The organism is Mammaliicoccus sciuri (genome assembly GCF_002901825.1).
GTDB lineage: Bacteria > Bacillota > Bacilli > Staphylococcales > Staphylococcaceae > Mammaliicoccus > Mammaliicoccus sciuri.
Genome location: NZ_PPQD01000034.1, coordinates 383,426 through 441,096, shown reverse-complemented (window position 1 = coordinate 441,096; position 57,671 = coordinate 383,426). Strand labels below are relative to the sequence as shown.

The following is a 57,671-nucleotide window of genomic DNA, read 5'->3' as shown; positions in this document are numbered from 1 at the left end:
TATGTTTCATGTCCTTTTTCTTGAGCGCGTTTACTAATTGTTCCTATAACATCATCCGCTTCATAATTTGTTATACCTAAATTCAGCATACCTAATTTTTCAGCAATTTCTTTCGCACGGTCAAATTGTGGAATCATTTCTTCAGGTGGTGCGACTCTATTTGATTTATATGCTTCAAACATATCATTTCTGAAAGTCTTAGATCCCATATCCCAACAAACAGCAACATGTGTCGGTTTAATGTCATTGATTACTGTATATGAATGTCTAATAAATCCTTGTACAGCATTTGTAGGAATACCTTTAGAATCTCTCATAAATTGTTTATGGATGCTTGTTGCATAAAAATGTCTAAATAATAAAGCCATACCATCTATTAATAATATTTTGTTACTCATATTGTGCTCCTTTATATCTCTTTCAAGACGTTTTCGATTTGTTCTATTACATCGTTATCAATATTCACAGATAAGTAATCTTCAATGAGATGAATCGTCTCTTGATTATACTGTTCGATGTACGACTCACCTATTGTATCATAATGTTCCAAATTCTTAGTTAACGCTTCATTAAATGTCACGATTGGATGGTCGATAAGCTTCATTGTATCATTTAAAATCTCATTTTGTGTTTCTTTTACTTTAGATGTCTTAATTAAATCTTTCTTGCTCACCGAACTGATCGTTTGTTTCGCAATATCTTGAACTTGAATGCTAATCGGTTCCGGATTGATTTCATTTTCAAAGTCATGCTTAAACTTAGAGATTAAAATAGAAGCATCATTTAATTCAACAATTGTTGGTGTTAATAAATCATCAAATGTTCTCGCATAAAAATTCTTTAATCTTTCTACGATAAGCGAGCTTTCTAAACTTAATTTCTGATTTAAATCATCTACATAATATTTCGTACTCATTTGCAGCGATTGTTTAAATTGATCCGTTACAGTTGATGTATTGAAATGTTTTTTGACAATATCATTTAATTGTATATTCAATCTGTCTTTCAAGTAATACAGTTGATCATGAATTTCTTTTTCCAGTTGATGATGTGATTTAATCACAATTTGATTTGTGAAGTTCTGTTTATCTTTATAACTGAGTAAAGTTGATTTTCTCTTTTCAAGCTGTGCTTTATCTTGTCTATACGTATGCACCATTTGTTCTAATTCATTTGTCAGTTGTTTAATTCTAGACTCTACTTGTGACTTGAGCACTTGCTTACTTTCAACTTTAACAAAGTGATCTAACGCTTCCATAAGTCGTTTAAACTGATCATTATGTGATTTCAATGCTTGTTTACTTGAAACTGGATAACACTCAGGTTTAATGTTCAATGCATCTAATGATGATTCTACATAAGATATAACAGCTTGTTTATCTTCTTCAGATTCTGCTAAATCAATGGCGTTAATGACAAATTTCAAACCTTGTGATTGTTGTAAATTATTCATATCACGCATGTAAGTTAAGAACTCACCGTCTTTATCAGTAAAGGCATGATTATAATAACTCACATAAATAATTAAGTCACTTGATGCAATAATTTGTTCAGTCTCTCTCGTATGTCTTTGGTTATTAGAATTCAGTCCCGGTGAATCGATAATAATCTTGTCTTTTAACCATGCTTCTTCAAGTCTTAAATTAATTTTGTGTACAAAGGCAGCATGCGTATCATCAGCTGTTAACTTCTCTAGTTCTTCTATATCGAATGTGACAGATTTGCCTTCTTTTAAGATATCTTTGTAATGGTTAAAGTTTGTCTCGATTGCTTCAAAGAATGCTAGATGATTACTCGATAATGAAGGATGTTGTTTAATCTCTTTATCTTCTATAAACGATTCAATTGTAGAGTACTGTTTATTGGCGAACTCTGTTATATGGTTAATCTCTTCTAATAATTGCTCATAAGTCTTAAATGTCACTTCTTGTTCAGTACCGTAACTAATTTCAGTAATACTTGCTGTCGTTGGATTTGGTGAACTTAGCAGCACGGGCTTTTGTAAGATGGCATTAATTAAACTACTCTTACCCGCACTAAATGTTCCGAATACAGCAATCTTTGTCAAATTGTGTTCTATTCTTTCGACTTGGCTTTCGATATTATGAACTTCACCTTCAAATAACGGCAGTTTCTTTAAATGATTGATTTGATCTTTAAGTTGTTGCAGATTATTTTCTTGATGTTCCGTTTGAACTTCTTTGAATTGTTGTTTCGTTTCTTTCTTATCTTCTAGGTCAAGGTCATTTATATGAATAAAATGTCTATCAATTAACTTATCAATAGATTCATCAAGGTGAATATAATAATGTTGATAATTATTCGTAATGAGTGATGTTTTTAAATTCTTAAATTCAACATATGTTTCATATTCATTTAATTGATTCGTTTCTTCATTCGATTCGTTATGCACTTCACTCACATTAACGATTTCTTCGATTAATTGATTTGTTTCATTGCGTATTTTTCGATTAATCATTTCTGTAATGCCTTTAGAATAAATTAACACGTAATCATTTGTAATGGACGTTTGTTCTTGTACATGACCGCTTAATTCTTCTTTACTAATCGTATATTGTTGGTTGATGATTTTCTCGAATAAGTCCGCATCTTGAATGTATTTGTTTAAGTTCTCTAATGATTTAATCCATACTTTCGTAATTTCATCGTGAATTTTGATGTCTAAAGCTTCTTTCACTTGTTCAAGCGTTTCATCTTGAATCATCGCTTTCTTCTTATCTTTATTAAATAATCCTTTAACTTTATAGTCTTTAGCAGTTGTTTCTAAATAATGACGAATTGTTTCTCGCATTTCGTATGGCATCAAATAAGCGTTATCTAAAATTTCTTTGCGCTTTTCTTTTAAATTTGAAGTGAACTGATCTTTATCTTGAATTAATGATTGTTCACTTTGGACGTTGAATTTCTCTTTGTATGCTTGATAATCGTCATCGAACGTTTCTTCAGTAGAATCAATATCAGAAAGAATCGTTTCCATATGTTGATTAATATATTTCAGCTGTTCTTGTTTAATGTAATTCGTCACACGGTCTATAAATACTTGGTGTTCCGTACGTTGTTGATCAAGCTGATGGATATACTTATTAAATAACTGCTTCTCATTATTCGGTGTATCATATTTAGAAACATAAAATATCTTTTCTAAATTCAGTTTCCAATCTGTAACGGCTTTGTTGACACGATTTTTATAAGTATCAAACGAGATTTCATCTTCATCATGTTTATCGACTTGGTTCACAACTAATATTACCGGAATATCCAATTTATTTAATGATTTAATAAAATTAAAATTCATATCCGACTGCACATGGTTATAGTCGACTGTATAAAATACATAATTAGATGTCAGCAAATATTGAAAAGCACTTTCTCTATGGTTATCACTCATAGAATCGACACCAGGTGTATCTTGGAAAGTAAATCCTTTATTAAATTTATCTGATGTAAATTCAATTTCAATAGATTCCACTTCTCTATCTTCTGTATTAAGCCTTTTAACATCTTCTTGATTATCTACGACTGTATATTGATTGTTGTTTAAATTAACGGAAATGCTGTTTTTGTCTGAAGAAATCAGTTGAGCTGTGTTACTAGTTGTCGGAACAGGAGAACTTGGTAATATATTTTGTCCGATAACATTGTTAATTAATGTAGATTTCCCTGCTGAAAAATGTCCGACAAAACTCACTGTATATTGTTCGTTATATATTTTTTTAATCATTTCATTGATTTGTTTAATTAATTGTTGGTTAGATGACTTTTCAATTTCTTTTTTTAATTTGTAAAGTAAATCTAATGATGCTTGATTACGATCCATTTTAATTCCCCTTTATTTTTACACAAATAATTTAAATAGTGTGATTTACATCACATTAATTTTTTAATCTCTATTCTATTATAAATAATGAAGAGAATATAAGAAAGGATGAATAAAATGACAGTGCAAAATAATGACCTAAACAAGAAGACTGATGACCACTCTCATGATGATCTGGATTTAAGAGGCACACTGTATTCAGTTTTCACATTAGGAGGCATCTTTGCAGTATTATGGGTAATTTGTTTTATTTTATTTTTAGTAAGAATTTAAGGGGTGAAATCTGTGCATAAATACGAAAAGTTATGGCTAAAAGTCGGCATAAGCTCATTAGTCATTTTCTTAACAATTTTGATGATTACAGGTTTGCATAATGGACACACGCCAGCCGCTTCTGGTAGAGACTATGTCAATCCTGATAAAGTCGATCAAATCGAACCTTTCAATAAACCAGGTTTACACAAAGTTAGCGGCAAAGATTACGACTATGAATTAGTTATTCTTGCTTCAGCTTTCAATTATCAGCCAGGTAAAGTCGAAATTCCTAAAGGTTCGAAAGTAAAAATCATTGCGACAAGTAAAGATACTTTGCATGGATTTAGTTTACCAGGAACGAACGTCAACATGATGTTAGAACCTGGACATATTAGTGAATATTACAAGACATTCAATGAGAAACGCGAATATTTAGTCATCTGTAATGAATATTGTGGTATCGGACATGCAGATATGAAGTCGATGATAAAGGTTGTGGATAAAAAATGATAACGCGATTAAATAAGAATGATAGCAGACTTGTGATGGTGCATATGTATGTAGCCATTGGTTGTTTAATCCTTGGTGGACTAGCAGGATTATTACAAACATTTGTAAGATCAGGTTTATTACAATTACCTAAACAAATTTCTTATTATCAAATCTTAACGGTGCACGGTATCGTATTAGCATTGGTACTGACAACTTTCTTTATCTTAGGATTTCAATTTTCTGCAGTAGCTAAGACATCTGGACATTTAACGTCTGTTCAAAGAAAGTTCGGTTGGGTTGGATTTTGGGTAATGATTCTTGGTACGCTCATGGCAGCAACAATGGTTCTATTAAACAAAGCCACTGTTTTATATACTTTTTATGCACCATTAAAAGCACATGCTATTTTCTATATTGGTATGGCGCTTGTTGTTGTAGGTAGCTGGATTTCTACAGTTGGACAAATTTTGAAATATGTAGAGTTTAAGAAGAAAAATCCAGGTAAGAAATCTCCCCTACTGAGCTACATGGTAGCAATCAACGGGGTAATGTGGATTGTATGTTCATTAGGTGTTGCTGCGACAGTACTCCTTCAATTAATTCCTTGGTCATTAGGTTTAGTTGAAAGAGTAGACGTAACATTAAGTAGAACATTGTTTTGGTATTTTGGTCATGCACTTGTTTATTTTTGGTTGTTACCAGCTTACATGTGTTGGTATGCAATTGTGCCAAAGATTATCGGTGCAAAAGCATTCTCAGACAATTTAGCAAGAATGTCATTTATGCTATTCTTATTCTTCAGTATTCCAGTTGGGATACACCACCAATTAGTTGAACCAGGTATTGATGATACATGGAAATACTTACAAGTTGTATTAACATTTATGGTTGTTATTCCATCAATGATGACAGCATTTAGTTTGTTTGCAACATTTGAAAATTACGGCCGTTCTAATGGATATAAAGGATTGTTTACATGGTTTAAATCTTTACCATGGAATGACGCAAGATTCGTATTACCATTCTTAGGTATGTTAGCCTTTATTCCAGGTGGCGCAGGTGGATTAGTTAACGCATCTGCACAAATGAATGGATTAATTCACAATACAATTTGGGTAACTGGACACTTCCATTTAACAATCGCTTCCGCGGTCATCATGACATTCTTCGGAATCATGTACTGGTTAATACCTCATTGTACAGGTAGAAAACTAACTAAATTCACGAATAAATTAGCGCTTATGCAAGGTTATACTTGGGCAATCGGTATGACAATTATGAGTGGTGCTATGCACTATGTTGGATTAGTAAAAGGCGCACCAAGAAGATCAACATATTCAGAATATGGCGGTGCTAAACAAGCTGCTGAATGGATACCATATCAAGTATTACAAGCAGTCGGGGGAACAATTTTATTTATATCTATAATATTAGTTGTAATGGTGTTTATACATTTAGCCTTCTTATCTCCTAAAGGCGAAGAAGAATATCCAGTATCAGAAGCATTAGATGAACAACAACCAGTCATTAGATTTGTTGAGAACTGGAGATTCTTAATCATCGTGACAGTATTGCTTATCTTAATTGCTTATACTGTCCCTATCGGACAGATGTTCACAGATCCAGCACCAGGAGCCAAAGGATTAGGAGAAGGAAAACTTTGGTAATTCTAAATTAATACATTTACCTTAGAACCTTCATACAATGATGAATAATAGGAAGACTGGCAACACATCTTTAGGAGATGCGATGCCAGTCTTTTTTGTTGTGTGGGGTTTGGGGGTGGTGGTTGTAATGAATATCTCTTGTCTAAATCTATTGGAGAAGCATGGTAATGAGTCGAGTCTTGTCTTAACGTCCAACTTAAGCCAAGAGATAGCTCAAGTTGTGGCTTAATGTCCTACTTAAGCCAAGAGATAGCTCAAGTTGGGCTTAATGTCCTACTTAAGCCAAGAGATTATCTAAGTCTTGTCTTAACGTCCAAATTAAGCCAAGAGATTACCTAAGTCGTAGCTTAACGACCTAATTAAGCCAAGAAATCGTCCAAGTCATGGCTTAAAGCCTAACTTAAGCCAAGAGATCAGCCTAAGTCATGGCTTAACGCCCAACTTAAGCTAAGAGATTAGCCAAGTCATAGCTTAAAGTCCTAATTAAGCCAAGAGATTACCTAAGTTGTAGCTTAACGACCTAATTAAGCCAAGAGATTACCTAAGTCGTAGCTTAACGACCTAATTAAGCCAAGAGATTACCTAAGTCATGGCTTAACGCCCAACTTAAGCTAAGAGATTAGCCAAGTCATAGCTTAAAGTCCTAATTAAGCCAAGAGATACTTGATATACCTCAAACCATACATCCCTACTATCCCCCAAACCAAAAAACCACCTGCTCTGCAGGTGGTTTCCGCTTTTCTACTTACTTCCTACTATCTATTTATTTCGTTTGCCCCAATATTGATAGTACGTACATTCGATATAGCCGTTAAATAGTTTTCTTCTTTTTGTGGCTTTCTTACCTACTAATGGTTCAAATTCTTTATAGCTTGTAAGCATATATAATGATGCTTGTTCGTTTTGTTTCATGATTTCGCCTAAGTGTTTGTACATTGCTTCTACTTCACTTCGTTCACCGATACGTTCGCCATATGGTGGGTTCCCGATTATTGAAACAGGTCCTTCTGGTACTTCTAGATTATGTACATCTTGGACTTTAAATTGAATGATGTCCCCTAACCCAACTTCTGTTGCATTATCTTTCGCGATTTCGACCATATTAGGATCGATATCACTTGCTATGATATTAATTTCTTTATCATATAATGCCACATCATCTGCTTCTTGTCTGAGTTGGTCATACAAGCCTTCTGGTATGATATCCCAATCTTCACTCGCAAACTCACGATTAAATCCTGGTGCAATATTTTGAGCAATGAGTGCTGCTTCTATTGCAAGTGTACCTGAACCACAGAATGGATCAATAAATGGTGTTTCACCGCTCCAGTTTGTTAATCTTACAAGCGCTGCAGCTAATGTTTCTTTCATAGGTGCGTCACCTTGTGCCAAACGGTAACCTCTTTTATGAAGTCCAGAACCTGAAGTGTCGATTGTTAATAAAGCTTCGTCTTTCAGTAATGATACTTCAACTTGGTATTTGCTACCTGTCTCATCGATCCAACCTTTAATTTGATACGCATGTTTCAATCTCTCAACTATCGCTTTTTTAACGATTGCTTGACAGTCGGATACGCTGAATAATTTAGATTTAACACTTTTACCTTGAACTGGGAACATACCTTGAGCGCCAATCACATTTTCCCATGGTAATGATTTAGTCTTTTCGAATAATTCGTCAAAAGTTGTTGCGTGGAAACGTCCTACTACGATTTTGACTCTGTCAGCAGTTCTTAACCATAAATTTGATTTAACGATTGCTGTTTCATCACCTTTGAAAAGTACGCGACCGTTTTCTACTTTTGTTTCATATCCTAATTCTTGAACTTCTCTAGCAACAATTGATTCTAATCCCATTGGACTAGTAGCGAGTAATTGATACATGCATATACTCCTTTATATTTAAATTATCATTATTTACAAATAAAAAGCTCTCCTACTTGGGAGAGCGACACTAGTAAGTGATAAATCTGTAAGCCATGTTTTGTCCTTTAGTACTGCTAACGTGTACTAGTTACACTCGTACGCCAGTGATAATCATCTGTCTGTATGATTACATACCTTCTTATTCCGTTCATTTCCGTCAAAGAAGTGCTCCTACCAATTTTGGATTGCTCACTCGAGGGGTTTACCGCGTTCCACCTTTTACATTTCTGTAAAAGCTACGTCACTGTGGCACTTTCAAACTACTTTAACCATATTATAAATAACTTAGGTTATTTCGTTGCCGTCAATTATTTGCCCTGGCTTATTGTTTCGCCAAGCACGAACACTACATTCATCTCAGAATGTGTGAGCATGGACTTTCCTCTACTTAACGTAGCGATTATCCGAAATACCACTCAACAAAGAATTATAGCATAAACGACGTTAAATAACTATCATTTATTCGCCGAATACTGCTTTTTCAAGATTAGAAATTCGTTTTAAGATATCTACATTATTGGAATTGTATTGTTGTGAACCTTGTGGTCTGCCTGACGCGACACGGATTCTTAACTGTTCGATTTCTTTTTTGAGTTTAGAATTTTCTTCTGTTAATTTGATGACTTCGTTATTTAACTCAGCCATTTTTTGATAGTCTGAAATAATGTCATCTAAAAAAGCATCTACTTCTTCAGTTTTGAAACCTCTTAAACCTCTTTCAAATTCCTTTTCATAAATATCTTTTGCAGATAGCTTTAATGTTACATCAGCCATTTTTACACCTCATTTAATATGATTCGTTGTCATTATTATAATTAAATTCCATAAAGTCTTGTAAATCCATGAATGTAATAACATTATAAGTATAGTTTGTCTTTTCAGCAAAATCAACTAACTTACTTTTGAAGTATTTAGGTGATGCTTCTTGTTCATCATCATAAAATAAAATTGTCTTATCAGTGTTATCGAGTATAAATTCATTAGCTTGTTGAAATTGGAACCCACCTTGATAGTCACTTTGATGAATCGCATTGACATAGTCTGCTTGTGTGACAATATTGTGATAAGCTTGTTGGTTTGTTTCATTCCATTTATTATAGTGATTTAAAAATGGCGTCAATATCGCAAGTTTCAATTGTGGGTATTTATTTTTCATTTCAATGGTCACTTCAGCTGCCCATAGTTCAAATCCTAATTGTCCTGAAATAATGACCCACTCCATACCTTCTTCTATTTCTTGCTCAATTATTTCTTTAAGATATGCTTTGATGACTTTAACTTCTGGCTGTTCATTTTTAAAAATATTCAATTCAAACGGTTTGTATCCCGTAAAATATACTGACGTCATGATAAATCACCTATATGTGTATAAATATAATTTAAATCATGTTGTACAGCTTTATGCTTTTCAAAGAAGAGTTTCTTACTTGTACGTTTATAATGGCATTCTACAGATAACTCTTTGTAGTTACTAATTAAGAGTTGAAATTTCTGTTCATTCATATATTGTAATTTCAATACTGTATCTTGATGAACAGCAAGTTTATCTAGCAAAACATCGACTTGTTCAACAAATGGTACGACATCTTTATAAAAGTTGTATTCGTAGTCATCCTTTGCATGTTGAAAAATATCTAGCATATCATTTAATTTATTTAAAAGATCTTGTATCATCGCTACACCTACTATTAATGAAGTTTGTATTTTAAATGTCCTCACGATAAAATGATAACATAACTAGAAAAGTTCTAGAATATTTATGTATCATTAAAAACTTTTGTAACTTATAATGAAATAAGGTATAATGTTTAGAGTTTTATGATATGAAGCTAGGTGATGAATTTGAATTATCCAAACGGAAAAAAAGTTACAAAAAATACTTCTAAAGTCTCAATTCAAAGCGACCCAAAATATAGTAGAATACAATATGGTAAACGGGGTATGAGATTAGAGGAGGAAATTGATAAATCCAATGAATACTTCAGATTAGAAAATATAGCCGTTATTCATAAGAAACCAACACCTATTCAAATCGTTGATGTTGACTACCCTAAAAGACAAAAAGCGGTCATTAAAGAAGCTTATTTTAGAAAGCCTTCAACAACAGATTATAATGGCGTTTATAATGGATACTATATTGACTTTGAAGCTAAGGAAACGAAAAATAAGACAAGTTTCCCTTTAAATAATATCCACGATCACCAAGTATCACATATGGAACAAGTACTAAACCAAAAAGGCATATGTTTTTTGTTGATAAAATTTAGCTATCATGATAGCGTATTTTTATTGCCTTTTAGGAAGTTTATGGTATATTGGGACAGATATAAATCTGGAGGGAAAAAGTCCATCACACTTAAAGAGATTGAAAATGATGGTTACTTAATACCAATCCAATTTAAACCAAGAATTAACTACATAACAATAGTTGATCAATTGATAAAAACAGAAAGTGAGGCGCTCAAATGAGTCAATCAAAAGCTTCTAATAGTAAAAATGGTAAAGAACAACCTAAAAAGAAAAGGAATATCAAACGGACGATTATTAAGGTGTTCGGTATTCTCGTGCTAGCATTCTTAGCAATGGTAATCGTAGGTGTTCTCGTATTTGCATATTATGCTTGGAAAGCTCCTGCTTTCAATGAAAGTGCGCTTAAAGACCAATTACCAACTAAAATTTATGACAAAAATAATAAACTTGTCACGACCCTTTATATGGGACAAAAGAGAGAACATGTTAAGTTTGATGAAGTACCAGACAAAATGAAAGATGCTGTATTAGCTACTGAGGATAATCGCTTCTATGATCATGGTGCATTAGATTATAAACGTTTATCTGGAGCAGTCATGAAGAACTTTACAGGTGGCTTTGGTTCACAAGGTGCATCTACATTAACACAACAAGTTGTAAAACGTTCATTCTTAACTGATAAGAAATCAATTGAAAGAAAAGCTCAAGAAGCTTACCTTTCATATAGATTAGAACAAGAATATTCTAAAGATGAAATCTTTGAAATGTACTTAAACAAAATCTATTACTCAGATGGTATTTACGGTTCTCAAACAGCAGCTAAATATTATTTCAATAAAAAATTGAAAGATTTAAACTTAGCTGAAACAGCTTACTTAGCAGGATTACCACAAGTACCAAATCAATATAATATTTATGATAATCCTGAAGCGGCTGAAAAACGTAAAGACACTGTTCTTTATTTAATGGAAAGACACGGTAGAATCACTAAGAAAGAAATGAAAGAAGCACAAGATACACCTATCGATAAGAACTTAGTGAAACGTACAGTCGAAGAAAGAAATGACGCGATGACAGATACGCCTGATAATGAGTACGCTTCTTACATTAACTATGTTAAACAAGAAATTACTCAAAACAAAGCGTTCAAAGGTCAATCATTAAATGATATTATGACAAGCGGTCTTAAAATCTACACAAACATGGATAAAGATGTTCAAAAAACATTACAAGAGTCAGTTGATAACGGTACATTCTACAAGAATAAAGACCAAATTACTGGTTCATCTATAGTAGATACGAAGACTGGTAAATTAGTCGGTATCAGTGGTGGTAAGAATTACAAAGACGTAGTGGATAGAAACCAAGCAACAGATGTCCATCCAACAGGTTCATCTCTAAAACCGATACTAGCTTATGGGCCAGCAATTGAGAATATGCAATATGCGACAAACCATAAGTTCCAAGATGAAAGCGAATATAATATCAACGGTAGTATATTCAAGAACTATGATGGTCAAGGTCACGGTTCAGTTACAATGGCAGATGCATTAGCAAGATCATACAACATCCCAGCATTGAAATCTTGGCAAGAAACAAACCAAAATGCTGGTGAAAAAGCAGTTAAAGACTTTGCTTCTAAAGTGAATTTAAATTATAAAGATGAAATTGGACCTTCAGAAGTACTTGGTGGTTCACAATCAGAATTCTCCCCTACTCAATTAGCATCAGCATTTGCATCAATGGGTAATGGTGGAACATACAATGAAGCAAAATCAATTAGAAAAGTTGTCACTCAAGATGATGAAACTATCAAATTCTCAAGCGAAAGCCATAAAGCTATGGAAGACTACACAGCATACATGTTAACTGAAATGCTAAAAGGAACATTCCAAGCATACGGTTCAGCTTATGGATATGGAATTAACGGCGTGAACGTAGCAGCTAAAACAGGTACTGGTACTTATGGTGATGAAGTATACAATGAATATCAATTACCTGAAAATGCAGCGAAAGACGTTTGGATTACAGGTTATTCGCCACAATACACAATGTCAGTATGGATGGGCTTCAATAAAGTTAAAGAATACGGTGAAAACTCATTCTTAGGACATGATGAACAAACGAAACCACAAATATTATTCAATGAAGTTATGTCAGAAATCTCTAATTATGACGGTGCAGACTTCGAAAAACCAGATTCAGTAACAGGAAGCGGTAAAAGCTTGAGCGTTGCAGGTAATGAAGACAATGATACAACATCAAGCTCAGCACCTAGCAATAGTAATGGTAATAGTAGCAGTCAGCAAAATAATTATAACTTCTCAAATAACAATAATAATGTAACAACAAACGAACCACAGACGAATTCAAATTCATCAACAACACAACAAAATAATACACAACAACAGTCATCTACTAATCAGAACGTAACAACTGAAGAGCAAACGACTGAAACACCAACATCGGAAGAATCAGATTCAGACTCGGAAGATAATAGTTCGGCCTCTGATGCAGCAAAACAAGCTGCCAAAGAAGAGAAAGATGACTAAGATATAGAAAAAGCATCACATCCTTTGCGGGATGTGATGCTTTTTTGATTTATATAATAGTGTGTTAAATTATAGTCGGGTATATCGCACGAAGACTCGAAGATATCGTGCGCAAGGGTATAAAAACAGGCCCTATCGCACGAAGACTTAAAGATATCGTGCGCGAAGCTATAAAAACAGGCCCTATCGCACGAAGACACAAAGATATCGTGCGATACGGCCTATAATTTTTATTCTCCGCTTTCACGTTGTGCGGCTCTTTTAAGTTGGATCTGATATCTCGCATTCATTCTGATTAATTCTTCTTTCAATGTTACCATTTGTCTATATCCCATAAAGTGATATATTCTATCGTTTATATAGTGGTATCGTTCTTCGAAATTCATTGGTATAACTGGATATTCTTCGATATGTGCGATATCAAATGTTTCTATTTGATTGATTTGTTCTATATAAGCGATGATCAAATGATAATATTGATCTAACAATTGATGTGCTTCACTTGTTTTAAGCTTTTTATTTTTAACAAGTGGCTCTATTTGTTGTTCAAGTACTGTGAAATCATTTTTTTGTATCATGCGCCCTCAACCTTTACTAACCCAGCTTTTAATCGTTTTTGCCCTTCTCTACAATCTGCAAATAATGGACATACTTCGCATTTCGGTTTACGTGCTACACAGTGATAGCGTCCAAAGAATATAAGCTGATGGTGACTTTTTGTCCATCTTTCTCTTGGAATAATGCTACATAAACGATCTTCAACTTGGCGCACATTGTCTTTAATTCTACATATTGCAAGGCGTTTAGATACGCGCTCAACGTGTGTGTCTACTGCTAATGATGGTTCTCCGAATGCTACACTCATCACAACATTCGCTGTTTTACGCCCTACACCAGCTAATGATTCTAATTCTTGATGTGTACTTGGTACGACACCATTAAAATTATCTAACAGCGATTGACAAAGTTTTTGTATATTTTTAGCTTTATTGCGGTATAAACCGATTGAACGAATGTCATTTTGTAGTTCTTCTAAACTTACATTTAAATAGTCTTCAGGTGTTTTATACTTTGCAAAAAGCGATTTCGTCACTTTGTTGACGAGTACGTCTGTACACTGTGCAGAAAGTAATACTGCGATTGTAAGTTCGAATGGATTGTCATGAACGAGTTCACATTCGGCATCTGGAAACATTTCATCAATAACATCCATCATTTCTAATGCTTTCTTTTTACTTATCATAAGGATTCTCCCCATTTACCCAATCAAAAGTCGGGATTAAATTAACATTTTGTTTTACTTTTTTAGTTTGATTAAACTTTTCACTTTCTTCTTTGGAAGATTCAACAGTAGTGATGTGCTTCTTCTTCCAGTTTAATAAAATGCGGTCGATATATTTGATGCTGAGTTTGTCTAAACTATGCGCTTCGTTAAGCGCGCTCATAATGAGTTCGTTTGAATGTTTATCAGTATCAATCCAGTGGTTTAATGTTTGAACTTCTAATGGTGTTAATGGTCGACCGAAAGTGGATTCGAATTCTTGGAATAATTTCTTGAATTGTAAGTTTTGATCTTCTACTGTACCTTGTTGCATCGCTTCGTTTTTGATTAATGCAAGTTGTTCATACAAAGGATCAAATGATATGAATTCATTATATTTATGTTGGTCATCTTTTTCAATTTTAATGTCTATAATTTTTAATTGAGAAAGTTGATTAATGATATGACTCACTTCTTGTATAGATAAAGTCGTGCCACGTTGAATATCTTCTAATGGAGGCTGTAAGTTTCGATCATTCTCTTGATCCAGCAATTTAATTAGGATAACGAATTGTTTTTCATTTAATCCCAAATTGGCATAATGATCAAACAAAGCTCTTTGTACAACGACTGGCTTTTCTTTTAACATAGCACTTGTATACATATTTTCACCTACTTCATTATAAAAATATAGAGTCTGGGATCACTATTCAGCTCCCAGACTCGCATATTATTATGGATATAATCGATTTAATAAACGTGGGAATGGTGCAGTTTCTCTAACGTGTTCTACGCCACTTAACCATGCTACTGTTCTTTCAAGTCCTAAGCCAAATCCACTATGTGGTACACTTCCGTATTTTCTTAAGTCAGTGTAGTAACTGTATGCTTCAGGATCTAAACCATGTTCATTAATTCTTTGATTAATTAAATCTAAATCACTAATTCTTTCAGAACCACCAATGATTTCTCCGTAACCTTCTGGTGCGATTAAATCTGCGCATAATACAGTGTCTGGATTTTCAGGGTTTGGTTCCATATAGAATGGTTTAATTTTTGTTGGATAATTAATGATAAATACTGGTTTATCATAATGGTTTGCAATTGCTGTTTCATGAGGAGAACCGAAATCGTCGCCCCACTCAATATCATCGAATCCTTCTTGATGTAAGAATGTAATGGCATCATCGTAAGTGATTCTTGGGAATGGTGTTGAAACTTGTTCTAACTTAGAAGTATCTCTTTCAAGAAGTTCTAATTCTAATTTACAATTTGCCAACACAGCTTTAACGATGTGGTGTACGTAATTTTCTTGAACTTCTAAGCTTTGGTCATGTTTCATAAATGCCATTTCGCCTTCGATCATCCAGAATTCAATTAAATGTCTTCTTGTTTTTGATTTTTCAGCTCTGAAAGTCGGACCGAAACTAAATACTCTATTATGCGCCATAGCTGCAGCTTCTAAGTATAATTGACCACTTTGAGATAAGAATGCATCTTCATCGAAATATTTCGTATGGAACAATTCACTAGTACCTTCAGGTGCACTACCTGTTAAAATTGGTGGATCAATTTTAGTGAATCCACTTTCGTTAAAGAACTCATATGTCGCACGAATAATTTCGTTTCTAATTTTCATAACGGCATGTTGACGTTTAGAACGTAACCATAAATGTCTGTGATCCATTAAGAATTCTGTACCATGATTTTTTGGTGTGATTGGATAATCATATGATTCTGAAATGACTTCTACACCACTTACTTGCATTTCATAGCCAAATTTAGAACGGTCATCTTCTGTAATTGTACCCGTAACATAAACAGATGTTTCTTGTGTTAATGATTTAGCTAATTGGAAGATGTCTTCTGATACTTCAGCTTTCACAACAACCCCTTGCATAAATCCTGTTCCGTCTCTTAATTGTAAAAATGCTATTTTCCCACTTGATCGCTTGTTTGCAATCCAAGCACCGATTGTCACTTCTTGATTGACATAATCTTTAGCTTGTTTAATCGTAATATTCATTATTATTTCTCCTATTCAAATAAATTACCTATAGTTATTTTATCAAATTATGCATACAACTGCTATCTGTTTGGATATTTTCTTAGTTTATCTTGGAATTTATTTAAATCGCCTTCAATAACAGGTATTTCACCTAAAGCATTTATGAAATATTTACTGTAATTACTATCTAGTATTCTTCTATCGAAACAAATTAATAAACCTTGGTCATGCTTGTTTCGAATTAATCGACCAATGCCTTGTCTGAACTTAGTTACTGCGTCTGGTAAGACAAAGTCTTTAAAGGGATTGTCAAATTCATCTTTCATTAAATGGTATCGTGGATCATCTTGATGTATAAATGGTAATTTCGTCATCATGACACATTTAATACCTGAAGATTGGTAATCAAACCCTTCAAAAAATGATAAAGTGCCAAGTAAAATGGTTTTATCAAATTGGTTAAACTGTTGTACGAGTTTATACACGTGTGAATGTTGTTGCTGCATCAATACGACATAATCATCAAATATTTCAAGTTCTTCCATATATCGGTATGCTTGATACAACATAGAATAATTCGTAAACAGTACTAAACATTTTTGATTGGTTTCACTAACAAATGTAGATAAATAACTAATAATCGTTTCAATATAGTCATCTTGTTGATGATATTGATAAGTTGGCATATTTTGCGGTACAAAACATGTTGCTTGATTTTTTAAGTCATAAATATCATTTAAATAATACGTGTTAAATTGAATGTCTTCAGGAAACATGGATTTAAATGATGTAAATGAATGATTAACGGTTAATGTTCCTGAAATGAAAATATTGCTATTGAATTGTTCAATAAACACTTCATTCAATAAATCTTTTACTTCTGCTTTTTTAACAAAGAGTGAAAGTGTAGATTTCTGAGAAATTTTCTTAATGGATACGAATGGCACTTGACCAGACTTAATCATGTTATAAATTTTAGTATATTGATGATAGATATAAATTAACTCTTTCTTGAATGCTTTTACATGTGCATGTGAGTATGATTTAAATCTAGATAATATTTGGTTGATTGTACTAATTTGTCGTTTAAATATTTCAGATATATTCGCGACATCAATATCATAGAAGTAATGTATTTGTTTGTCATCTTCATGAGATTCTTGATGCTTATCTGAAATTTGAGCCATTAAATCATCAAATAGTTGTTCGTTTTGTTCATGCAGTAAATCAATATCACGCTTCAATTGATAAATATCAATTGGTTCAATTGGGTATTGCTCTATGACTCTTCTATTTTCTAATTTATCTAATCGTTTAAATAATTTTTCTTGCTCATTTTTACCTAATAAACCGAGATGATATTTAATATGTTGGTAACTTAAATCATCTGTCACTTGGTTAAGTGCGTAATCTTGAATGCGGTGTGCTTCATCAACAATAATATGTTTGAACAATTGATATACCGTATCTTCTGTACTATGCTGTAACAAGTGTGCATGATTCGTAATACCAATTTCTACATGTTGTGCACTTTCTTTAATAAATTGATAGTAATGTATATCATTCTTAAACGGTACATAAGTCGTGCGTTTTTGTTCAAAGAAGACTTTTTGACCGCCTTTAAGATGGAGCTCTTCAATGTCACCTGTTTCAGTTTCAAGAATCCATACAAGCAACTGCATTTTTAAAATTGTCGCTTCATAGTTGTCTGTATCATCTTGTAATATATTCAAGATTAAACCTAGCGAAATATAATGATCTTTACTTTTAATAATCATTGCTTTTAAGTCTAAATCTAATGCATTTAAGACTTTATTAAATTCTTGTTCTAAAAGTTGATTTTGAAGTAACTTCGTATGTGTTGAAACGAGAATGTGCTCACCTGTCTCTAAATAATACAATAATGCAGCGAGCACAAAGCTCATTGATTTCCCGCTTCCAAGTGGTGCTTCAATCAAAGCATTCTCATTATGCATTAAAGAATCAAACAATTGCTGAACGAGTTGATATTGTTCTTTACGATAATCGAAGTTAAATGTTTTAAGTATTCTATCATAAGCTTCATCAAGCGTAATGGATGTTCGATCGCTTGAATGACGTATAGGCATTTGCTTTAAATAATGGATGTTCTGGTACTTTTTAATATTGCGATTATGCGTTTCAGAACCTTGATGTGTTCTTACAAGTTCAAATAGAACGTCTTTTAAATCATGCTTTAACGATTTAGATAAATAATAAAGTTGTTTAATGGTATCAATCGGAAGACTATTTATTTTTTTTATGGCTTTAATTAACAATAGTGCAGTTGCTTTAGCATCCTCATAAGCACTATGCGCTTGGTTTAAATCAACTTGTAACGATTGACTTAATTCACTTAACTGATAACTTTCTTCGTTTGGAAATGCGATTTTAAACAATTCCATCGTATCAATAGTTAATTTAGGTTCAAATTGTATTTGATGCTTTTCGAAATGGGATTTGAGAAAGTTTAAATCAAATAGAACATTATGCGCGACAAATACACAATCTTTCAACAAGTTAAATAAAGATTGACTAATCTCTTCGAAGTATGGAGCTTCTTCTAAGTCTAATTCATTTATATTGGTTAAGGCTTGGATGAAAGATGGAATTTCCAAATCCGTTTTCACATATGAATGATATGTATCGATAATTTGGTTATTTTCTATAAATGTTATCCCAATTTGTATAATTTCATCATATTGAATTTGGTTTCCAGTTGTTTCTAAATCTACAACAGCGTATCTTTGCGCCATATTATCTCTCCTATATTTCGATATCTGCACTCATAAATTGGTGTAATTGACCATCATCAGATATCACGGTTAAGAACCCATTATCTTGTATATCAATTGCTCGACCAAATACTTGTTTTTTACCTTCTGTATAAGTTAATTTTTTGTCCCAAATCATACTTTTAGTTTTATATAACTCTTTGATTTCACTGAATGGTAATTCTAAAAATTGATTGTACCTCAGTTCAATGGCTTCAATTAATAATTTTAAAAATTGATAAGGTTCTATTGATTGTTCGTTTTCTATTTTTAAGCTTGTCGCACGCGATTGACCAGCATGATCGAAATCTTCTTGTGTTTGGTTTAAATTAATACCAATTCCACAAATAATCGCATTGACGCTATCCGTATCTGCAATCATTTCTGTTAAAAAGCCACAAACTTTTTTATCGCCTATATAAATATCATTTGGCCATTTAATTTTACTTTGAATGTCATAATGCTGTTCCATAACTTCTTGAATTGCAAGACTTATAAAGAGATTAAAAGTCGACATTCTTTGAATTGGTATATCTGGGCGTAATACAACTGACATCCAAAGCCCTTTACTTTTAAGAGATGACCATTCTCTTTGGAAACGCCCTCTTCCATTTGTTTGTTCATCACTCAAAACAATAAAGTCTTGATCAATCTCATTAACACGAGACTTGGCTAACAATTGTGTTGAATCCACTTGTGTTTGAACAATAGCGAGATTCAATATACTTTGATCTTGAAGTGTAATATTCACAATGTCTTCTTGCCAAGTTAAAGGGATTTCTGAGATTTTATACCCTTTATTAGAAATAGACTCAATTTCAAAGCCTTCTTTTCTCAATTGATCGATGACTTTTTTAACTGTTACACGTGAACAATTTAACGTTTCAGCTATATGTTGTCCTGACAAATATTCATTATTTTGATATAAATATTTAATAATTTCATGTTTATATTTTGACATTCTCTCGCACCCATTCTATTAAATCATTTTCTGTGTTATATACTTTATGGTTAATGACAGCTTGTTCAACTTTATTTAAAATATCTTTAATCCATGGTCCACCTTTTTTATTAAATGTAGCCATCAATATTTGACCGTTAATTTGTAATTCTGATTTATCATATATAGGTAGTTTATCATATATTTCATCAATTACACGGTCATTCATAATTGTAGGATGTATAGAGATATTCAGTTGTGCATTATGCTCGGAAATAAAGTGAATGATTTCTTTCATTTTATCGCGATGATACGTATATACGAGATGAATCATATCTTGCTTTGAAATGTTATTTTCAGAAAGTGATATCAATAATTGATGGTATGATGAGATATCGCGCTTTTCTTGATTACTGATTTTCAAACTGTTCAAGCTTGTTAAATCTAATTCGTATAAATAACATAATGCAGCAACCCATAAATTGAAATGGGCATGTTCTGGCATGAAGATATTAGTTTGGTTGATTTCTTTGAAAAAAGGTATACATTTAAATATTTCTAGTTCATGAGCGGTCTTTTTTGTATCATGAATATATTTACCTTGAATCATTTTTTTAAGTTCAACAACAATTCTTTCAATTGCGATGGCATTTAAAGAATGTGCTGTTTGATGCATGGCATCTTTAGTATCGTGATCAAGTGCAAAGCCAGTCTGTGCTTGGAATCTTACACCTCTCATAATACGTAATGCGTCTTCTTCCATTCGATCAATAGGTGTTCCGACTGCTTTTATGATTTTGGATTGTATATCGTTTAGCCCGTTGAAATAATCGTGAAGTTGATAAGACTTATCCATAGCGATAGCATTCATTGTGAAATCTCTTCTTGCTACGTCTTCATATAAATCCGTTACAAATTGAACAGATGCTGGCCGTCTATGATCAACATAATCCCCGTCTTTTCTAAATGTTGTGACTTCAAACTGTTGATTTTCACCCATTACAATCATCGTGCCGTGCTCTTTGCCTATTGGTAAAGTCTTATCAAATAATTGTTCAACTTCATCAGGTAAAGCACTCGTTGTGATATCAACGTCTGAAATTTCTTTCTCCATTAAATAGTCTCTTACAGAACCACCGACAAAATATGCTTGATGTCCATTACATTCAAGTGTTTCAATTATCCATTTCGCATCTTCAAATACTTGATATTCACGCATATTATTCTCCTAACATATCGTTGTAGCAAGCTTCGTATTGATCTGCAATCACTTTAGATGAGAATCTTTCACGAACATCTTGAATCATAGCACTTTGCATTTTGTGATAAAGTTCTGAATCTGTTAATAATTTAACCGCATATTCACTCGCTTTATCCGTATCACCGACGTCAACCGTATAACCTGTTTCACCGTTTTTAATGACTTCTTTAATACCACCTGCATTAGTACCAATCGGCACGACACCTGTAAGCATAGCTTCAAGCAATACAAGTCCAAAGCTTTCTTTTTCACTTAATAACAACGTTAAATCAGACATTTGATAGAAGATATTCACTTCATCTTGTTTACCTAAAAATAGAACTTGGTCTTCAATATTAAGTTGTTTAATTTGTTCTCTTGCCACTTGTAATTCAGGACCATCACCTATCAGTAATAATTTAGATTTAATTTGTTTGTTAACTTTGTAGAAAGTATCAACGACATCTGGTACGCGTTTAACTTTTCTAAAGTTTGATACAAATGTGATGACTTTTTCATCTTCTTCTATACCATAACGGCTTCTTAAATCTGTATTATAAATTTGTGGGAAACTTTCTTCCTGCACAAAATTGTATATTGTTTTGATTTCTTTATCAGGTTCTATAATGTCGTATGTTTCTTGTTTAAGACTATCACTGACACTTGTCACAACGTCACTCTTTTCAATACCGAATCGAATGGCACTTTGTAATGATGTATCATAACCTAATACTGTAATATCTGTTCCATGCAGAGTCGTCATGATTTTGACATCTTTTCCGGATATTTGGCGCGCTAAAATACCACAAATCGCATGCGGAACGGCATAGTGCATATGTAATATATCCAAGTCGTAATCGTTAATGACGTCTGCAATTTTTGCACTTAATGTAATATCATATGGTGGATATTGGAATACAGAATATTGATTTACGTCAACTTGATGAAATGTTACGTTTGGAACAGGCTCTCTCATTCTAAAAGGCATATTAGAAGTAATAAAGTGGATTTCATGACCTCTTTTTGCCATTTCCAAACCAAGCTCAGTTGCAACAATACCTGAGCCCCCCATTGATGGATAACAAGTTATACCGATTTTCATATTAATCCTCCATTATGACTTATTTACGTTCAAATCTATCTTTATCTCTTACATTGAATTTATTCATTGTATCTTGGAAACTTTTATTTAAATCTATATCTAAAGAATTTGCTAAACAAATTAAGACGAATAAATTATCACCTAATTCAGCTTCTATTGTATTGTCTTCTTCTGTTGGTTTCTTTTTCTTTTCACCATGACTATGATTAATTTCTCTAGCTAGTTCTCCAACTTCTTCTGTTAATCTTGCTAAATTTGCTAAAGGCGAAAAATAACCTGTTTTAAACTGAGAAATATATTGATCAACTTCATGTTGCATCTCTTTCATGTCCATAAAACTTCCTCCTCACCTATCTTTTATATCTCTATATAAAAGAACTCACATAATAAAATTATATATGATAATCATGCATAATGACAACGTAATAAGCTTATAAGTACAAACCTCATAAATATTTATAAAATAAAAAATACCAACAAAGTCTAAAGACTTTATTGGTATTAAAATGATTTCATTAATTGTTACGTGCCATCAGAATAAATCTTGCTAATTCAGCTACGGCTACAGCTGTTGCTGCAACGTATGTCATAGCAGCTGCAGATAATACTTTTTTAGCATGTCTATATTCTTGTTGGTTAACGATATTTAATTTTTCAATTTGTCGCATTGCCCGTTTACTTGCATCGAATTCAACTGGTAATGTGATGATCGAGAATAATACAGCGAATGACATAAATACAATACCAACCCATAATAATGTTGTACCGAATGTACTACTCATTGCTGTTAATACGATACCAGCTAAAATGATAATGTATGATAACGAACTTCCTAAATTAGCAAGCGGTAAAAGCGCTGATCTAAATTTAAGGAAACCATATCCTTGAGCATGTTGAATAGCATGTCCTACTTCATGTGCTGCAATTGCTGTCCCCGCAACACTTGGTTGTTGATAGTTTGCAGGTGATAATACGACACGTTTCTTAGTTGGATCAAAATGATCTGATAAGAATCCTTCACCTTGTAACACTTCTACATCATGAATTCCATTTGCAGCTAAAATTTCTTCTGCAACTTGTTTACCCGTCTTCCCACTTGTTGAACGTACTCTTGAGTATTTATTGTAAGTTGATTTTACTCTAAATTGGAAGTACATAGGGACAATCATAATGATAATAAAATATATGATATATGAAAACAAATAACTTCCTCCTTTTTATCCCTGTTATTTATTATATTACGGAGTGACGGCTCTTACGTCAAATATTTTGAACGTAATTTGATGTTTTTTTGGAAATATAGTAATAACAGAAAAGCAATAACGCTTAGCCAAAAAGCAAAGTATCCTATATGTGATTCATATTGGCTTAACATACTATAAACGGGATATTGATGATACACGTAATCAATAACATCATTGTGAAATACCCAAATCATTGTTACAACAATATGCCACTTTTTAATATTGAATAAAGGATAGAACATCAATGCTTGTATAGCCATGATACCGTGTGAAGTCATGAGCATAATGGCCATTGGAACAAGTTGATCGTAATGAATCATTACAAATATATTCATAATAACCGCCCATACACCATATTTAATTAATGTAATAAATGCTAAACATTCAAACAACCCTAAATGTTTATTGAAATAGATTGCAGCAATCGCAATCACTAAGAATAAAGTTGCTGTTGGACTATCGGGTATAAATGGCCAAAAGTACCATTTGCTATCAAGTAATTGACTGCCATACCATATGTATCCGTAAATGGTGCCGAGAAGATTTGCAATAAATAGCGTAATGAGAATAGATTTCTGGCCCATTACATATCTCCAAAATTCCATTTTATTACTCCTTTGAAAAGAGCCCAGGGCACGTCATATGCCCCAGGCTCAAATTTAATTATTTTTTCAATTCTTTACCGTTTGCATCTGTTTCATGTAAATTAGAAACGTATTTAGCAACTTTGTCAATTTCATCTTTAGAAAGGGTGTCTTTAAAGCTAGGCATTTTACCTGCACCATTTTCTACGAATCCTTTAACGCCATCTTTAGGTAATTTCGATTCAACTAGGTTTGGACCTTGTCCACCCGTTAACTCACCACCGTGACAACTTGTACAGTTTGACTTAATGATGTCAGTATAAACTGGGTCTGACTTGTCTAAGTTAGAGAAGACGATTTCACCTTGTTTAGCTTGTTGTTTCCAATCATGGTAATAACTTGATTCCCATGTTGTATAGAATAAGATTGCAATTGCGATTAACATAAATCCAGAAGCAAATGGTCTCTTTGTCCATTTACGTTCAGGGCCTCTATCTAACCAAGGTGCTAATAATAAAGCACCGAATGCGATACCTGGTAAGATAATTGCTCCGAATGTGTTATAAGGACCAGATGCGAATGAATATTTAAGTATTTGATATAAGAATAAGAAATACCAGTCTGGTAATGGTGTATAACCAGTATCAGATGGATCTGCCACACGTTCAAGTGGCGATGGATGAGCGACTGTTAAACATAAATAAGCGATTAAGAATACCGCACCAGTCATCCATTCTTTTAATAGAAAGTCAGGCCAGAAACTTTCTGTACGACCTGGAAATTCTGAATAATCTCGATTTAATTTCGGTTTGTCGTATGACTTTATTCTTGAATCACCAACAAACTTCATCCCTTTACCGCGATGCATGTCGCATGACCTCCTTTTTCATTTATTCACGTTAATTTTATAGTGGACCTGAAATACCTTGTTTTCTGATCATTATAAAGTGTGCTGCTAGTAACGCGAATAGTGCAGCTGGTAGGAAGAATACATGTATCGCAAAGAAACGAGTTAGAGTTTGTGCACCAACTATCTCTGCATCCCCTGCTAGTAATGTCTTAACCCACGGCCCAATGATAGGAACAGATTCTGCAATTTGTAAACCTACTTTTGTTGCGAATAGTGCTTTCATATCCCATGGTAATAAATAACCAGTAAAACTTAATCCAAGCATTACGAAGAATATTAATACACCGACAACCCAGTTTAATTCTCTAGGTTGTTTATAAGATCCTGTAAAGAATACACGAAGTGTATGTAAAAACATCATTACTACTACTAAACTTGCTCCCCAATGGTGCATACCACGTACGATAACACCAGCAGCTACATCGTGTTGTAGATAGTAAACTGATTTCCATGCATTAACGATATCTGGAACATAGTACATCGTTAAAAACATGCCTGATAAAACTTGTATAACTGTAATGAAAAACGTTAGACCACCAAAACAATAAACGAAAGCTGAAAAGTGATAAGCAGGGTTAACATGCTCTGGCACCTCATGATCAGCAATATCTCGCCAAATTGGTGTAATATCAAGTCTGTCATCGACCCAATCATAGATTTTATCTATCATTGTTAATCCCTCCTTATTTAGCTAATTCGTTCTCGTGCTTTTTACCGATTTGAATAATGCCACCTTTAACTTTTACTTCGTATTGATCAAGTGGTGCTAATGGCGGCGTACCTGGAATATTCTTACCGTTCTTTTCATAACGACCGTTATGACATGGACAATAGAATTGATTAGGATTTGATTTATCGCCATTCCACTGTACTGTACATCCTAAATGTTTACAGACTGGTGATAATGCTACGATTTCATTTCCGTCTTTGTATACCCAAGCAAATTCTGTAACTTCACTTGTGTACCAAGCATCTTCTTGCTCGAATTTAAAGTCCACTTTAATAGGCTCTTTACCAAGTTCTGACTCCTTTACGCCTGTAGCAATCAAATCGCCTTGTGCATCAGCTTTGAATACAGGATCAAGCGCAAATCTACCCATAGGTAAAATCATACCAGCAGCCATAAATGACCCAACACCCATCAATGAATAGTTTAAAAATTGGCGTCGTGTGACACGTTGGCTCATTTAGATTCCCCCCTCTATTAATCGTTCTTTTATAACTAGGACAACTTAATTTTAGCCTATTATTTCAAGACGGTCAACGCTTTGTCACAATTTAAATGTTTATTTATTAACCTTTTATCTAGGAATTTTCAAAAAAATGAAAAGGCTTTATTATGAAGGAGAAAATATAGCATAAAAACTGTGAAAATAACCCTGTTTTCCACATAGAAAGGACAAATGTGTTTTTGTAATAAAAAACCGTAACAAATCTTAACTCAATAAGATTTGTTACGGTTATTATGATGTGAAGTTATCTAGAAGTTGGTTATTATCGCACGAAGACTACGAGATATCGTGCAGCTACCTATTATTTATTCCAGGTTCTAATGATAAACTTCATAAATTGTTTAACTTCATCTTCAATGAGTGTGCGTTTCATATCATCGTCTAAGTCACCCATTGGAATCGTGTTTACTTTATACAATTCGTGATCGTCGTTCAGTTCTACTTGATCACTACTTAAAATAATTATATTGTTCAAGCCATAATCTTTTAAACTTTGAATAAAAGATACGACGTGATCGTACTGGTTACCACTTGTGAAAAATGTTGGTGTAAGTAGTAATCTACCTTTAAACTGTTTTTCTGCTAACATGCCAACAAGTTGAACTGTTTCATTTTGGTCGCATGATGTTAATAATTGATGATTCATATCAATATTTGATACAGGTATGATGGCTGTATCGATATATTCTAAGTTGTTTTTTAATTCTTTTAAGTCAACATGATTAAATAACATTATCGATGTTCCTCCAACTCATTAATGAATTGTAATATTTTAGACATTTCTATAAACATGTCTTGATCGTTATTATCTAAAGATTTATCTATTTCATTACTGATGAGTTTACGCCAATGTTCTAGTCCGTGTGTATTGTTATTATTTAAAGCACGAATATCTTTATCATCTCCATAATAATCAACAAGCATTTGTAACAACAACAACTTATTCAGTCGATCATCATTTCTGTTCAAATATAAAAGTACATTTAAATGCGTATTATCCAGTCTGATATCGTGGAAGATTTGACGACCATCTTCTATACAGAAACGATCTTTGCAATAAAGTAAAGGCAGTTGTTTAGATTGCTCGGTACTAATGGACAGTATGCGTTCATCTGAAAATTCATTGACGAATGAAATGTTAGATAAATATTTAGGGCTACTTTTTAATAAATTTAATATCCATACACTTTCAGCAATTTTAAAATCGTATTGATATAGAATATATTCAATAAATCGCTGTTTTTCATAATTTAACCATGTATGATTCATAATTAACCCTACTTATAATAATCTTTCGTATTCTTGGTCCCAATATGGATTTTCAGGATCAAGTTTGCGAACAGATTCTAATATATTTTTAGCGTTATCGACATGACCGATTTCAATTAAGTAATGGTAATAGTCGTTTAAGAAATCAATATTTTGTGTTAAATCTGGATATGCTAATTCGTAGAAGTGTTGAGCTTCTTTATCTCTTTCTTCTTCACCGAATGCATATGCAACATGCCAAGCTACTACAGGGTCTATATCTTCATGATCAACATACGTTAATAAATTAATAAGACCTGTTATATTATCTTTTTCTCGATAATAATCAGCAAGTATAATGGCAGCTTCAGTATAAGAAGGATCAACTGTTAATGCATCTTGTAACAGAATTGCACCATGCTCATCATTTGTTGTTAACATCAGTCTAGCAGTATCTGTCATAAGTTCTTTATAATATGCGTTTAAACGAAGCCCTTCTTTACCAATTTCTATTGCTTTTTCATAATCTTTTTCTGATTCATAAATTTGCAATAAGTAATGGTAAGCTTGCATAAAGTCTGGGTCTTTTTGTAATAACTTTTCAAGTTGCTTTATCGCTTCTCTTGTTAAGTCATTTTTTTGATAACTAATTGCTTGTTTGAAATAATCTTCAGCTGTCATATCCATTTCAGATACATTTTCATAATATTTGATTGCTTCTTCGTATGCACCACTTTGTAAACTTGCGTCTGCCATACGTGCATAAATCGAAATACCATTAATAATATCTTCACCAGTTTGTGTGATTGTTTCATAGTTAGAAATTGCTTTTAAATATTGACCATCATAATAGTACATTTCAGCTAAAGCGAATGTAATGACAATATCATCTGGTTCCATTTCTTTTGCTTCAATCAATTTCTCAATTCCTACTTCGAATAAGCCTTGTTGTTGGTATAAATCAGCCTCAAGCATTAACTTCTCTGTAGAATGTGGGCTGTTATACAATACTTCATGCGCTTTATCTAAGTCGTTTTGGTCAATTAGCCCTTCTATATAATAAACAAGCAATTCATTTTCATCTGGATAAAGTAAATAAAGTTCTTCGAATATTTTAACGCCTTGATCGACAATACCGTATTTGTATAATGTTTCGCCTAACATAAATAATGCGTCGTGATCGTCAGATTGTAGAACTCTGTTTACTTTCTCATCTAAATGTTCGATATTCTTCATGTGAATATCGTCAATTACTTTATATACATCTTCCATGTTAAAGGACTCCTTCTATTCATTTATTAGAGATTTAAGTTCTTTAAATGCATCTAATACTTCTTCTTTAGAAACGGATTCAATTGTAAATGAAGCTTCACCATTTTGTAAAACCATTTGAATCGTTTGTCCAATATTCTTTTTATCTTTTTTCATATATTCAAAAATTTGTTCAATATCAGCATGATTTAAGATGTTTAATGGGTAACCTAATTCTTTTAAATAATTAATGAACAGATGAACACTTGATGTGTTATCGTACATATTTCTATTTTTATTTATCACTTTCTGGAAAAGAATACCGATCATTACAGCTTCACCGTGAGCAATTTTTGTTAAGTATTCTAGACCGTGTCCAAAAGTGTGTCCTAAATTTAAATGTTTACGTACGCCACCTTCAAATTCATCTTCAATTACAATTTTTAATTTAGTTTCGATGCCCATTTTTAAATAATCTTCTATATTTTTCAATTGCGCTAATTCTTTTATAGAAGGATAAACATCCATTAAATGAAGTGTGTCAGCTTCACTATTTAAAATGGCATGTTTAAATATTTCACCATACCCACTACGTATTTCAATATGTGGCAATGTTTCTAGGAAATTTATATCATATATAACAGCACGTGGTCTATGAAATGCACCGATTAAATTTTTACCGACCGATGCATTAATGCCCACTTTTCCACCGATTGCTGAATCGTGTGCTAAAAGTGTTGTAGGAACTTGTATAAAATCAATGCCACGTAACAAAGTTGCAGCTAGAAAACCAACAAAGTCTCCGGTTGCACCACCACCGATAGCGATGAGTTGAGATTGTCTTGTGATATTCATTGATAATAGCTTTTCGCTTAGCGATTCAAAATATGACATTTGCTTACAAGCTTCACCACTCATAACTGTTAAAAATTTAATATCTTGGTCTTGAAGATGCGACTTAATATATTCTTTATGAAATCTATAAACATCTTGGTCAATTAATACAATATTTTGTTCATCTGCTTTAAGATATTGATTAAGTTCAGCTAGTGCGTTCTGCTTTAATATTATCGGATAGTTGTTGTTAGTATATGTTGTTTCAAAAATCATTTCATCACCTAGAAGTTTAAGTTCCAATTACGATGATTCTTGATAGCTTCTTGTAATTGGTCAATGTGATTAGATTGGTATTCTTCAGTTAAAGCTTTTGCAACTTCAAATGCGATAACATTTTCACAAACAACACTTGCAGCAGGAACAGCACAACTATCTGATCTTTCAATTGTCGCTTTAAAGCTATCTTTAGAATCAATATCTACAGAGTTTAATGGTTTATATAATGTTGGTATTGGCTTCATAACACCATTGATGACGATTGGCATTCCATTTGACATTCCGCCTTCAAGTCCACCTAAGTGATTAGATAAACGATGGTATCCAATTTCACTATCGTAAGCAATCTCGTCTTGTATTTCACTACCTGGTTTTTCAGCAGCTTTAAAGCCTTCACCGAAACTAACACCTTTAAATGCATTAATACTTACGACTGCTTGAGCTAAACGACCATCAAGTTTGCGGTCATAATGAACATAACTTCCAATTCCAGCAGGCATATTTTCAACGACTACTTCTACGATACCACCGATTGAATCACCGTCTTTTTTAGCTTCATCAATACGATTTCTCATTTTTTCAGCTACTTCATCATTAATACAACGTACGTCATTATGATCAATATTTTGTTTGACTTCTTCAAGTGTATATTCATAATCGTCTTTAACGCCACCAATTTCAATAACTCTTGAATAAATTTCAATGTCTAAAGCTTTTAATAAAATTTTAGAAACTGCACCGACAGCAACTCTTGCAGCTGTTTCACGAGCAGAAGAACGTTCAAGTACATTTCTTAAATCTCTATGATTATATTTCATACCACCAACTAAATCGGCATGGCCAGGTCTAGGTTTAGTGATAACTCTTTTCATATTTTCTAATTCTTCTTCAGTTAATGGGTCAGCGCCCATAATTTTTCTCCAATGTTTAAAATCATCATTCTTAACGATGAGTGTAATAGGGCTACCTAATGTATAACCATGTCTCACACCTGAAACGATTTCTACAGAATCTTTTTCAATTTGCATACGACGACCGCGTCCATATCCACCTTGACGTTTAAACATTTCTTCATTAATCTCGTTTACGTCAATTTTCAAGTTTGCTGGTACACCTTCTATAATGACAGTTAGTTGTGGTCCATGTGATTCACCAGATGTTAAGTAACGCATATTATCTCTCCCTACTGTTAATTAAATATAAAATTAATCATATCATATTTAGCGCGTTAAATTAACAAAAACAGACGAATAGTTTAATAAAGTTTTAGATTTTTTTGATTTTAAATAAGTATGAATTTTATGTTGTTTAGAGCATGTCGGTTATGGTGTAAAAATAAGGGTGCCGTTATAAGTATGTTGGTTGTGAGGTGGTAATACTGGATGCCGTTATTAGCAGATTTGGCAAGAAGTGCAAATAAGGAGACCAGTAATTACAATTCTCAGTAGTTTTGTAACTAAGGCTGTCCATAGTAACACTTCGGCCGAGTTTTGTAACTATGACGGTCCATAGTAACACTTCAGCTGAGTTTTGTAACTAAGGCTGTCCATAGTAACATTTCAGCCGAGTTTTGTAATTAAGGCGGTCCATAGTAACACTTCAGCCGAGTTTTGTAACTAAGGCTGTCCATAGTAACACTTCGGCCAATTTTTGTAACCAACAACCCCCGTTATGAACAAGTATAGCCAGAAGTACTCATAACGCACGCGAATTCCAATCACCGCCCCGAGAATACCCGTCAACAATCCGCGAACCCATGCGAATTTCAGCCAATACCCCACAATACGAACTTCCACATTTATAAAAAAAGTAGTTCAACAAATTCTCGTTGAACTACTTCTCTATTGTATTTATTTTTCGTAAACCCAATTTTCATTGTTTAATTTATAATCATTTAGTTCTGATTGATCAAACCAGAGACCAATTTCACGTTCTGCTGATTCGTTTGAATCTGATCCATGAATAATGTTTCTGCCTAAGTCGATACCATAATCCCCTCTTATTGTACCTGGCGCTGCTTTAGTAGGGTTTGTTTCACCAACAAGTGTTCTTGTTACTTCTACTACATTCTTACCTTCTACTACCATTGCAAATACTGGTCCTGATGTAATAAAGCTTACTAAATCATTGAAGAAAGGTTTCTCAACATGTTCAGCATAATGTTCTTTAGCTAATTCTTCATTAGCTTGGAATAATTTAGCTGCAACTAATTTCAAGCCTTTTCTTTCTAATCGTGAAACGACTTCACCGATTAAGTTTCTTTGTACTGCATCAGGTTTAATCATTAAAAAAGTTCTTTCCATTGCGTAATCCCTACCTTTGTTTTATGTAAATCCAAGATAAGTTTATCATTGACTACGCATACTTGCAAGCGCTTTCTAGTGGTTTCTATCTCTTATTTTCACAATTATTTCCAATAGCATTTTTTTCCCTGATTCATTATTTAATGTATCAATTAAATTTTCTGCTTTTTGTAAATAATGGTTACTCACTTCTTTAGATTTTTGTAATTCTGGTGACGCAATAATTTCTTGTACTAATCTGTCAAATACCTCTGAAGGACTATCAGGTTGTAGTTCATTAATGCTTGCTTTAAAATCTATTGAATTTTTCATTCTTAATAAGACTGGTAAAGTTAAATGTCCGTTTCTTAAATCAGATCCAACTGGTTTACCGAGTTTCTTTTCAGTACTCGTAAAATCTAGGATGTCATCTACTATTTGATAACTCATACCAATATAATATCCAATTTTAGTTAACTTGTTCACAGTTTCATCATCTGCACGTGCAGCGTACGCACCTAATTCTGTAGACAGTGAAATAAGCAGTGCGGTCTTACGTTTAATTCTGCGTAGATAATTTGTTATTGATTGATTGGAAACGAATTGATCTTCGAATTGAAATAGTTCTCCACGACATACTTCGATAATACCATTTGCTAGTTGTTCATGAAGCTTTGGATGTTCTATTTGACTAACTGCATTTAAAGATTGTGATAATAAATAATTACCTGTAATAACTGCAGTTTGCACATCCCACTTCTTTGCTATAGTTGGCTTACCTCTTCTTTTGTCACTTTTATCAATGACATCATCATGAACTAAACTGGCCATATGTATAAGCTCTAATGTAGTTGCTACAGTGATTACATCTCTTGAATAATGCTCACCAAATTGACTTGCAATTAAAGTGAATAATGGTCGTATACGTTTACCACCAGAAGTTAATAAATATTGGCAAGCTTCGTTTATAGTGTTTTGTTCACTATTTATATAACTATTCAATTGTTTTTCTATTTCTTTTACTTCTTTATTTATATGAATTTTAGTTTTGTCATACATGTAATCACCTTGTTATTTAGGTTTGTAAGCTAAATGCATTGCTGAAACGCCGCCAGTGAAGCTTTTTACTTTAATTCTTTCGTAACCAACATCAGCAAACATTTCTGCTAATTCTTTTTTGCCAGGAAAGTTTCCAGCAGATTCTTGTAACCAGTTGTATTCTTGTAAAGATTTAGCAAAAATCTTACCAAATAGTGGCATGATATTTTTGAAATAAAATCTATATAATTGTTTGAATACTGGCATTGTTGGTTGACTTGTTTCTAAACAAACAACCATACCACCTGGTTTAACGACTCTTTTAAGTTCACTTAAGACATGTTTATAATCGGGTACGTTTCGTAAGCCGAATCCGATCGTTACATAATCAAATTCATTATCTTCGAATGGTAAGTTCATAGCATCACCATGAATTAAATGAATATTTGCCATGTTGTCTGTTTTCTTCTTACCGACTTCTAGCATATTCTCACTAAAATCGATACCTACTACTTCACCATATGGTCCAACTGCGTGACTTAATTGAATAGTCCAATCTGCAGTTCCACAGCAAACATCTAAAGCTTTAGAACCTGGCTTAACATCCATTTGTTTCATTGTATATTTACGCCATCTTTTATGTTGCTCAAAGCTGATGATATTATTTAATGTATCATATTTACCTGATATATTTTGGAAAACTTCATGTACGTGTTCTGATTTCGATTTATTATCCACTAGTTATTCATTCCTTTAAGTTTAAAAATGTAGTTATTCATTAATAATAATATGCATAAATTTGATCTTTCAAAGTTTCTTTATCCATATTAATTTTGTAGTAATCAATCAATGTTGTAATAAAGATTGATTCTATTTCTTTTATAATAGCTGTATCTTGATTTATTTTATCATGAGCCAACGTTTGTTTTAATTCATTTTGTTTACTAATTGCTTGAGTCATAATATCTAAAAATACGAGGTCTTTATTTAATGTAGCACATTTATAAAAATATGCACTAACAAGATCACCTATTAAGATATCTTGATTAGAAACAGTTGGTTCGCCTATTCTATTTAAAAAGCGCATTGAGGCATCAATAGATAATGTAGCTAATTTAGCATTAGTATCGATGTTCATTTCATCTAATACGTCAGCTATGACTGGGTTAACTACAGGTACATTACTATTCTCTACACCTTTTAACAAATTAGAAATATCTTTTTTATAAATTTTTTCAATTTTATCCATCTTATCACCTCAACAATATCACCTATATATCTTAACACTAAGTTAAATGAATTGAAAATGCATATATTCATTTCATATAAAGAAATAAGACAAATAAAAAAAGCCCTTAAAAAGGGCTTTGATACAATCAATTATTTAACTGCATCTTTTAATGCTTTACCTGCTTTAAAAGCTGGAACTTTGCTTGCAGGGATATCAATTTCTTTACCAGTTTGTGGGTTACGTCCTTTACGAGCAGCTCTTTCGCGTACTTCAAAGTTACCGAAACCAATTAATTGTACTTTTTCACCGTCAGATAAAGATTTTTGAATTGATTCGAACACTGCATCTACAGCAAGACCAGCTTCTTTTTTAGTTAAATTAGCTTTTTCACTTACTGAGTTGATTAATTCTGTTTTGTTCATTTCAATTTCACCTCCCAAAAGGTTATCTAATGATATGTATAAATACCATTATGATAAGACTTTAACACAACAACCTGTGCCACTGCAACGATTTACAAGCTATAAATACATAATTTCTATATTTTTATTAATATTTTTTCACTTTTGATTTAAAAACAGGCTCATTTTTACTATTTATTGTAAATTCAGGCGAATAAGCCGGTAATATCGGTGAATCTTTGTATAATAAATATCGAATATCTTGACCTGGTTTAGGAAGTGATTTTTCTTTTTTAATTGCTTTTGCTAAATCTAATCTATAATCAATAACAAAATCATTTCCGCCGTTCATATATACTGGTAATCGTTCATTACTATATGGACTTGGAACAGTTGGCTGTTTTTTGAAACCATATTTTTTGTATTCAATTTCATATACATTAGGTGCAACTTTTTTACCTAATTGTAATGGTTTACCTGATGCATCTATTCGAATTCGAATATCTTTTAAGACTTCTGACGTTCTTAAATCGATTAAATGCACTTTAGGGTCTTTGTCGACATCCATGATTACATATTGATAAATACCGCCGTTCTCAAATGAATTACCTGGTAATTGAGATAAGAACTTTGGCTTTAATTTATTAAAGTCAACTGGGTGTTTTAAGTATAATGAATAACTATCATCTCTATCTTTAATAGGTAATAATCCACCACTCGCCTTTTTGTATTCATCTACCGCTGTTTGAACCATACTTAATTGGTCTTTCGCTGGCACTTGGTTTTCTGCTTTCTCTTTATTAGGAAAAGCACAAGCTGACAAAATTAAAGTACTTAATATTAATAAGATCGATATTTTTTTGTAATTATGCATGGCTGGATCCACCTAATACAACAATCATAAAGATACCAGCAATAATAAGAGAAATGACTGCTAAAAACATTGTTATACTACTGATGATTTTATTTTTTAATTTAAATCTTGATAAATATACGAGTATAATTGCCAAAATCATAAAACCAATAGAATAAAATGACACCCACATTAAATCCATTCTTGATATATCAAACATTTAAATACCCCTCTTGCTTAAATATTCTCTGACTTTTTGTCACGTTCCATAAGATCTTTGACACCTTCAGAAACTGGATAATCTTCGAATAACACTTTATATAACCCTGATGTTATTGGCATTTCAACATCATATTCTTTTGCTAAGTTGTATGCAGCTTCTGTTGTTCTTACTCCTTCGACGACCATATTCATTTCTTCTAATGCTTCGTCTAATGTAGCCCCTTTACCAAGCATATTTCCGCATTTCCAATTTCGTGAATGTACAGATGTACAAGTAACGATTAAGTCACCGATACCACCAAGACCTAAGAACGTCATAGGATCAGCGCCCATTTTAACACCTAATCGTGTTATTTCAGCTAAACCTCTCGTCATAAGTGCTGCTTTCGCATTGTCACCATATCCAATGCCATCAGTTATACCAGCAGCAAGTGCAATAATATTTTTTAACGCGCCTCCTATTTCAATACCGACAAGATCATTGTTCGTATATACACGGAAATAATCCGTCATAAATAAATCTTGAGCTAAGCGCGCAACTTCTTCGTTTTCAGATGATACTGAAACTGTTGTTGGATGTTTAATCGCAACTTCTTCTGCATGACTTGGTCCTGATAATACAGCGATACCGCCATTTATTTTGCTATCGATTGATTCATCAATCATTTCAGAAATACGTTTGAAAGTACCAGGTTCGATACCTTTAGATACATGGATGAATACTTTTTTGCCATAAGCGATTTCATTAATGTTTTCACTCACTTCACGAATGGCTTTTGTCGGAACAGCTATAATAAAGATAGATGCATGATGGACAGCATCTTTTAAATCAGTTGTTGCTTTAATATTTTCATTTAAAGTGATTTCTTTTAAATATTTTGTATTCTTATGTTCCTTGTTGATTTCGTTAATTGTCGTTTCAGTCTTACCCCACATTAATACATTATGTTGGTTGTCTGCTAATACATTTGCTAAAGCAGTACCCCAACTTCCTGTACCAAACACAGTTATATTTGTCATAGTTATCAATCCTTTGATATTAGTTTCTTTTTCTTGAGATTAAATGAACTGGTGTACCTTCATAACCGAACGCATCTCTTATACGATTTTCTAAGAAACGTTTGTAAGAGAAATGCATTAATTCAACATCATTAACAAATATTACAAATGTTGGCGGTTGAATCGCTACTTGTGTTGCATAGAAAATGTTTAACCTTCTACCATTATCAGTAGGCGTTGGATTCATCGCAACAGCATCTGTAATAACTTCATTAAGTGTAGAACTTTGTACACGTTTACGATGGTTTTCATCTGCCATCGTAATTAATGGGAATAATGTTTTTAAGCGTGATTTTTCTAAAGCTGATACGAAAGCAATTGGTGCATAATCTAAGAATTGGAAGTTATCTCTTACCTTTTCTTCAAACTTCTTCATTGTTTTAGAATCTTTTTCAACCGTATCCCACTTATTTACAACAATGACAATTGCTTTACCGGCTTCATGCGCATATCCAGCAACTTTTTTATCTTGTTCAATGATGCCTTCTTCAGCGTCGATAACAACAAGTACGACATTAGAACGTTCGATGGCTTTTAAAGCACGTAATACTGAATATTTTTCAGTACTTTCGTATACTTTACCTTTCTTTCTCATGCCTGCAGTATCAATTAATACATATTCTTGATCATCATAAGTATAAATTGTATCGATTGCATCTCTAGTTGTACCAGCAATTGGCGAAACAATGACACGTTCTTCTCCAAGAATAGCATTGATTAAACTAGATTTACCCACGTTTGGTCGACCGATTAGTGATAGTCTAATTGTCTCATCATCATAATCTGGTTCGTCATCTTCAGGGAAATGTTTAGCTGCTTCATCTAATAAGTCACCTAAACCTAGTCCGTGTGAACCTGAAATTGGGAATGGTTCACCAAATCCTAATGAATAAAAGTCATAAATTTCACTACGCATTTCTGGATTATCAATTTTATTGACTGCTAATACGACAGGTTTATTTGATTTGTATAATATTTTAGCGACCATTTCATCAGCTTGAGTTACGCCTTCACGGCCGTTAACCATAAAGATAATAACATCCGCTTCATCAATTGCTACTTCTGCTTGTGCTCTTATTTGTTGTTGGAAAGGTTCATCACCTAAATCTATTCCACCTGTATCTATTAAGTTGAAGTCATGTGTTAACCATTCTCCACTTGAATATATTCTATCTCGCGTTATACCTGGTGTATCTTCAACGATAGATACCCTCTCGCCTATAATTCTATTAAAAATTGTAGATTTCCCTACATTTGGTTTACCTACAATTGCTATAATGGGTTTCGTCATAAACCTACTTCCTCTCTTTCATAATCCTTTCTATTTTAACATATGATGACTGTTTAGCCTATCGAATTAAAAAACTAAAAAAGACTGAAACATTTCATTATGTTCCAGTCTCTTATATATACACATATTATAATTTAAAATCTTTTAATTTATCTCCGAAGACATCACCTAAAGTAGGATTGTCATCATCTGTATCTTGTTGGTTTAAATATGATTCATCAAAATCAGTTTCTTGTTCGATTGTATCTTTAATAGATAAAGAAATTCTTTCTTCATCTTTATCGACAGCTAGAATTTTCACTTGTACATCTTGTCCTTTTTCTAATACTTCGTCAGGATTACCGATGTGTTCGTGGCTGATTTGAGAAATATGAACTAAACCTTGTAAGCCAGGCGCAATTTCTACAAATGCTCCAAATTGAGCTAAACGCACGACTTTACCTGGTACGATATCACCAACAGTAAATTGTGAATCGATTTGTTCAAATGGGCTTGGTAACGTATCTTTAATAGATAAAGAAATTCTTTCTGCTTCTCTGTCAACAGCACGTACCTTAACTTTAACTGTATCGCCAACTTTTACGACTTCGTCAGGTGATTTAACATGATCGTGAGATAACTCAGATACATGTACAAGTCCATCTACGCCACCTAAGTCAATGAATGCACCAAAGTTCGCAATTCTAGCGACAGTACCTTCTAATACGTCACCTTGTGAAATATTATTGAGTAAATCTTCTTTTTTAGAACTTAATGCTTCTTGTTCAACTTTCTTGTGACTTAAAATGACTCTGTTGTTTGTTTGATCTAACTCTTCAACTTTAAGTGTTAATACTTTACCTAAATAGTCAGAGAAATCATCAATATAGTTCACAGAGATTAATGAAGCTGGAATAAAGCCTCTAATACCAGCATCAACGACTAAACCGCCTTTAACAACTTCAGTTACTTCAGCTTCGATTGTGTCGTCATCTTCTAAAATCTTTTGTAACTTTTCGTATGATAGATTTTCATCTAATTTACGTTTCGATAATATATAATGACCACTTTCATCAGTTTGTTCGATTTTAGTTACGAATGCTTCGATTTCATCACCAATATTGACGACTTCGTTAGCTGTTTCGATGTGTTGAGTTGACAGTTGGCTAATTGGAATGATGCCATCAAATTTACCACCCACTATATGCACAACTACATGTTTATCTTCTACTTGTTGTACAGTACCCTTAACTTTGTCACCTTCTTGCACTTCATTTATCATGGATTCGTTGAATTCTTCCGTCATCAAAATTGCCTCCTTTAAATAAATATCATAATAATAACTTCTTATAAAGCGGCTAAATTGTCAAGAAATTCGAACTATTTAGACCATTTTGCTTTTTGCAAGTTCGACAATCTTATTTGTCACTTCTTCAATTGACAATCCAGTTGTATCGATACTAATAGCATCTTCTGCTTTCACTAAAGGTGAGATTTCACGATTCATATCATATTGGTCACGACGTTCAATATCAATCTTTAATGATTCGATATCAGATTCGATGCCACGTAATTCATTATCTTTAAATCTTCTAATAGCACGCTCTTCAACTGATGCTATCATGTATACTTTTAATTCTGCATCAGGTAATACTGTTGTACCGACATCTCTACCATCCATTACGACATTTTTCTCATCTGCTAATCTTTGTTGTTCTTCTACTAAAAATGTTCTTACAGGTTCTTTTGAGGCCACATATGAAACTTTTTCGGTTACATCATTTTCTCTGATTCTTTCTGAAACATCTTTACCGTTTAAAATAACACGTTGACCGTTATCTAATACGATTTTTAAGTCAATTTCTTTAACAAGATGATCAAAGTCTTCTGAGCCTTGCTCAATATAATAAAGTGTAATCGCTCTATACATAGCGCCTGTATCCACATATATCATATTAAAATGTTGCGCTACGAGTTTAGCGATTGTACTTTTACCAGCTGCTGCTGGACCATCTATTGCTATATTTATTTTTTTCATTTGTATAACCTCTCTTGTTCTTTAATCTTATATATTTTATCATAAATTATAATCATATGAATAGGAGGAAAGAAATGAAGAGAATATTAGTTATACATACTGGTGGAACAATTAGTATGTCTGAAGATAAAGATACAGGTAAAGTAGAAACAAATGCTGAACATCCGATGCATAGACATCAAGCATTTATACAATCTCTAGGTGATATTACAGAAATAAATCCATTCCAAGTACCTTCCCCACATATGAATAATCAATATATTAATCAATTGAAAGATATTATTACGCAATCAATTGAACGGGATGAATATGATGCATTTGTGATTACACATGGAACAGATACTTTAGAAGAAACGGCGTATTTACTAGATTTAACAATAGATACGAACTTACCTATTATTTTAACAGGTGCCATGAGATCTTCAAATGAAATAGGTTCGGATGGATTATACAATTATGTTTCAGCTTTAAAAGTAGCATCTACAGATGATGCGCAAAATAAAGGGGTTATGGTTGTATTCAATGATGAAATTCATACAGCTAAAAATGTAACCAAAACACATACGTCAAACACGAGTACTTTCCAAAGTCCTAACTATGGACCGATAGGCAGTGTTACAAAGACGCATGTCATATTCCATCATCAACCTTTTCCATATAAAAAATATCCAAACATCAATCCGAATATCAAAATAGGTATTGTAAAAGCTCACATGGATCTATCAAGTGATTTATTAGATTTCTTTGTAGAAAAACAATACGACGGTTTAATTATTGAAGCGCTAGGTCAAGGCAACATGCCACCAACTTCATTACAAGGTATTCAGAACTTGCTCGATGCTGATATTCCGGTTGTAATGGTTTCACGTTCATTTAATGGAATTGTAGGAGGTATTTACGCATATGAAGGTGGCGGATACCAACTTCAACAAATGGGCATTATATTATCAAATGGATTAAATGGACAGAAAGCACGTCTTAAACTACTTGTTGGTTTAAGTAATCATTTATCTAAAGAAGATTTAGTTGAATATTTTGCATAAAAAATAACCATGTTACTGGCTAATTGTCCAATAACATGGTTGTTTTTATGATTCTAGAGGCGTTTGCTTTTTTCTTTCAATATCTTGAGCAATTGTGCCACCATGGAATTTACCATTTTCTATAAATATCGTGTTAGCATCGTTACCAGCAGCTATAACACCAGCGATATATAAATTCTCAACATTCGATTCCATTGTATCTTTATTATATGAAGGTGCAGTTCCAAATTCATTTGTAATTGTTTCTACGCCACAAGATTCTAGGAATTTATAATCAGGATGATAACCGATCATTGCAAAGACAAAGTCATTTTTAATAGTATATGACTTACCTTCTTTATTGAATGTAAGCGTGTCTTCATCGATACGTTCAACTTCACTGTTAAAATGCATCGTGATTTTTTCATGTTTTGCTAATGATTCAAAGTTAGGTAATATCCATGGTTTAATGCTTTTAGAGTATTCTGATCCACGGTATAAGACTGTTACATTTGCCCCAGCTTTTTCTAATTCAATTGCTGCATCTACAGCTGAATTCTTGCCGCCAATAATAACAACGTCTTGATTAAAGTACGGGTGAGCTTCTTTGAAATAATGCATCACTTTACTTAATTCTTGACCTTCTACTTCTAATTCATTTGGTTGACCGTAGTAACCAGTAGCAATTGTTAAGAATCTAACTTTATACGTTTGTTTAGTCGTTGATACTAAAAATCTATTATCAACCTTTTTAACAGCTAATACTTCTTCAAAAGTTCTTACATCAAGTTGGTGATGTTTAACAACTTCTCTATAATAAACGAGTGCTTGATTTCTTTTAGGTTTTAAATCTTCAACGATAAATGGTACATCACCAATACCAAGTTTATCACTAGAAGAAAAGAATGTTTGATGAGTAGGATAATGATAAATGGCATCTACAACATTACCTTTTTCAATCACGACAGCATTAATACCTTTTCTCTTCTGTTCGATTGCTGCACTCAATCCACAAGGGCCACCACCGATTATTAAGCTTTCATATTCTTGCATGTACTTTCACTCCTTATAATATCCTCAATCATTATATCAATAATGAGAGATTAGTAAAATAAAATGAAACTGAATATATGAAAAGATTGGGATTGAGAATGGCTAGGTGTTATTAGCAGTTTTGGTAAGAAGTGCAAATACTGGGGTCGTTATTAACAGTTTCGGTAAGAAGTGCAAATATTGGTGCCGTTAGTAACACTTCAGCCGAGTTTTGTAACTAAGGCTGCCCATAGTAACACTTCGGCCGACTATTGTAACTATAGCTGTCCTTAGTAACATTTCGGCTGACTTTTGTAACTAAGACCCTCGTTACGAACAAGTTTAGGCAGAAGTGTTCAAAAAGGCTGCCACACCACCATATTCAACACCACTAAAATGAAAAGAACCTGAACAATGCACATGTTCAGGTTCTTACTAAATTTATTCTTCTGATACATCAAGTACTTTGAAACCATTTTTTCCTAAATACTTAATGAATTTGTCTAAATTATTTGTTTTCTCAACTTTGATGATCATTCTGCGATACATTTTATCTGTTTCATCAAATGTTACAAATGAAATTGTGTTGAGCTTGAATTTCGCAATGATACTTGATAATCGTTTAATTCTGCCTTCAGCTTCTAAAGAAGTAATCGCAATACGGATTCCTTTTTGTTTCATGCCGAATGCTGATTTAAATTGTTCCATAACATCATATCTTGTTACGATACCAAGAAAATCTTTCTCATCATTTACAACTGCTAATATTGGAAAATCTTGCAGATTAAGTAGTGATTCTTCTACTACTTGGTTTGCATTTAATGAATGTAAATCTAACGTTAAGATTTCTTCAATTTTAGTACTTTCAATAAATTCATCCCTTGAGACATTTTCTTTTTTGAAGAAGTAATGTCTAAAAATACTATATCTCGTGATCATTCCAATATACTTTCCATCAGCAACTACTGGTAACCCATCTATACCATGATGTTCTAATTTATCAAGTGCTGAGTGAATGGTATCTTTCGGATTCGCGATATAACATTTTTCTTTTGGTATCATAATGTTCGTTAAATACATAAAGCCATCCCCTTTTGTTTATGTCTATGGTATTACTAAATTCTGACCTTGAGATATTTCATTGCCAGAAATACCATTTGCTTGTCTAATTTTTTCTACATTCTCTGGTGATCCACTACCATAATATTGTATCGCAATACGGTATAAGTTTTCTTTACCAGTTACAGTATGTGATTCTTGAGACTGATTTTGGTTTTGATTACTTTGTGTATTTTGATTTGTTTGGTTGTTAGCTGCATCATCAGCTGCATTTTGTACATCTTCATTACTTGCGCTATCACTAGATTGATTTACGCTATCCTCACTGTTTTGATCTTGGTTGCTTTGACTATCTTCATTACTATTTGCGTTTGAATCTGAGTTACTTTCGTCTGAACTATTTTCAGAAGCATTATTTGAGTCGCTTGAATCACTGTTTTTGTCAGAGTCTTCATTTGATTCTTTAGCTTTGTCATTCGCTTTATCTTCATTTTCTTTTTTAGCTCTATCTTTTTCAGCTTGTTCATCAGCTTTTTTCTTAGCGTCACTATTAGTTTGCTCTGTTTTTTCAGCAATTTCTTTACCATTATCTTTATTTGCACCATTTAAGTACATACCTAAGAATAAGGCAAGTGCACCAAGTATAAGTATTGCAGCTATTATTGGAACAAGTGCTTTCTTGAATTTATTTGAGTTGTTATCATCACCGTTTTGTCCACCACTACCATTACTTGGTGGTGTACCTCCACCGGCTGATCCGCCTCCTGTAGCGCCTGCTGCGCCAGCGCCAACTGCTCCGGCACCCGCTGCTGCTGCACCTTTTTTGTTTTTAGATTGCTTATCTTTGTTATCTTTACTGTTTGATTCTTGTTTGTTGTTATTATTTGATGAAGCAGATGCTGCTACACCAGCACCAACTGCGGCAGCTCCAGCAGCTGCACCTTTTTTACCGTTTGACTTGTCTTTTTGAGACTCTTTTTTGTTTTGATCTTTAGGATTATTCTGTTTTGCAGAATTACTTGCGGCACTTGCGCCAGCACCAGTAGCAGCTGCGGCACCTGCAGCTTTTTTATGATCATTTTGTTCTTTAGGTTGTTGATCCTTAGATTCGGGTTTATCTGTTAAAGATCTTTTTTGTTTTGGTTTATTATTTTGAGTGTTTTTATTGGCGTTAGCAGCACTTGCGCCTGCTGCTCCAGCACCAACTGCACCTGCAGCGCCCGCTGCACCAGCTTTTTTAGACGACTTATCTTCATTATTTGGTGTTTCTGAAGCTTTAGGTGTTTCTTGTTTAGGTAGTTCTTCTTTTGATTTCTGTTTACTAGCTTCTTCTTTTCTACGTTGTCTTCTAAGCGCGCCTCTTGGTGGGTATTGTTGTTCTTGTTTACTTTGTTCTTTCTTATCTTCTTTTTGGTTGTCTGTTTCTTTTCGATTTGGCTGACTTTGATCGTTTACCTCTTCGTTGTTACTTTCTACTTCTTGTGTCTTGTCTTCAGGTCGTTCTATCTTTTGACGACTTTTTTCGAATTCGTCTTTAAAATTATCTTTAGACAATAAACTCACCTCATCATTATCTTTTTGTATATATTGAATTATACTTTATTATATCCTTGTTGAACTTACCAAGTAAAGCAATCCTATTAAAATATTGCATTTAATCTATTTTTATAAGAGGTTTTGTATTTGACTTCTTTTATATTTTGTAATTTTAATAAATTTGCATTCTTACAATTGTCACAACAATGATTATCTTGAGTCACATGTTCATTAAAATAGCTCATTAAATACGTGCGTCTACATGTATCGATTTGAATATAATTTCTCATAAAACTAAATGCATATTGTTTTTGGTTCTGCTCAGCTTGGATTTTCTCTTTTAATTGGTTAAGTGGATATAATTCAAGAAGATACTGGATATTTTTAGATATCTCCTCATTTAGTTGATACCCTTGTTCGAATAAATTAAGCATATCTATATCAATTCCATGCTCATTAGCTAAATGGCTTAAAATATGAATATCACTTGATGTAAATAAACTAATTGCTTGAGAAGCTTCGCCATCACGCCCTGCACGTCCTACTTCTTGTACATATTTTGAAGGTGATGTAGGTAAATGGTAATGAATAACGGTTCGTACATCTTGTTTATTAATACCCATTCCAAATGCACTTGTGGCGACGATGATTTTAATATCATTATTAATAAACTGTGTTTGTACAGTTGTTCTTTCTTGGTAGTTTAAATCTCCGTGATAAATCCCTGTTAAAAATCCTTCTTTATAAATCAATTCAGCTAATTCATGACATTTCTTCTTAGATGACACATAGATAATGGTTGGTCCTGAGTCTTTTATAGTGTCTAATAGATAATGATCTTTTTCTTTTTCATCATCAAAATTAACATGATGGTACATAATATTTGAACGATTGAGTCCTTCTTTATGTATTTTAAATTGGCGCTTTGTAATCACTTCTATATCTTGCATCATCTTTTCTGTCAAAGTCGCAGATAACGCGATAACTTGTGCTTGGTTAAAGTATTGTGTGACTTTTGAAATCAGTGCATAATGTGGCCTAAAATCAAAGCCCCATTCACTTAGACAATGTGCTTCATCTAAGACAATATATTTAAAACCAATAGATTTAAAGCGTTTAAAATTATGTTCTTCATATATAAATTCCGGGCTACAAAATATAAATTGATAATTTGATAAGTTTCTAAATATGTCTGTCCTTTCTTTTTTATCAATAGCAGAATGGATCGCAACAGCATTCTTCTCACCATTTAATTTCATTTGAACGACTTGATCATCCATTAAAGAAATAAGTGGAGAAATAATGAGCACTCTGCCCCCTGTTATATAAGCTGGCAATTGATAACACAAACTTTTCCCAGCGCCAGTTGAAAGGATGCTCAACACATCATGGCCGTCTAATATGTTTTGGACTGTTTCCTCTTGCCCACTTCTAAAATCATCATATCCAAAATACTTTTTAAGTTCTTGTTGTAGCATTTAATCCCTCCATTGCATACAAAACATACATGAGTTTGATTTCGAAATATGTAAAATCATTTAACGCTTCATAGTAAAATTTTAAATTTTGATTAGGTGTTTGTTGAATAACTTCTACAAATCTTGCGTATTGGTCATCACTAATATATAAATTCTTATCATTTAAATAACCTTTAATGTACATCTCTATAATATGGTCGTGAATTGTATGTGTCTTAACACGTTTGATATTTGCGAGTTGATCCATATCATATGTGCGATTTAATAATTCATATGTAGTGAACGTTTGTTGGTTTAACATCGGTTGATAGTTAATCTGAGATAATATTGGATAACGTTCTTTATTTTGTATCGCTACTTGGATAAATTGATATTCTTCTACTAAATGTTCTCTTAAATCCATTATACCAATTTCTTCAATCAATGAAATTTGTTCAATTGTATAAGGCGTTTCTCGAAAACCAGCTAATAAATAGTGAATATATATTGTTTGGAAGTATGTATTCATGTCTTCAAATAACTGATAAATTTCTTCTATAAAATGATCTTCACCTATTTCTTTAATAAGTACATAAATTTCTTTAGCTTTAAATTGTATCTCTTTATCATTGATGATCGGTTGATACGTTAAATGGTTATGCTTTTTTTGACTAATCATCTGAGTTAATAATAAGATTGTATTAACAGATTGAATGGCCTGACTATAGAAAAAGTCGCCTATAATTGGCTCATCAATATGTTCTATAGGTTCGTTAATAATTTGTTCGAATTGTTCAAATTTCAAATTTGGCAAACAGCCATAATACAATTTTAAATGTTCAATCGTTGCATCAAAATATGTTTGATGGGTCTTTTTACCGATTAAAATATTATAAATACTTTTATCAGTTTTGTTTTCATGCTTTATGGAAAGGGTTTTCAGTATAATCTGTTTCAAATAAGTCACCTCAAATAACATAAATATGTTGAAATATATAAGTGTTATCACTAAAATAAGTATGTATAATAAGTGTAGCATGTTTTTTAAAGGAGGCGAAAATTTTGGCTAAATACACAATAGTAGATATGGATACATGTATAGCATGTGGCGCATGTGGAGCAGCTGCCCCTGATATATACGACTATGATGATGAGGGAATCGCCTACGTAATACTAGACGACAATAAGGGAATCGAAGCTGTCCCAGAGGAATTATTAGAAGATATGGAAGATGCTTTCGAAGGTTGTCCGACAGATTCAATTAAAATAGCAGATGAATCATTCGACGGAGACGCACTTAAGTTCGAATAATATATATGAGAAAGGCTAGGACGCGAGGTCCTAGCCTTTCTTTATTTTATAATAGATTTAAGTTTATCAAATATTAAAATGTATATGACTGAAATGACAATACCTTTAATTAAATTGAATGGAATAATACCGGCAGATACGATTAATTTTAAATTATGTGCGATATCTGCAAGATTCATAATTTGTCCGTATAAAGGTAATAGAACAAAGTAATTCATTAAACTCATAAGTATTGTCATCAAGATTGTACCAACTGCTAATCCATATCCCATAAATAATTTTGTTTTTTTCATGCGATAGAAATAATAAGTCGGAATTACGAGACATATTGATGCTAAAAAGTTAGCCGTATTTCCAATCGGTTCATGAGACACAATTAAGAAATTCAATACGTTTTTAAATAATGCTACTAATATACCTGAAACTGGACCAAACGCAAATGTTGCGACAAGCACAGGAATATCACTGAAATCCATTGTTAAATATGGTGGTAAAAATGGTAATGGAAATTTCAAAAACATCAAAATAAAGCTGATTGCGATGAGCATACTTACAGTGAGTAAGCGTTTTGTTTTGTTATCGTTAGACATATAAATACCTCCTATTCATCTCGTAAGAATAGGAGGAAAAATTATCGCAAAATAAACCTAGTCAAGACTAGATTTTCCCTCCATCTTCTCCCATCCAGACTTTAACTGTCGGCCTTAGAATTTCACTAAGTCAGCCAATATACATACATATATTGGGTCGCGGGCTTTAACCGCCGGTATGGAATTACACCAAACCCCGAAGATGAATTTTTTATTTAGTTTTAATTACAAAATATATATTAGCACATTGGTCAGGTATTTTCATCTAAATAACTCAACAATTTAAACTTTTGGTAAAGTTATTGTAAATTGAGTACCTTCACCCTCTTTACTATCAACTTTAATCGTACCATGATGTGCATCTATAATTTTTTGGACGATAAAGAGGCCAAGTCCTGTTCCGTGTTTACCTCTCGTGCGAGAAGCGTCAACTTTATAAAAACGATCAAATATTTGTTCTAAATGTTCCTTAGCAATACCTACGCCACTATCTTGGACAGTTATAACAAAGTCTTCTTCATCTGTATCATCAAAGACGACATTAATAGAATCATTTTGATGTGTGTATCTAATCGCGTTATCGATTAAATTTGTTAAAATCTGCTCGACACGATCACTATCACCATACCAATTTGTAAGATTTCCAATATGTTTAACGGATAAATTCAAACCATTTTCTCTTGCTTGTGGTAAGAATTTAGTATCAATTTTGTTCATTAATGTAGAAATATTAAAGTCATCTAAATGAACTTTAATACCTTCAGCATCCATTTTTGCGACTTCTAATAATTCATTTATCAATCTACTTAGTCTTTTAGACTCATCTAAAATAATATATAAGAAATCATCTACATCTTTCTTCTCTGTTACAATACCATCAACAATTGCCTCAGTATAACCTTGTAACATAGAAATTGGTGTTCTTAATTCGTGTGAAACACTTGCGATAAAGTCTTTTTTCATTTGATCCATATGGTGTTCGTCTGTCATATCACGAATGATTACGACTATACCTGATGAACCATCATTTTGAATACTATCGATATATGTTGATATCACGACATAATATTTATGACCCAATTCGTATTCGAAAAACTGCGTATTCTTTTCTTTAAATGTGTCATTTCTTTGAGTAGATATATCAACATGATTAAACTCTTTTACTTCTTTTAAGAATGTGTCAGCTTTGGAGTTAGAAATAATGATTTCATTCTTATCATTGATGCCTAGCACACCATCTATCATTGAATTAATGAGTTTTTCTTGTATATTATTTTTTGATTTAACATCATCTATGTTAGTACGTATATCTTTACTCATTTTATTAAATGCTAAACCGAGCTCGCCTATTTCATCACGCGTATAAATTGGTACTTTTTCAGTATAGTGACCTTTAGCAACTTTAAAGGCAGCATGTTTCAGTTGAATTAAAGGTTTCGTTATTCTGTTTGAAAGGAAGAATGCAAAGACCGTACTCACGATTAATAATATAATGGCTGAAACAAGTATACTAAGTGTGACGACATTTTGAGCTTCTTTAATAGAATTGATATCTTGGAATAAAAAGATACCTGCATCTTCTTCAGGAAAAGCTTGAGAAGGATATCCTAATAAAATATATTGATGTTTTTCACTGTTATAAGTTAAATTGATTTCTTTCAATACATGTTTATCTTCGTTAAACACTTTATCGAATGCATGATTTGTTCTAATCTCGTTGATCATAACTTCTTTTAACGGATCTTCAGACTTTGCTGTTAGATCATCGCTATTTTTAACGATAATGAGTCCGGCTGGATCTTCAACGAGTTCTCTTGCATAATCGATAGCTGAAGCTTTTTCATGTGAACTCAGTAATAAACGTTCTATTTTGCTTGCATTATTATACAAATTTTCACCTGTAGTAGATGTATTATAAGATTGTAAGAAAGTTATAAGAAATCCGCTTAATAAAAGTAAAACTGTCGTTACTATTAAAATAATAGATAACCACAGTTTTACAACAACACTATTTAACCGATTCATTATTCAGGAACCTCAAACTTATAACCGACGCCCCATACAGTATGAATCATTTGTGCAGCATCTTCAGAAACTCTATTTAACTTTTCACGCAATCTTTTAACATGCGTATCAACTGTTCTTAAATCACCATAAAATTCATAGTGCCAAACTTCTTTTAACAGTTGTTCTCTATCAAATACTTTATCAGGTGATTTTGCTAAATATAATAATAATTCATACTCTTTAGGCGTTAAATTCACTTCTTTTTGATCTGCTAATACACGATGTGCGTCATTATCAATGACTAAGTTTTCAAATACAATTAAATCTTTAGCTGTATTAGTTTGATTAACCATTGAATGATTCGTTGTACGTCTTAGTAATGCTTTTACACGTAAGACAACTTCTCTAGGTGAAAATGGTTTGACGATATAATCATCTGCCCCAATTTCAAAACCTTCAACGCGATTATTTTCTTCACCTTTAGCTGTTAGCATAATAATAGGTGTTGATTTTGTTTCTCTTACTCTCTTACAAACTTCAATTCCATCTATTTCAGGTAACATTAAGTCTAACAATATGCAGTCATAATCTTCATTTAAAGCTTTATCTAAGGCATCTTGGCCATTATCCGCTTCATCAGTCTCATAACCTTCTCTTTCGAGATACATTTTAACTAATTTTCGAATTCTATCTTCATCATCTACTACTAAAATACGATCTGTCATGCTTCGTTGACTCCCTTCTAGCATTTTTTAAGCATAAGAATGTAAACCAGCTACTATTAAGTTAACGGCAATAACATTAAATAGAATGATTGCAAGGCCACCAACAGCTAACCATGCTGATTTTCTGCCTTCCCAACCTTTACCTAATCTTAAATGTAAGAATATCGCATAATATAAGAATGTTATAAGCGCCCAAACTTCTTTAGGATCCCAGCCCCAATATCTACTCCAAGCCATTTGTGCCCAGATACTAGCGAATAATATTCCGCCAAGTGCAAATAATGGGAAGCCAATGATTACTGAACGATATCCTATTTCATCCATCAAGGATAGATTGACTTTTTTCGTAAGTGGTTTGATAAGACTAAACAAAGTCTTGCCTTTCAAAATCAATCTTAGTATACCATACAAGACCGTACCAACTACAATTGACCAAACGACTGTGTTTAATTTTTGTGAATTGATAACAGCAGGTAATTCAATCTTGCTCCATTTTAAGATATCTGTTCTTTCTTTTGGTTCATAATCACTACCAGAAACATGATCTACAAGTAAACTATCTTGTTGTGTTACAAATGCTGGAAGATGATAATGTTGAACAGAGTTATTATCATTTTTATCGATAAAGAAATAAGTGTCATCGTAACCAACGATATCTTTCATAATAATCGTTGTTAATATAAACCCAATTACAATAACAATGAAATACATAATGACTTCTACAAAGAAACTATGTATAGATTTTTCTTCTGGACTAACAGCTGCAAATAAATAAATTAATCCTGCTATACAGCTGATTGATAAAATACCATATGAAATCGTTACTGTTATAACGTGAATTGCTAACCAACTAGATTGTAACGCAGGAATTAACGGCGAAACATCTCTAGAGAACATACTTGCATATGCAATTAACAACATCGCAATTGGTAATACGAATAGCGCTAAAATAGGTGTCTTATATATAGAGTAAATAACGAGGAAGCCACCTACCATCATAATGCCAAACATCGTTAAGAATTCATACATATTACTTACTGGTGCATGTCCCGCAGCAATCCATCTAGTAATAAAGTATAGAATTTGTAATACAAAGCCGATGACAGTTAATGTCACCCCTACTTTTTCTGCTCTTTTCTTAGGTGAACGGATTGAAAATGAATATGGGACAATCGCAACTAAGTATAAAATAAATGCAGAATATAAACTAATATTACTAATATTTAAAAACATATCTTTATCCATTGTTTGCCTCCTTACTTTCGTGAATGTCTTGTTTAGTATCTTCTATATGTGAAATGTGATGTTTATCTAAGACTTGGTTAATCTCTTTTGAGAAACCATAATAATTCTTATTTGTATGTGCAGCGATATTAAATTCACCGTTATCAGTATTAATCCAAATACGTCTATGGTTAATATATGATCCAACTGCTAAACCTAATAAGAAGATAACGAAACCTGTAAATAATATTGGAAGTGTTAAGTCTTTCTTCACTGCCAACACTGTTGCCCATTGATTTGTTGCATTCGCAAATTTCACATCGTATTTATTATCTTTAGATATATCTTGTGATTCTTTAATTCTTAAGAAACTAAATTCTGATTGTTTACCTTTATCAGTTACTTCAAACACAAAAGCTGGATTATTTGGATTTGGAGATTTAGTTGCAAGTACACCATTTTCTATTTTTTCGTAATCGGGTGCATAACTTCTTAACTTAACTGTTAAATCATCTGTTATTTTATAAGTCTTTTTCGGACTTTCCAAATTAACTGTAAATGGTTTTCCTAAAGGTTTACCATCTTTTGTTTTTAAGTTAAATGTCATATCTTTTAACAACGAGTTGTCAAAGCTACTTTGATAAAATTGTAAGTGATCATATTTCAACGGATGATTGACTTTAATTGAATCTGAAGCGACTTCTTTTAGATTAGCATCTGACCCAATCACTTCTTCTTGACTGTTTTTATACAAAGTAGCTTTTGTTTCGTAGTTCTTAGCAATTTTGTTTAAACTTGGGTCAATTGATTCAGGGTTTGTATTGGATTGAGATTTTTGATCATATTCTTCATATATAAAGTCATTATTTTTTATATAATAGCCTCTATCTGTACCAGGTACTGGTTTAGTTTCTCCTTCTTTCACATAGACCATATCATCTAAGTAAAAGCCTGGTAAGAATCTTAACATTGCCCCAAATAATAAAATGATTAAACCAGTATGGTTGATATAAGGACCGTATCTAGATAAACGTCCTTTTTCAAGTAAGATATGATTCCCATCTTGTTTAACTTTGTATCTTTTATCTTTAAAAGATTGACTTATTTCATCTAGATTAACTTGATCATCTGAATGTGAGTTTAATCTTTGACGTTTATAGAATGAACTGTGCTTTTTCGTTCTTTGATTTTTCAAAGATTTATGTAAAGGTATCCCTCTATCAATACTTGATGTAATAATAGAGAATGCTACTAAACCTAACAGAATTAAGAACCACCATGAACTATATAAATTGTGGAATCCAAGTTTATAATATAGTAATCCTAGAGAACCATAATGTTCATAATAATATTGTTCTGGATTCACATTCATTGGAATGAAATATTCTTGTGGGAATATTGTTCCAATTGAAGCTGCAATAACCGTTAATACGAGTAACGTAACACCTGTTTTGATTGAAGCGAAGAAATTCCATATGCGATCTAATATTGTTCTGTTTTTTGTTTTCGAACGTATCGCTTGCCCATCGTAACGCATAACGTCGGTTGTCTTTTTCTTATCATAGTCGTCATTTATTAAGCGACCACAGTTTAAGCATAATTGAGTTCCTTCTGGGTTCTTATGCCCGCACTCACAAACAATTTGCTTGTTGCTCACTTTAAATCCCCCTCTATTTCACTTTGACCTTTTCCATTTCTTCTATGATTTGCTTTTTAGAAAGTTCACCAGTATGCTTTGTTTTTATTTTACCATCTTTATCAACCGTTATCGTAGTTGGTAATGGATTGATACCATATGCATCTGTTACTAAATTATCGTTATCCATCGCAACTGTGAATGTTGGTGTTTTTTTTAACGAACTTAAATATTGTTTGATTTGTTGAGGATTATTTCTGACATGTATCGCAACGACTTCAACACCTTTGTCTTTGTAGTTTTGATATTGTCTTTCTAACTCAGGCATTTCACGTTTACAAGGTTCACACCAAGTCCCCCAAAAGTTAATTAAAACACCTTTCCCACGTAAGTCTTTTAAATTAACCTTTTTCCCATCAACTGTTTGGAGTTCAAAAAGTGGCGCATCATCTCCAACTTGCGCTACTTTATCTTTATCTTTCGTAAGACTGGACCATACTGTAAATATAATTGCAATTAAGATTACTGCTGTTATAACAATTTGGAGTACAGTCTTCTGTTTTTTTTTCATTTAAAATCCTCCCTAACACAATAAAAAAACCATACATATGCAATGTTATGGTGTTTTGTTTAGTATATCATGACTAAAAAGCAGATTAGTGGCATTATTGTGAACGTTTACAGATTATTTACCTTCTTGTGCCAAATGTCTTAAAACTTTGATTTCATGAGGTGATAATGTTCTGCCCTGACCAGCATTTAAGCCTTTTAAATTAAGTGGACCATATTCTACTCTCGTAAGTTTAATAACCTCATGTCCAAAATGACTAAACATTCTTCTAACCTGTCTATTTCTACCTTCAGTAATCGTAATTTCTACATGCGTTACATTACGCTCTCTGTCTTGACTTTTTACTTTTACAATTGCAGGTTGTGTCAATCCATCTTCTAGTTGTATACCTTTTTCCAATTGTTTTACTTCTTCTCTAAGTAAATAGCCTTTTAATTTTGCTACATATTTCTTTTGAATTTTATAACGAGGATGGGTCATTAAATTTGTAAACTCACCATCATTCGTTAAAATTAATAAACCAGATGTGTCATAATCTAATCTTCCTACTGGGAAAATTCTCGTCTTAATATCTTTAAAATAATCTGTCACCACGGCTCTTCCTTTATCGTCAGATACACTTGTAATCACTTTGGTTGGTTTATGGAATAAAATATATAGCTTATCTGGCATTTCTAATGGAATACCTTCTACTTCGATATAATCAGAATCTTTCACTTTAGTTCCAAGTTCTGTCACTTGTTTATGATTAACATATACAAGTCCTTCTTCTATTAATTTTTCTGCTTTTCTACGTGACGTATATCCACTTTTTGCAATAACTTTTTGTAATCTCTCTAATTCTTCACTCATTATGATTGCTCCTCATTGTTTTGTTTTTCGTTCATGCTACTAAAAAACAAATCCATTTCTTCTTGTTCATTTTCTTCATTTGTTGATTTAGGTAATTCGTCTAAAGAAGTTAGTCCAAATACATTTAAAAAGTAATCTGTCGTATACAATAATTGGCTTCTAGATTGATCATTATGTTTCGATTCAACGACACCTTTAGCAATTAAAGTCTTTACAGATGCATCTGAATTCACACCACGTATCACTTCTATATCGCTTCTTGTAACAGGTTGATTGTATGCAATAATAGATAATGTTTCTAACGCAGCTTGTGATAATTTTGTATTCATATTATCTATCATTAATTTTTCAAGATATTCATGCATAATTGGCTTTGCAGTAAGAATGCATTTATTACCGTAAAAAATAATTTGTAATGTTTCGCGTTCATATTCATTTGCTAAATCTTTTAATTGTGATGGTGTTAATTCTAATAACTCACATAACTGATTGATTTCAATGCCTTCATCACCTAATGAATATAATAATCCTTCTAATAATCCTAATTTACTCACTGACATAATTTACGCCTCGATTTATAGTTATTTCTCCAAATTGATATTGTTGGAATACATCAATTTGTCTTAATTTCATCATTTCCAATATTGCCAAGAACAACGTTACCAATACATTTGTAGATAAATCAGAAGGTAATGTTTCGAAAAATTTATAACTCTTATGATGGGCAAGTTGTGCTTGTATTGAAGCTGTTGCCATTTCAATCGTATAACTATCTTCATTAACTGTGACATTCTGAGGTTTATTAAATCTTTGTCTACGTTTAGTACGTTGGTATGCAATAATTAAATCCGTCATATCTAAATCTAAAGGTGCACGTTTGTCATGAACGGCTTCAAATTTGGATAAATCTGCTGGCTTTTTGATGAATATTTGTTCTCTGTCTTGTTTTTTATGATTTAATAATTCAGCATATTCTTTATAATTTTGGTATTCGATTAATTGTCTAACTAAATCGTCCCTTGGATCATCTTCAAATTCATCAATATCTGATGGTTGTGTAGGTAGTAATAATTTGCTTTTGATCATCAATAACTCTGATGCCATAACTAAATATTCACTCGCTACATTTATTTCTAATATTTTCATTTGATGTATATAACTTAAGTATTGCTCGGTTAGTTCCTTCATTGGAATATCATAAATATCTATTTCGTATTTTTGTATTAAATGAAGTAATAAATCCAAAGGTCCTTCAAAGGCATCAAGTTTTACTTCATACATTTAAAACTTCCTCATTTCTATTCCTTTTACGTGCATAAATCTAAAAATTATTATACCATGATTACGTATAAATATTCTATGCTGAGAGGGATTTTAAATGGAAACACAAATAATGTCATTTCACTATCATTTCCATGTCTTAAGACATTATTTTGAATGTCACGATATATTAGAAGATCATTGGAAAGATCAAACTCAATTTAGTAAACATGATGCAATTGTAAGTTTAATATTGTTCTCTACAGCGTGTTACCACTATAGACGTGATAATACGAAAGGTGCGCTAAAAACTTATAAAAAAGCATTACAAATTGCAGAATTAAATGATGACTTTAGCCATTTAGGTATTGAAAAAGCATCATTTCAATCTTTAATTCATTCACAAATCATGCGCATTGAGCAAGGTCATCCTTATGAAAATATTCAACTCCCTTTAACAGATGCAAGCTATCGTGCTTTAGAAAGTTCGTTTGATGATTTTGAATTTAATTATAATACAGATGTATCAGATTATATTAAACACCATCATCTACTAAGAGATCGTACTGAAGTGATTGAAAGTCGTATTTCAGCATATAAGCAACGTCACGCTAGACAATAAATAACCAATAAATGAGACCCCATGCGACAGCAAATGTTAATAAAATTGCTAATGTGACATATTTTTTTGATTCATGTTGTTGTTTATTGTTCTTCATTATTCTTCTCCTTCTTGGCTCTAGGGTGATACGTTAAATACATCTCGCGTATTTGTTTTTTAGAGATGTGTGTGTAAAGTTGTGTTGTAGAAATGTCGGAATGTCCGAGCATTTCTTGCACTGCCCTCAAGTCCGCACCATTTTCAAGCAAATGCGTCGCAAAAGAATGCCTTAAAGTATGAGGTGTTAAAGTCTTCGTTATCCCTTTTTCTAAGCCGATTTTTTTTAGTATTTTCCAAAATCCTTGTCGCGTTAAAGCTGTACCACGTGCATTTAAGAATAATATATCTGTAACATGTTTCTTCAATAAATTTGGTCTAACTTCTTGGATGTAGTTTCTTAAAATGCCCATTAAATGTTCACCAAGCGGT

Annotated in this window: 58 protein-coding genes, 1 other RNA gene and 1 riboswitch (2 of these 60 running past the window's edge); of the genes, 7 read left to right on the top strand and 52 right to left on the bottom strand. The window is 32.7% G+C overall.

From position 1 onward, the window contains the following. Both CD035_RS13640 and CD035_RS13635 read right to left on the bottom strand, forming a co-directional pair. Positions 1-398, bottom strand: the start of a protein-coding gene (locus CD035_RS13640; RefSeq protein ID WP_048539802.1) for a 5'-3' exonuclease. Its footprint begins 487 nt before the window's first position; only the first 398 of its 885 coding nucleotides appear in the window; its start codon is at positions 396-398; its stop codon lies off the left edge, out of view. Between the two features lie 11 nt (positions 399-409). After that, the gene (locus tag CD035_RS13635; RefSeq protein WP_048539801.1) at positions 410-3,838 is read right to left on the bottom strand and encodes a dynamin family protein; all 3,429 of its coding nucleotides are present in this window, start codon (positions 3,836-3,838) and stop codon (positions 410-412) included. 285 nt (positions 3,839-4,123) lie between these two features. On the opposite strand from CD035_RS13635, the gene CD035_RS13630 reads away from it, so the two are divergent. Beyond that, on the top strand, positions 4,124-4,603 hold the full coding sequence (locus CD035_RS13630) for a cupredoxin domain-containing protein (RefSeq protein ID WP_048539800.1): 480 nt from the start codon (positions 4,124-4,126) through the stop codon (positions 4,601-4,603). Next, positions 4,600-6,252, top strand: a complete 1,653-nt coding sequence (locus tag CD035_RS13625) for a b(o/a)3-type cytochrome-c oxidase subunit 1 (protein ID WP_048539799.1) — start codon at positions 4,600-4,602, stop codon at positions 6,250-6,252. Before CD035_RS13630 ends, CD035_RS13625 begins: the two co-directional genes overlap by 4 nt. A gap of 759 nt (positions 6,253-7,011) precedes the next feature. Here CD035_RS13625 and CD035_RS13620 read toward each other — a convergent pair. The 5 genes from CD035_RS13620 to CD035_RS13600 all read right to left on the bottom strand — a co-directional run bounded on the left by CD035_RS13620 (position 7,012) and on the right by CD035_RS13600 (position 9,852). After that, complete coding sequence (locus CD035_RS13620; protein WP_048539798.1) at positions 7,012-8,136, bottom strand: THUMP domain-containing class I SAM-dependent RNA methyltransferase; 1,125 nt, start codon at positions 8,134-8,136, stop codon at positions 7,012-7,014. Positions 8,137-8,220: 84 nt separating this feature from the next. After that, positions 8,221-8,590: RNase P RNA component class B (gene rnpB, locus CD035_RS13615), an RNA gene on the bottom strand. Between the two features lie 47 nt (positions 8,591-8,637). Then, positions 8,638-8,952: a cell division regulator GpsB gene (gene gpsB, locus CD035_RS13610; RefSeq protein ID WP_025905495.1), complete on the bottom strand. Its 315-nt coding sequence runs from the start codon at positions 8,950-8,952 to the stop codon at positions 8,638-8,640. Positions 8,953-8,965: 13 nt separating this feature from the next. Further along, on the bottom strand, positions 8,966-9,529 hold the full coding sequence (locus CD035_RS13605) for an SLOG family protein (protein WP_048539797.1): 564 nt from the start codon (positions 9,527-9,529) through the stop codon (positions 8,966-8,968). Next, positions 9,523-9,852 carry a DUF1798 family protein gene (locus tag CD035_RS13600; protein ID WP_048539796.1) on the bottom strand — a complete coding sequence of 110 codons (330 nt, stop codon included), beginning with the start codon at positions 9,850-9,852 and terminating at the stop codon, positions 9,523-9,525. The genes CD035_RS13605 and CD035_RS13600 overlap by 7 nt, the downstream gene beginning before the upstream one ends. A gap of 168 nt (positions 9,853-10,020) precedes the next feature. Between CD035_RS13600 and recU the strand changes: the two genes are divergently transcribed. Both recU and CD035_RS13590 read left to right on the top strand, forming a co-directional pair. Beyond that, a complete protein-coding gene (recU, locus tag CD035_RS13595; protein WP_048539795.1) occupies positions 10,021-10,647 on the top strand; it encodes a Holliday junction resolvase RecU in 627 nt (208 codons plus the stop codon). Continuing rightward, the gene (locus tag CD035_RS13590; RefSeq protein WP_048539794.1) at positions 10,644-12,980 is read left to right on the top strand and encodes a transglycosylase domain-containing protein; all 2,337 of its coding nucleotides are present in this window, start codon (positions 10,644-10,646) and stop codon (positions 12,978-12,980) included. The genes recU and CD035_RS13590 overlap by 4 nt, the downstream gene beginning before the upstream one ends. Before the next feature lie 230 nt (positions 12,981-13,210). Here the strand turns inward: CD035_RS13590 and CD035_RS13585 are convergent, their stop codons facing one another. From CD035_RS13585 to cmk, 30 genes are all read right to left on the bottom strand, one after another. Then, positions 13,211-13,558: a YpoC family protein gene (locus tag CD035_RS13585; RefSeq protein WP_048539793.1), complete on the bottom strand. Its 348-nt coding sequence runs from the start codon at positions 13,556-13,558 to the stop codon at positions 13,211-13,213. Beyond that, positions 13,555-14,223, bottom strand: a complete 669-nt coding sequence (nth, locus tag CD035_RS13580; RefSeq protein WP_048539792.1) for an endonuclease III — start codon at positions 14,221-14,223, stop codon at positions 13,555-13,557. Before nth ends, CD035_RS13585 begins: the two co-directional genes overlap by 4 nt. After that, positions 14,213-14,905, bottom strand: coding sequence for a DnaD domain-containing protein (locus CD035_RS13575; RefSeq protein WP_048539791.1), 693 nt, complete (start codon positions 14,903-14,905; stop codon positions 14,213-14,215). The genes nth and CD035_RS13575 overlap by 11 nt, the downstream gene beginning before the upstream one ends. Before the next feature lie 69 nt (positions 14,906-14,974). Continuing rightward, positions 14,975-16,267 carry an asparagine--tRNA ligase gene (gene asnS / locus CD035_RS13570; RefSeq protein ID WP_048539790.1) on the bottom strand — a complete coding sequence of 431 codons (1,293 nt, stop codon included), beginning with the start codon at positions 16,265-16,267 and terminating at the stop codon, positions 14,975-14,977. A gap of 62 nt (positions 16,268-16,329) precedes the next feature. After that, a complete protein-coding gene (locus tag CD035_RS13565; RefSeq protein WP_048539789.1) occupies positions 16,330-19,023 on the bottom strand; it encodes a helicase C-terminal domain-containing protein in 2,694 nt (897 codons plus the stop codon). A 10-nt stretch (positions 19,024-19,033) separates the two neighbouring features. Beyond that, complete coding sequence (locus CD035_RS13560) at positions 19,034-20,002, bottom strand: biotin--[acetyl-CoA-carboxylase] ligase (RefSeq protein ID WP_048539788.1); 969 nt, start codon at positions 20,000-20,002, stop codon at positions 19,034-19,036. After that, positions 19,989-21,200 (bottom strand): CCA tRNA nucleotidyltransferase, encoded by a 1,212-nt coding sequence (locus CD035_RS13555; RefSeq protein ID WP_048539787.1) that lies wholly within the window; start codon positions 21,198-21,200, stop codon positions 19,989-19,991. Before CD035_RS13555 ends, CD035_RS13560 begins: the two co-directional genes overlap by 14 nt. A gap of 1 nt (position 21,201) precedes the next feature. Beyond that, positions 21,202-22,323 carry an N-acetyl-alpha-D-glucosaminyl L-malate synthase BshA gene (bshA, locus tag CD035_RS13550; protein ID WP_048539786.1) on the bottom strand — a complete coding sequence of 374 codons (1,122 nt, stop codon included), beginning with the start codon at positions 22,321-22,323 and terminating at the stop codon, positions 21,202-21,204. A gap of 19 nt (positions 22,324-22,342) precedes the next feature. Then, the gene (locus CD035_RS13545) at positions 22,343-22,657 is read right to left on the bottom strand and encodes a nucleotide pyrophosphohydrolase (RefSeq protein WP_048539785.1); all 315 of its coding nucleotides are present in this window, start codon (positions 22,655-22,657) and stop codon (positions 22,343-22,345) included. Between the two features lie 181 nt (positions 22,658-22,838). Continuing rightward, entirely contained in the window at positions 22,839-23,525 is a 687-nt protein-coding gene (locus CD035_RS13540) for a zinc metallopeptidase (RefSeq protein ID WP_037588148.1), read from the bottom strand. Positions 23,526-23,578: 53 nt separating this feature from the next. Then, the gene (locus tag CD035_RS13535) at positions 23,579-24,172 is read right to left on the bottom strand and encodes a DUF1405 domain-containing protein (protein ID WP_048539784.1); all 594 of its coding nucleotides are present in this window, start codon (positions 24,170-24,172) and stop codon (positions 23,579-23,581) included. Positions 24,173-24,230: 58 nt separating this feature from the next. Beyond that, positions 24,231-25,019 carry a menaquinol-cytochrome c reductase cytochrome b/c subunit gene (locus CD035_RS13530; protein WP_048539783.1) on the bottom strand — a complete coding sequence of 263 codons (789 nt, stop codon included), beginning with the start codon at positions 25,017-25,019 and terminating at the stop codon, positions 24,231-24,233. Positions 25,020-25,056: 37 nt separating this feature from the next. Beyond that, positions 25,057-25,731 (bottom strand): menaquinol-cytochrome c reductase cytochrome b subunit, encoded by a 675-nt coding sequence (qcrB, locus tag CD035_RS13525; protein WP_016912349.1) that lies wholly within the window; start codon positions 25,729-25,731, stop codon positions 25,057-25,059. A gap of 13 nt (positions 25,732-25,744) precedes the next feature. Beyond that, entirely contained in the window at positions 25,745-26,248 is a 504-nt protein-coding gene (locus CD035_RS13520; protein WP_037588153.1) for a ubiquinol-cytochrome c reductase iron-sulfur subunit, read from the bottom strand. Between the two features lie 346 nt (positions 26,249-26,594). After that, positions 26,595-27,026, bottom strand: a complete 432-nt coding sequence (locus CD035_RS13515; RefSeq protein ID WP_048539782.1) for a DUF2487 family protein — start codon at positions 27,024-27,026, stop codon at positions 26,595-26,597. Next, entirely contained in the window at positions 27,026-27,562 is a 537-nt protein-coding gene (locus CD035_RS13510; RefSeq protein WP_048539781.1) for a YpiB family protein, read from the bottom strand. Before CD035_RS13510 ends, CD035_RS13515 begins: the two co-directional genes overlap by 1 nt. Positions 27,563-27,574: 12 nt before the next feature. Next, positions 27,575-28,813, bottom strand: coding sequence for a tetratricopeptide repeat protein (locus CD035_RS13505; protein ID WP_025905474.1), 1,239 nt, complete (start codon positions 28,811-28,813; stop codon positions 27,575-27,577). A gap of 15 nt (positions 28,814-28,828) precedes the next feature. After that, positions 28,829-29,902 carry a 3-dehydroquinate synthase gene (gene aroB / locus CD035_RS13500; protein WP_048539820.1) on the bottom strand — a complete coding sequence of 358 codons (1,074 nt, stop codon included), beginning with the start codon at positions 29,900-29,902 and terminating at the stop codon, positions 28,829-28,831. A gap of 8 nt (positions 29,903-29,910) precedes the next feature. Next, positions 29,911-31,077 carry a chorismate synthase gene (gene aroC, locus CD035_RS13495; protein ID WP_048539780.1) on the bottom strand — a complete coding sequence of 389 codons (1,167 nt, stop codon included), beginning with the start codon at positions 31,075-31,077 and terminating at the stop codon, positions 29,911-29,913. Positions 31,078-31,755: 678 nt separating this feature from the next. Continuing rightward, complete coding sequence (gene ndk, locus CD035_RS13490; RefSeq protein ID WP_025907103.1) at positions 31,756-32,208, bottom strand: nucleoside-diphosphate kinase; 453 nt, start codon at positions 32,206-32,208, stop codon at positions 31,756-31,758. Positions 32,209-32,283: 75 nt separating this feature from the next. After that, positions 32,284-33,246, bottom strand: a complete 963-nt coding sequence (locus CD035_RS13485) for a polyprenyl synthetase family protein (RefSeq protein ID WP_048539779.1) — start codon at positions 33,244-33,246, stop codon at positions 32,284-32,286. A gap of 12 nt (positions 33,247-33,258) precedes the next feature. After that, the gene (locus CD035_RS13480; RefSeq protein ID WP_048539778.1) at positions 33,259-33,963 is read right to left on the bottom strand and encodes a demethylmenaquinone methyltransferase; all 705 of its coding nucleotides are present in this window, start codon (positions 33,961-33,963) and stop codon (positions 33,259-33,261) included. A gap of 40 nt (positions 33,964-34,003) precedes the next feature. Beyond that, on the bottom strand, positions 34,004-34,474 hold the full coding sequence (locus CD035_RS13475) for a hypothetical protein (protein WP_048539777.1): 471 nt from the start codon (positions 34,472-34,474) through the stop codon (positions 34,004-34,006). A 131-nt stretch (positions 34,475-34,605) separates the two neighbouring features. After that, a complete protein-coding gene (locus CD035_RS13470) occupies positions 34,606-34,878 on the bottom strand; it encodes an HU family DNA-binding protein (RefSeq protein WP_016912122.1) in 273 nt (90 codons plus the stop codon). A 127-nt stretch (positions 34,879-35,005) separates the two neighbouring features. Further along, on the bottom strand, positions 35,006-35,731 hold the full coding sequence (locus CD035_RS13465; RefSeq protein ID WP_048539776.1) for a hypothetical protein: 726 nt from the start codon (positions 35,729-35,731) through the stop codon (positions 35,006-35,008). After that, positions 35,724-35,930 (bottom strand): DUF2768 domain-containing protein, encoded by a 207-nt coding sequence (locus tag CD035_RS13460; RefSeq protein WP_025907089.1) that lies wholly within the window; start codon positions 35,928-35,930, stop codon positions 35,724-35,726. The genes CD035_RS13465 and CD035_RS13460 overlap by 8 nt, the downstream gene beginning before the upstream one ends. Before the next feature lie 17 nt (positions 35,931-35,947). Then, the gene (locus tag CD035_RS13455) at positions 35,948-36,952 is read right to left on the bottom strand and encodes an NAD(P)H-dependent glycerol-3-phosphate dehydrogenase (protein ID WP_048539775.1); all 1,005 of its coding nucleotides are present in this window, start codon (positions 36,950-36,952) and stop codon (positions 35,948-35,950) included. A 19-nt stretch (positions 36,953-36,971) separates the two neighbouring features. Next, the gene (gene der, locus CD035_RS13450; protein ID WP_025907085.1) at positions 36,972-38,282 is read right to left on the bottom strand and encodes a ribosome biogenesis GTPase Der; all 1,311 of its coding nucleotides are present in this window, start codon (positions 38,280-38,282) and stop codon (positions 36,972-36,974) included. 127 nt (positions 38,283-38,409) lie between these two features. Beyond that, a complete protein-coding gene (gene rpsA, locus CD035_RS13445; protein WP_048539774.1) occupies positions 38,410-39,567 on the bottom strand; it encodes a 30S ribosomal protein S1 in 1,158 nt (385 codons plus the stop codon). Between the two features lie 78 nt (positions 39,568-39,645). Continuing rightward, positions 39,646-40,299 (bottom strand): (d)CMP kinase, encoded by a 654-nt coding sequence (gene cmk / locus CD035_RS13440; RefSeq protein WP_025907081.1) that lies wholly within the window; start codon positions 40,297-40,299, stop codon positions 39,646-39,648. Between the two features lie 74 nt (positions 40,300-40,373). Between cmk and CD035_RS13435 the strand changes: the two genes are divergently transcribed. Further along, positions 40,374-41,342 (top strand): asparaginase, encoded by a 969-nt coding sequence (locus CD035_RS13435; RefSeq protein ID WP_048539773.1) that lies wholly within the window; start codon positions 40,374-40,376, stop codon positions 41,340-41,342. Positions 41,343-41,387: 45 nt separating this feature from the next. Here CD035_RS13435 and CD035_RS13430 read toward each other — a convergent pair whose 3' ends face one another. From CD035_RS13430 to CD035_RS13410, 5 genes are all read right to left on the bottom strand, one after another. Then, a complete protein-coding gene (locus tag CD035_RS13430; RefSeq protein ID WP_048539772.1) occupies positions 41,388-42,374 on the bottom strand; it encodes a YpdA family putative bacillithiol disulfide reductase in 987 nt (328 codons plus the stop codon). Positions 42,375-42,794: 420 nt separating this feature from the next. Next, positions 42,795-43,433, bottom strand: coding sequence for a CBS domain-containing protein (locus tag CD035_RS13425; protein ID WP_048539771.1), 639 nt, complete (start codon positions 43,431-43,433; stop codon positions 42,795-42,797). Positions 43,434-43,457: 24 nt separating this feature from the next. Beyond that, entirely contained in the window at positions 43,458-44,966 is a 1,509-nt protein-coding gene (locus CD035_RS13420) for a LysM peptidoglycan-binding domain-containing protein (RefSeq protein ID WP_048539770.1), read from the bottom strand. 86 nt (positions 44,967-45,052) lie between these two features. Then, on the bottom strand, positions 45,053-46,426 hold the full coding sequence (locus CD035_RS13415) for a RecQ family ATP-dependent DNA helicase (protein WP_048539769.1): 1,374 nt from the start codon (positions 46,424-46,426) through the stop codon (positions 45,053-45,055). Then, complete coding sequence (locus CD035_RS13410; protein ID WP_048539768.1) at positions 46,407-47,363, bottom strand: helix-turn-helix domain-containing protein; 957 nt, start codon at positions 47,361-47,363, stop codon at positions 46,407-46,409. The genes CD035_RS13415 and CD035_RS13410 overlap by 20 nt, the downstream gene beginning before the upstream one ends. Before the next feature lie 104 nt (positions 47,364-47,467). Between CD035_RS13410 and CD035_RS13405 the strand changes: the two genes are divergently transcribed. Beyond that, positions 47,468-47,716 carry a ferredoxin gene (locus tag CD035_RS13405; RefSeq protein WP_016913182.1) on the top strand — a complete coding sequence of 83 codons (249 nt, stop codon included), beginning with the start codon at positions 47,468-47,470 and terminating at the stop codon, positions 47,714-47,716. A 41-nt stretch (positions 47,717-47,757) separates the two neighbouring features. On the opposite strand, the gene CD035_RS13400 is transcribed toward CD035_RS13405, so the two are convergent. From CD035_RS13400 to CD035_RS13360, 9 genes are all read right to left on the bottom strand, one after another. Continuing rightward, positions 47,758-48,306 (bottom strand): ECF transporter S component, encoded by a 549-nt coding sequence (locus tag CD035_RS13400; RefSeq protein WP_048539767.1) that lies wholly within the window; start codon positions 48,304-48,306, stop codon positions 47,758-47,760. Between the two features lie 78 nt (positions 48,307-48,384). Beyond that, positions 48,385-48,514: riboswitch (FMN riboswitch) on the bottom strand. A 74-nt stretch (positions 48,515-48,588) separates the two neighbouring features. Beyond that, a complete protein-coding gene (locus CD035_RS13395) occupies positions 48,589-50,331 on the bottom strand; it encodes an ATP-binding protein (RefSeq protein WP_080964635.1) in 1,743 nt (580 codons plus the stop codon). Beyond that, positions 50,331-51,038 (bottom strand): response regulator transcription factor, encoded by a 708-nt coding sequence (locus tag CD035_RS13390; protein WP_025907062.1) that lies wholly within the window; start codon positions 51,036-51,038, stop codon positions 50,331-50,333. Before CD035_RS13390 ends, CD035_RS13395 begins: the two co-directional genes overlap by 1 nt. Before the next feature lie 27 nt (positions 51,039-51,065). Beyond that, the gene (gene ccsB, locus CD035_RS13385) at positions 51,066-52,283 is read right to left on the bottom strand and encodes a c-type cytochrome biogenesis protein CcsB (RefSeq protein ID WP_048539765.1); all 1,218 of its coding nucleotides are present in this window, start codon (positions 52,281-52,283) and stop codon (positions 51,066-51,068) included. Then, entirely contained in the window at positions 52,276-53,919 is a 1,644-nt protein-coding gene (resB, locus tag CD035_RS13380; RefSeq protein WP_048539764.1) for a cytochrome c biogenesis protein ResB, read from the bottom strand. The genes ccsB and resB overlap by 8 nt, the downstream gene beginning before the upstream one ends. A gap of 13 nt (positions 53,920-53,932) precedes the next feature. After that, the gene (gene resA / locus CD035_RS13375; protein ID WP_048539763.1) at positions 53,933-54,469 is read right to left on the bottom strand and encodes a thiol-disulfide oxidoreductase ResA; all 537 of its coding nucleotides are present in this window, start codon (positions 54,467-54,469) and stop codon (positions 53,933-53,935) included. Between the two features lie 114 nt (positions 54,470-54,583). Then, on the bottom strand, positions 54,584-55,321 hold the full coding sequence (locus CD035_RS13370; RefSeq protein ID WP_048539762.1) for a pseudouridine synthase: 738 nt from the start codon (positions 55,319-55,321) through the stop codon (positions 54,584-54,586). Beyond that, positions 55,321-55,881: an SMC-Scp complex subunit ScpB gene (gene scpB, locus CD035_RS13365; RefSeq protein WP_048539761.1), complete on the bottom strand. Its 561-nt coding sequence runs from the start codon at positions 55,879-55,881 to the stop codon at positions 55,321-55,323. Before scpB ends, CD035_RS13370 begins: the two co-directional genes overlap by 1 nt. Then, positions 55,868-56,602 (bottom strand): segregation and condensation protein A, encoded by a 735-nt coding sequence (locus tag CD035_RS13360; protein WP_048539760.1) that lies wholly within the window; start codon positions 56,600-56,602, stop codon positions 55,868-55,870. Before CD035_RS13360 ends, scpB begins: the two co-directional genes overlap by 14 nt. Positions 56,603-56,699: 97 nt before the next feature. Between CD035_RS13360 and CD035_RS13355 the strand changes: the two genes are divergently transcribed. Continuing rightward, the gene (locus CD035_RS13355) at positions 56,700-57,203 is read left to right on the top strand and encodes a DUF309 domain-containing protein (protein WP_048539759.1); all 504 of its coding nucleotides are present in this window, start codon (positions 56,700-56,702) and stop codon (positions 57,201-57,203) included. A gap of 83 nt (positions 57,204-57,286) precedes the next feature. Here the strand turns inward: CD035_RS13355 and xerD are convergent, their stop codons facing one another. Further along, positions 57,287-57,671, bottom strand: partial view of a site-specific tyrosine recombinase XerD gene (gene xerD / locus CD035_RS13350; RefSeq protein ID WP_048539758.1) — the 3' portion only. Its footprint extends 530 nt past the window's final position; 385 of the gene's 915 nt are visible here — the last part of the coding sequence; its start codon lies beyond the right edge, outside the window — the gene reads right to left on this strand; it ends in the stop codon at positions 57,287-57,289.

Excerpts from the sequence above, each read along its gene's own strand:
- CD035_RS13635 (WP_048539801.1), bottom strand. The coding sequence starts at position 3,838 with ATGGATCGTAATCAAGCATCATTAGATTTACTTTACAAATTAAAAAAA.
- CD035_RS13625 (WP_048539799.1), top strand. The coding sequence starts at position 4,600 with ATGATAACGCGATTAAATAAGAATGATAGCAGACTTGTGATGGTGCAT.
- CD035_RS13620 (WP_048539798.1), bottom strand. The coding sequence starts at position 8,136 with ATGTATCAATTACTCGCTACTAGTCCAATGGGATTAGAATCAATTGTT.
- gpsB (WP_025905495.1), bottom strand. The coding sequence starts at position 8,952 with ATGGCTGATGTAACATTAAAGCTATCTGCAAAAGATATTTATGAAAAG.
- CD035_RS13600 (WP_048539796.1), bottom strand. The coding sequence starts at position 9,852 with ATGATACAAGATCTTTTAAATAAATTAAATGATATGCTAGATATTTTT.
- CD035_RS13590 (WP_048539794.1), top strand. The coding sequence starts at position 10,644 with ATGAGTCAATCAAAAGCTTCTAATAGTAAAAATGGTAAAGAACAACCT.
- CD035_RS13585 (WP_048539793.1), bottom strand. The coding sequence starts at position 13,558 with ATGATACAAAAAAATGATTTCACAGTACTTGAACAACAAATAGAGCCA.
- nth (WP_048539792.1), bottom strand. The coding sequence starts at position 14,223 with ATGATAAGTAAAAAGAAAGCATTAGAAATGATGGATGTTATTGATGAA.
- CD035_RS13575 (WP_048539791.1), bottom strand. The coding sequence starts at position 14,905 with ATGTATACAAGTGCTATGTTAAAAGAAAAGCCAGTCGTTGTACAAAGA.
- asnS (WP_048539790.1), bottom strand. The coding sequence starts at position 16,267 with ATGAATATTACGATTAAACAAGCTAAAGATTATGTCAATCAAGAAGTG.
- CD035_RS13565 (WP_048539789.1), bottom strand. The coding sequence starts at position 19,023 with ATGGCGCAAAGATACGCTGTTGTAGATTTAGAAACAACTGGAAACCAA.
- CD035_RS13560 (WP_048539788.1), bottom strand. The coding sequence starts at position 20,002 with ATGTCAAAATATAAACATGAAATTATTAAATATTTATATCAAAATAAT.
- CD035_RS13555 (WP_048539787.1), bottom strand. The coding sequence starts at position 21,200 with ATGCGTGAATATCAAGTATTTGAAGATGCGAAATGGATAATTGAAACA.
- bshA (WP_048539786.1), bottom strand. The coding sequence starts at position 22,323 with ATGAAAATCGGTATAACTTGTTATCCATCAATGGGGGGCTCAGGTATT.
- CD035_RS13545 (WP_048539785.1), bottom strand. The coding sequence starts at position 22,657 with ATGGACATGAAAGAGATGCAACATGAAGTTGATCAATATATTTCTCAG.
- CD035_RS13535 (WP_048539784.1), bottom strand. The coding sequence starts at position 24,172 with ATGGAATTTTGGAGATATGTAATGGGCCAGAAATCTATTCTCATTACG.
- CD035_RS13530 (WP_048539783.1), bottom strand. The coding sequence starts at position 25,019 with ATGCATCGCGGTAAAGGGATGAAGTTTGTTGGTGATTCAAGAATAAAG.
- qcrB (WP_016912349.1), bottom strand. The coding sequence starts at position 25,731 with ATGATAGATAAAATCTATGATTGGGTCGATGACAGACTTGATATTACA.
- CD035_RS13520 (WP_037588153.1), bottom strand. The coding sequence starts at position 26,248 with ATGAGCCAACGTGTCACACGACGCCAATTTTTAAACTATTCATTGATG.
- CD035_RS13515 (WP_048539782.1), bottom strand. The coding sequence starts at position 27,026 with ATGTTATTTAATCATGTTGACTTAAAAGAATTAAAAAACAACTTAGAA.
- CD035_RS13510 (WP_048539781.1), bottom strand. The coding sequence starts at position 27,562 with ATGAATCATACATGGTTAAATTATGAAAAACAGCGATTTATTGAATAT.
- CD035_RS13505 (WP_025905474.1), bottom strand. The coding sequence starts at position 28,813 with ATGGAAGATGTATATAAAGTAATTGACGATATTCACATGAAGAATATC.
- aroB (WP_048539820.1), bottom strand. The coding sequence starts at position 29,902 with ATGATTTTTGAAACAACATATACTAACAACAACTATCCGATAATATTA.
- aroC (WP_048539780.1), bottom strand. The coding sequence starts at position 31,077 with ATGCGTTACTTAACATCTGGTGAATCACATGGACCACAACTAACTGTC.
- ndk (WP_025907103.1), bottom strand. The coding sequence starts at position 32,208 with ATGGAAAGAACTTTTTTAATGATTAAACCTGATGCAGTACAAAGAAAC.
- CD035_RS13485 (WP_048539779.1), bottom strand. The coding sequence starts at position 33,246 with ATGTATGACAAAACTAAAATTCATATAAATAAAGAAGTAAAAGAAATA.
- CD035_RS13475 (WP_048539777.1), bottom strand. The coding sequence starts at position 34,474 with ATGGATAAAATTGAAAAAATTTATAAAAAAGATATTTCTAATTTGTTA.
- CD035_RS13470 (WP_016912122.1), bottom strand. The coding sequence starts at position 34,878 with ATGAACAAAACAGAATTAATCAACTCAGTAAGTGAAAAAGCTAATTTA.
- CD035_RS13465 (WP_048539776.1), bottom strand. The coding sequence starts at position 35,731 with ATGCATAATTACAAAAAAATATCGATCTTATTAATATTAAGTACTTTA.
- CD035_RS13460 (WP_025907089.1), bottom strand. The coding sequence starts at position 35,930 with ATGTTTGATATATCAAGAATGGATTTAATGTGGGTGTCATTTTATTCT.
- CD035_RS13455 (WP_048539775.1), bottom strand. The coding sequence starts at position 36,952 with ATGACAAATATAACTGTGTTTGGTACAGGAAGTTGGGGTACTGCTTTA.
- der (WP_025907085.1), bottom strand. The coding sequence starts at position 38,282 with ATGACGAAACCCATTATAGCAATTGTAGGTAAACCAAATGTAGGGAAA.
- rpsA (WP_048539774.1), bottom strand. The coding sequence starts at position 39,567 with ATGACGGAAGAATTCAACGAATCCATGATAAATGAAGTGCAAGAAGGT.
- cmk (WP_025907081.1), bottom strand. The coding sequence starts at position 40,299 with ATGAAAAAAATAAATATAGCAATAGATGGTCCAGCAGCAGCTGGTAAA.
- CD035_RS13435 (WP_048539773.1), top strand. The coding sequence starts at position 40,374 with ATGAAGAGAATATTAGTTATACATACTGGTGGAACAATTAGTATGTCT.
- CD035_RS13430 (WP_048539772.1), bottom strand. The coding sequence starts at position 42,374 with ATGCAAGAATATGAAAGCTTAATAATCGGTGGTGGCCCTTGTGGATTG.
- CD035_RS13425 (WP_048539771.1), bottom strand. The coding sequence starts at position 43,433 with ATGTATTTAACGAACATTATGATACCAAAAGAAAAATGTTATATCGCG.
- CD035_RS13415 (WP_048539769.1), bottom strand. The coding sequence starts at position 46,426 with ATGCTACAACAAGAACTTAAAAAGTATTTTGGATATGATGATTTTAGA.
- CD035_RS13400 (WP_048539767.1), bottom strand. The coding sequence starts at position 48,306 with ATGTCTAACGATAACAAAACAAAACGCTTACTCACTGTAAGTATGCTC.
- CD035_RS13395 (WP_080964635.1), bottom strand. The coding sequence starts at position 50,331 with ATGAATCGGTTAAATAGTGTTGTTGTAAAACTGTGGTTATCTATTATT.
- CD035_RS13390 (WP_025907062.1), bottom strand. The coding sequence starts at position 51,038 with ATGACAGATCGTATTTTAGTAGTAGATGATGAAGATAGAATTCGAAAA.
- ccsB (WP_048539765.1), bottom strand. The coding sequence starts at position 52,283 with ATGGATAAAGATATGTTTTTAAATATTAGTAATATTAGTTTATATTCT.
- resA (WP_048539763.1), bottom strand. The coding sequence starts at position 54,469 with ATGAAAAAAAAACAGAAGACTGTACTCCAAATTGTTATAACAGCAGTA.
- CD035_RS13370 (WP_048539762.1), bottom strand. The coding sequence starts at position 55,321 with ATGAGTGAAGAATTAGAGAGATTACAAAAAGTTATTGCAAAAAGTGGA.
- scpB (WP_048539761.1), bottom strand. The coding sequence starts at position 55,881 with ATGTCAGTGAGTAAATTAGGATTATTAGAAGGATTATTATATTCATTA.
- CD035_RS13360 (WP_048539760.1), bottom strand. The coding sequence starts at position 56,602 with ATGTATGAAGTAAAACTTGATGCCTTTGAAGGACCTTTGGATTTATTA.
- CD035_RS13355 (WP_048539759.1), top strand. The coding sequence starts at position 56,700 with ATGGAAACACAAATAATGTCATTTCACTATCATTTCCATGTCTTAAGA.